The 57,671-nt window shown below is 56.0% G+C and carries 51 protein-coding genes and 1 pseudogene (1 of these 52 running past the window's edge); 21 read left to right on the top strand and 31 right to left on the bottom strand.

What is annotated here, in order from left to right; translation table 11 throughout:
• From QWJ10_RS15760 to QWJ10_RS15715, 10 genes are all read left to right on the top strand, one after another.
• Nucleotides 1–1,388 carry the 3' portion of an MlaD family protein gene (locus tag QWJ10_RS15760; RefSeq protein WP_019365695.1) on the top strand. The gene continues 289 nt to the left of window position 1, outside the view, so the window shows 1,388 of its 1,677 coding nt (coding positions 290–1,677); its start codon lies beyond the left edge, outside the window; its stop codon occupies nt 1,386–1,388.
• On the top strand, nt 1,385–1,996 hold the full coding sequence (locus QWJ10_RS15755; RefSeq protein ID WP_019365694.1) for a PqiC family protein: 612 nt from the start codon (nt 1,385–1,387) through the stop codon (nt 1,994–1,996). Before QWJ10_RS15760 ends, QWJ10_RS15755 begins: the two co-directional genes overlap by 4 nt.
• Nucleotides 1,993–2,247 (top strand): hypothetical protein, encoded by a 255-nt coding sequence (locus QWJ10_RS15750; RefSeq protein WP_019365693.1) that lies wholly within the window; start codon nt 1,993–1,995, stop codon nt 2,245–2,247. The genes QWJ10_RS15755 and QWJ10_RS15750 overlap by 4 nt, the downstream gene beginning before the upstream one ends.
• A 324-nt stretch (nt 2,248–2,571) precedes the next feature.
• The gene (locus QWJ10_RS15745; RefSeq protein WP_289927881.1) at nt 2,572–3,003 is read left to right on the top strand and encodes a DUF2628 domain-containing protein; all 432 of its coding nucleotides are present in this window, start codon (nt 2,572–2,574) and stop codon (nt 3,001–3,003) included.
• A gap of 171 nt (nt 3,004–3,174) precedes the next feature.
• Complete coding sequence (locus QWJ10_RS15740; protein ID WP_019365691.1) at nt 3,175–3,903, top strand: FadR/GntR family transcriptional regulator; 729 nt, start codon at nt 3,175–3,177, stop codon at nt 3,901–3,903.
• A 121-nt stretch (nt 3,904–4,024) separates the two neighbouring features.
• Entirely contained in the window at nt 4,025–4,936 is a 912-nt protein-coding gene (gene kdgD / locus QWJ10_RS15735) for a 5-dehydro-4-deoxyglucarate dehydratase (RefSeq protein ID WP_010798248.1), read from the top strand.
• Between the two features lie 129 nt (nt 4,937–5,065).
• Nucleotides 5,066–6,409 carry an MFS transporter gene (locus QWJ10_RS15730; RefSeq protein WP_239380822.1) on the top strand — a complete coding sequence of 448 codons (1,344 nt, stop codon included), beginning with the start codon at nt 5,066–5,068 and terminating at the stop codon, nt 6,407–6,409.
• Nucleotides 6,410–6,509: 100 nt separating this feature from the next.
• Nucleotides 6,510–7,865 (top strand): glucarate dehydratase, encoded by a 1,356-nt coding sequence (gene gudD, locus QWJ10_RS15725; RefSeq protein ID WP_197870505.1) that lies wholly within the window; start codon nt 6,510–6,512, stop codon nt 7,863–7,865.
• Nucleotides 7,866–8,114: 249 nt separating this feature from the next.
• On the top strand, nt 8,115–9,068 hold the full coding sequence (locus tag QWJ10_RS15720; RefSeq protein ID WP_289927873.1) for a 2-hydroxyacid dehydrogenase: 954 nt from the start codon (nt 8,115–8,117) through the stop codon (nt 9,066–9,068).
• 202 nt (nt 9,069–9,270) lie between these two features.
• Complete coding sequence (locus tag QWJ10_RS15715) at nt 9,271–10,569, top strand: Nramp family divalent metal transporter (RefSeq protein ID WP_122042600.1); 1,299 nt, start codon at nt 9,271–9,273, stop codon at nt 10,567–10,569.
• Nucleotides 10,570–10,709: 140 nt separating this feature from the next.
• On the opposite strand, the gene QWJ10_RS15710 is transcribed toward QWJ10_RS15715, so the two are convergent.
• Nucleotides 10,710–11,315 (bottom strand): DUF1826 domain-containing protein, encoded by a 606-nt coding sequence (locus tag QWJ10_RS15710; protein ID WP_289928191.1) that lies wholly within the window; start codon nt 11,313–11,315, stop codon nt 10,710–10,712.
• Nucleotides 11,316–11,651: 336 nt separating this feature from the next.
• On the opposite strand from QWJ10_RS15710, the gene QWJ10_RS15705 reads away from it, so the two are divergent.
• On the top strand, nt 11,652–12,194 hold the full coding sequence (locus tag QWJ10_RS15705; protein ID WP_289927867.1) for a tetratricopeptide repeat protein: 543 nt from the start codon (nt 11,652–11,654) through the stop codon (nt 12,192–12,194).
• 38 nt (nt 12,195–12,232) lie between these two features.
• On the opposite strand, the gene QWJ10_RS15700 is transcribed toward QWJ10_RS15705, so the two are convergent.
• The 7 genes from QWJ10_RS15700 to QWJ10_RS15670 all read right to left on the bottom strand — a co-directional run bounded on the left by QWJ10_RS15700 (nt 12,233) and on the right by QWJ10_RS15670 (nt 20,068).
• The gene (locus QWJ10_RS15700; protein WP_289927865.1) at nt 12,233–13,006 is read right to left on the bottom strand and encodes an enoyl-CoA hydratase; all 774 of its coding nucleotides are present in this window, start codon (nt 13,004–13,006) and stop codon (nt 12,233–12,235) included.
• Between the two features lie 4 nt (nt 13,007–13,010).
• The gene (locus QWJ10_RS15695) at nt 13,011–14,144 is read right to left on the bottom strand and encodes an acyl-CoA dehydrogenase family protein (protein WP_010798237.1); all 1,134 of its coding nucleotides are present in this window, start codon (nt 14,142–14,144) and stop codon (nt 13,011–13,013) included.
• A 15-nt stretch (nt 14,145–14,159) separates the two neighbouring features.
• The gene (locus QWJ10_RS15690; protein ID WP_125889850.1) at nt 14,160–15,353 is read right to left on the bottom strand and encodes an acetyl-CoA C-acyltransferase; all 1,194 of its coding nucleotides are present in this window, start codon (nt 15,351–15,353) and stop codon (nt 14,160–14,162) included.
• Between the two features lie 5 nt (nt 15,354–15,358).
• Complete coding sequence (locus QWJ10_RS15685; RefSeq protein WP_150347448.1) at nt 15,359–16,126, bottom strand: SDR family NAD(P)-dependent oxidoreductase; 768 nt, start codon at nt 16,124–16,126, stop codon at nt 15,359–15,361.
• 10 nt (nt 16,127–16,136) lie between these two features.
• On the bottom strand, nt 16,137–17,795 hold the full coding sequence (locus tag QWJ10_RS15680) for an AMP-binding protein (protein WP_289927859.1): 1,659 nt from the start codon (nt 17,793–17,795) through the stop codon (nt 16,137–16,139).
• A 116-nt stretch (nt 17,796–17,911) separates the two neighbouring features.
• Nucleotides 17,912–18,865 carry an AraC family transcriptional regulator gene (locus QWJ10_RS15675; protein ID WP_289928189.1) on the bottom strand — a complete coding sequence of 318 codons (954 nt, stop codon included), beginning with the start codon at nt 18,863–18,865 and terminating at the stop codon, nt 17,912–17,914.
• A gap of 84 nt (nt 18,866–18,949) precedes the next feature.
• A complete protein-coding gene (locus QWJ10_RS15670) occupies nt 18,950–20,068 on the bottom strand; it encodes an enoyl-CoA hydratase/isomerase family protein (protein WP_289927858.1) in 1,119 nt (372 codons plus the stop codon).
• Between the two features lie 213 nt (nt 20,069–20,281).
• Here QWJ10_RS15670 and QWJ10_RS15665 point away from each other — a divergent pair, with 213 nt between their 5' ends.
• The gene (locus QWJ10_RS15665; protein WP_010798231.1) at nt 20,282–20,506 is read left to right on the top strand and encodes a hypothetical protein; all 225 of its coding nucleotides are present in this window, start codon (nt 20,282–20,284) and stop codon (nt 20,504–20,506) included.
• Between the two features lie 129 nt (nt 20,507–20,635).
• Here the strand turns inward: QWJ10_RS15665 and QWJ10_RS15660 are convergent, their stop codons facing one another.
• Together QWJ10_RS15660 and QWJ10_RS15655 are read right to left on the bottom strand one after the other, a co-directional pair.
• Nucleotides 20,636–22,759 carry a methyl-accepting chemotaxis protein gene (locus QWJ10_RS15660; RefSeq protein ID WP_289927856.1) on the bottom strand — a complete coding sequence of 708 codons (2,124 nt, stop codon included), beginning with the start codon at nt 22,757–22,759 and terminating at the stop codon, nt 20,636–20,638.
• A gap of 142 nt (nt 22,760–22,901) precedes the next feature.
• A complete protein-coding gene (locus tag QWJ10_RS15655) occupies nt 22,902–24,221 on the bottom strand; it encodes an MFS transporter (RefSeq protein ID WP_289927854.1) in 1,320 nt (439 codons plus the stop codon).
• Between the two features lie 197 nt (nt 24,222–24,418).
• Between QWJ10_RS15655 and QWJ10_RS15650 the strand changes: the two genes are divergently transcribed.
• The 3 genes from QWJ10_RS15650 (at nt 24,419) to QWJ10_RS15640 (ending at nt 28,900) form a co-directional block, all read left to right on the top strand.
• Nucleotides 24,419–25,231: a hypothetical protein gene (locus QWJ10_RS15650; RefSeq protein WP_289927853.1), complete on the top strand. Its 813-nt coding sequence runs from the start codon at nt 24,419–24,421 to the stop codon at nt 25,229–25,231.
• Between the two features lie 97 nt (nt 25,232–25,328).
• Nucleotides 25,329–27,995, top strand: coding sequence for an excinuclease ABC subunit UvrA (uvrA, locus tag QWJ10_RS15645; RefSeq protein WP_289927849.1), 2,667 nt, complete (start codon nt 25,329–25,331; stop codon nt 27,993–27,995).
• Between the two features lie 83 nt (nt 27,996–28,078).
• Nucleotides 28,079–28,900, top strand: coding sequence for a shikimate 5-dehydrogenase (locus QWJ10_RS15640; protein WP_289927847.1), 822 nt, complete (start codon nt 28,079–28,081; stop codon nt 28,898–28,900).
• A gap of 93 nt (nt 28,901–28,993) precedes the next feature.
• Here QWJ10_RS15640 and QWJ10_RS15635 read toward each other — a convergent pair whose 3' ends face one another.
• Nucleotides 28,994–29,608, bottom strand: a complete 615-nt coding sequence (locus QWJ10_RS15635; protein WP_197870481.1) for a class I SAM-dependent methyltransferase — start codon at nt 29,606–29,608, stop codon at nt 28,994–28,996.
• Between the two features lie 64 nt (nt 29,609–29,672).
• Complete coding sequence (locus QWJ10_RS15630) at nt 29,673–31,460, bottom strand: tannase/feruloyl esterase family alpha/beta hydrolase (protein WP_289927844.1); 1,788 nt, start codon at nt 31,458–31,460, stop codon at nt 29,673–29,675.
• A 290-nt stretch (nt 31,461–31,750) separates the two neighbouring features.
• Here QWJ10_RS15630 and baeS point away from each other — a divergent pair, with 290 nt between their 5' ends.
• The 3 genes from baeS to QWJ10_RS15615 all read left to right on the top strand — a co-directional run bounded on the left by baeS (nt 31,751) and on the right by QWJ10_RS15615 (nt 35,323).
• Nucleotides 31,751–33,154: a sensor histidine kinase efflux regulator BaeS gene (baeS, locus tag QWJ10_RS15625; protein ID WP_289927842.1), complete on the top strand. Its 1,404-nt coding sequence runs from the start codon at nt 31,751–31,753 to the stop codon at nt 33,152–33,154.
• Nucleotides 33,155–33,156: 2 nt separating this feature from the next.
• Nucleotides 33,157–33,849 (top strand): response regulator, encoded by a 693-nt coding sequence (locus QWJ10_RS15620; RefSeq protein WP_289927840.1) that lies wholly within the window; start codon nt 33,157–33,159, stop codon nt 33,847–33,849.
• Between the two features lie 403 nt (nt 33,850–34,252).
• Nucleotides 34,253–35,323, top strand: coding sequence for a glycoside hydrolase family 5 protein (locus QWJ10_RS15615; protein WP_354669631.1), 1,071 nt, complete (start codon nt 34,253–34,255; stop codon nt 35,321–35,323).
• A gap of 128 nt (nt 35,324–35,451) precedes the next feature.
• On the opposite strand, the gene QWJ10_RS15610 is transcribed toward QWJ10_RS15615, so the two are convergent.
• The 7 genes from QWJ10_RS15610 to galB form a co-directional block, all read right to left on the bottom strand.
• Entirely contained in the window at nt 35,452–36,678 is a 1,227-nt protein-coding gene (locus tag QWJ10_RS15610; RefSeq protein ID WP_289927839.1) for an OprD family porin, read from the bottom strand.
• Between the two features lie 70 nt (nt 36,679–36,748).
• Entirely contained in the window at nt 36,749–38,065 is a 1,317-nt protein-coding gene (locus QWJ10_RS15605) for a dicarboxylate/amino acid:cation symporter (protein ID WP_125889838.1), read from the bottom strand.
• Nucleotides 38,066–38,120: 55 nt separating this feature from the next.
• Nucleotides 38,121–38,984, bottom strand: coding sequence for an amidohydrolase family protein (locus QWJ10_RS15600; RefSeq protein ID WP_125889837.1), 864 nt, complete (start codon nt 38,982–38,984; stop codon nt 38,121–38,123).
• Between the two features lie 114 nt (nt 38,985–39,098).
• On the bottom strand, nt 39,099–39,983 hold the full coding sequence (locus QWJ10_RS15595; protein ID WP_010798217.1) for a LysR family transcriptional regulator: 885 nt from the start codon (nt 39,981–39,983) through the stop codon (nt 39,099–39,101).
• Between the two features lie 68 nt (nt 39,984–40,051).
• Entirely contained in the window at nt 40,052–41,134 is a 1,083-nt protein-coding gene (locus QWJ10_RS15590; protein WP_289927837.1) for a 4-oxalomesaconate tautomerase, read from the bottom strand.
• 3 nt (nt 41,135–41,137) lie between these two features.
• Entirely contained in the window at nt 41,138–41,854 is a 717-nt protein-coding gene (locus QWJ10_RS15585) for a 4-carboxy-4-hydroxy-2-oxoadipate aldolase/oxaloacetate decarboxylase (protein WP_289927836.1), read from the bottom strand.
• A complete protein-coding gene (gene galB / locus QWJ10_RS15580) occupies nt 41,851–42,588 on the bottom strand; it encodes a 4-oxalmesaconate hydratase (protein ID WP_289927835.1) in 738 nt (245 codons plus the stop codon). Before galB ends, QWJ10_RS15585 begins: the two co-directional genes overlap by 4 nt.
• Before the next feature lie 139 nt (nt 42,589–42,727).
• Between galB and QWJ10_RS15575 the strand changes: the two genes are divergently transcribed.
• Nucleotides 42,728–43,933 carry a LysR family transcriptional regulator gene (locus QWJ10_RS15575; protein ID WP_019367502.1) on the top strand — a complete coding sequence of 402 codons (1,206 nt, stop codon included), beginning with the start codon at nt 42,728–42,730 and terminating at the stop codon, nt 43,931–43,933.
• 33 nt (nt 43,934–43,966) lie between these two features.
• On the opposite strand, the gene QWJ10_RS15570 is transcribed toward QWJ10_RS15575, so the two are convergent.
• The 9 genes from QWJ10_RS15570 to QWJ10_RS15530 all read right to left on the bottom strand — a co-directional run bounded on the left by QWJ10_RS15570 (nt 43,967) and on the right by QWJ10_RS15530 (nt 54,586).
• Nucleotides 43,967–44,188 (bottom strand): hypothetical protein, encoded by a 222-nt coding sequence (locus tag QWJ10_RS15570; protein WP_010798212.1) that lies wholly within the window; start codon nt 44,186–44,188, stop codon nt 43,967–43,969.
• A 74-nt stretch (nt 44,189–44,262) separates the two neighbouring features.
• Entirely contained in the window at nt 44,263–45,519 is a 1,257-nt protein-coding gene (locus tag QWJ10_RS15565) for a gallate dioxygenase (protein ID WP_019367501.1), read from the bottom strand.
• 21 nt (nt 45,520–45,540) lie between these two features.
• Nucleotides 45,541–46,881: an aromatic acid/H+ symport family MFS transporter gene (locus QWJ10_RS15560; protein ID WP_289927834.1), complete on the bottom strand. Its 1,341-nt coding sequence runs from the start codon at nt 46,879–46,881 to the stop codon at nt 45,541–45,543.
• Between the two features lie 246 nt (nt 46,882–47,127).
• The gene (gene prpD / locus QWJ10_RS15555) at nt 47,128–48,612 is read right to left on the bottom strand and encodes a 2-methylcitrate dehydratase (RefSeq protein WP_289927833.1); all 1,485 of its coding nucleotides are present in this window, start codon (nt 48,610–48,612) and stop codon (nt 47,128–47,130) included.
• 61 nt (nt 48,613–48,673) lie between these two features.
• Entirely contained in the window at nt 48,674–49,807 is a 1,134-nt protein-coding gene (gene prpC, locus QWJ10_RS15550; RefSeq protein ID WP_289927832.1) for a 2-methylcitrate synthase, read from the bottom strand.
• 75 nt (nt 49,808–49,882) lie between these two features.
• A complete protein-coding gene (prpB, locus tag QWJ10_RS15545; protein WP_150347463.1) occupies nt 49,883–50,779 on the bottom strand; it encodes a methylisocitrate lyase in 897 nt (298 codons plus the stop codon).
• On the bottom strand, nt 50,776–51,525 hold the full coding sequence (locus QWJ10_RS15540; protein ID WP_289927831.1) for a GntR family transcriptional regulator: 750 nt from the start codon (nt 51,523–51,525) through the stop codon (nt 50,776–50,778). The genes prpB and QWJ10_RS15540 overlap by 4 nt, the downstream gene beginning before the upstream one ends.
• Nucleotides 51,526–52,283: 758 nt before the next feature.
• Nucleotides 52,284–53,909, bottom strand: a complete 1,626-nt coding sequence (locus tag QWJ10_RS15535; protein ID WP_289927830.1) for an ATP-binding protein — start codon at nt 53,907–53,909, stop codon at nt 52,284–52,286.
• A 41-nt stretch (nt 53,910–53,950) separates the two neighbouring features.
• Complete coding sequence (locus QWJ10_RS15530) at nt 53,951–54,586, bottom strand: MEDS domain-containing protein (protein WP_289927829.1); 636 nt, start codon at nt 54,584–54,586, stop codon at nt 53,951–53,953.
• Between the two features lie 632 nt (nt 54,587–55,218).
• On the opposite strand from QWJ10_RS15530, the gene QWJ10_RS15525 reads away from it, so the two are divergent.
• Nucleotides 55,219–55,443 (top strand): hypothetical protein, encoded by a 225-nt coding sequence (locus QWJ10_RS15525; RefSeq protein ID WP_289927828.1) that lies wholly within the window; start codon nt 55,219–55,221, stop codon nt 55,441–55,443.
• Between the two features lie 68 nt (nt 55,444–55,511).
• Here QWJ10_RS15525 and QWJ10_RS15520 read toward each other — a convergent pair whose 3' ends face one another.
• Entirely contained in the window at nt 55,512–55,646 is a 135-nt protein-coding gene (locus tag QWJ10_RS15520; RefSeq protein WP_010798202.1) for a hypothetical protein, read from the bottom strand.
• Between the two features lie 239 nt (nt 55,647–55,885).
• On the opposite strand from QWJ10_RS15520, the gene rnk reads away from it, so the two are divergent.
• Nucleotides 55,886–56,299, top strand: coding sequence for a nucleoside diphosphate kinase regulator (gene rnk, locus QWJ10_RS15515; RefSeq protein ID WP_019365864.1), 414 nt, complete (start codon nt 55,886–55,888; stop codon nt 56,297–56,299).
• A gap of 40 nt (nt 56,300–56,339) precedes the next feature.
• Here the strand turns inward: rnk and QWJ10_RS15510 are convergent, their stop codons facing one another.
• Both QWJ10_RS15510 and QWJ10_RS15505 read right to left on the bottom strand, forming a co-directional pair.
• Nucleotides 56,340–57,395, bottom strand: coding sequence for an Ldh family oxidoreductase (locus QWJ10_RS15510; RefSeq protein ID WP_289927827.1), 1,056 nt, complete (start codon nt 57,393–57,395; stop codon nt 56,340–56,342).
• Nucleotides 57,396–57,528: 133 nt separating this feature from the next.
• A pseudogene (locus QWJ10_RS15505) lies at nt 57,529–57,671 on the bottom strand (5-dehydro-4-deoxyglucarate dehydratase); the annotation flags it as partial.

Below are 57,671 nucleotides of genomic sequence, written 5' to 3'. Positions count from 1 at the left end.
ACTTGGATAAGTCAGCCGAACCCTTTACCCGCGAGGATACCCAGTATTGGGTGGTCCGTCCGCGTATCGGCGCCAACGGGGTTTCTGGTGTGGACACACTGCTCTCCGGCCCCTTCATCGGTGCGGACGCTGGCCGTTCCGACGTGACCAAAAAAGATTTCGTCGGACTGGAAAACCCTCCCCCTGTCACCTACGGGCAAAGGGGCAAGCGCTTTACCCTTCATACCGACGATCTTGGCTCATTGGATATTGGCTCGCCGGTCTACTATCGCCGCATTCAGGTAGGCCAGGTCATCTCGTATAACCTGACGGAAGATGGCAAGGGGGTAGATGTTCAGGTGTTCGTCAATTCGCCCAACGATGCGTTTGTGACCGACGATACCCGCTTCTGGAATGCCAGCGGCATTGACGTCTCGGTTGATGCCAGCGGCCTGAAGGTCAACACCCAGACGATCCCTTCCATTCTGGCGGGCGGCATTGCCTTTCGAGAGCCTAATTACAGCCCGGACGCCAAACCAGCTCCAGAGCACTACGAATTCACGCTCTATAACGACCAGCAGACGGCACTGGCGCCTCCCTCCGGCGAACCTCGGTTTATTCGCCTGCGTTTCAATCAGTCCTTACGCGGACTTGCGGTGAATGCTCCCGTGGAGTTCCTAGGGGTGAATATCGGCCGGGTTGTCTCAGTGGATCTTGATTATGACCCCAAAACGCAGCGGTTCCCGACTACGGTAGGTGCAGTGGTCTATCCGCAGCGTCTGGGCAGTGCCCATGACAAGCTGGTCAAGCAGATCGGCGGTGAAAGCGAAGAGCAATCCGCTCAACTGATCAAGCGTCTGGTCGAGCAAGGTCTGCGAGCCCAGGCCCGCACGGGCAACCTTCTGACAGGACAGCTTTATATTGCGCTGGATTTCGATCCCAAGGCGGCCAAGGTCAGCTTCAACCCCAACAGTCGTCCTCTTGAGATTCCGACGGTTCCAGGCGGGTTCGATAAGCTACAGGAGCAGCTGCAGGCTATGGTCGACAAGATCAGCAAGCTACCTATCGACTCGATTGCCAACAACCTGAACGGCAGCCTGAACGAGTTGCAGAAAACGATGAAACAGGTCAATGGCGATGTGTTGCCGCAAATGCGAGGTACGCTCGAGGAGCTGCAAAACACGCTCAAGACCGCCAACGAAACGTTGGATGAAGATTCGCCGGCACGTCAGCAGGTCAACCAAGCCATGGACGAGGTCCAGCGAACCGCTCGCTCCGTGCGTGTACTGACCGATTATCTGGGCCGCCATCCCGAGTCGCTGATTCGTGGCCGTACCGAGGAAGCGGCGCCCGGCTCCTATAAAGGGAAGTCATCCTCTCGAGACATTGAAATGGAGTCCCAGCCATGACCCTTCGCTTATCGCTGGCTGCAATAGTGGCCACGCTGGGGCTTGCCGCGTGCAGCTCAGCCCCTACGCATTACTACACGCTACTGCCTCCCCTGTCTGGCCAGGTGGGTTCTCACACCGCCCCCGCAGCGTTTCAGTTCGAGCTTGCGCCTGTGCGCATGCCTGTGCAGGTTGACCAGCCCCAACTGGTGGTGAGGCAAAGCAATGGTAGCCTCGCCATTCTGGAGTCCGAACGCTGGAGTGCGCCGCTTGGCGATGAATTTCATGACGCCCTGGCAGGTCAGCTGGAGCAACAGCTCGGCGTCCGGGATCTGGCAGGACTTCCCAAAACCTCCGGCAAGCCGGTGTTGACGCTACGCACTGATGTACGCCGCTTCGACATGCTGCCCGAGCGGTATGCCTTGATTGATGTGGTTTGGAGCCTTAACCTGAGAAGCGAAGGTAGCCCACGCCGAACGTTGACCTGCAGCAGTATCATTCGCGAACCTGCCGGCATGGAGCTTGAAAGCCTCGTCATAGCCCATCAGAAGGCTATTGCTACTCTAGCCAAAACCATTGCGCAAACCGCGCAGCGTTGGAACGAACTGCCGACTACAGAATGCCCATGATGATCGATTGGTACCTGCGTATCCGCCACGCCTGCTCACAAACCAGTGTCTTTGAAGTCTGCTTTGCCTTCGGCACCGCGTTTGTCCTGTTATTTCTACCCGTCGAGCAAGCAAGCGGCTTGGCCAAGCGCCTGCGAGAGCATAGCGCCTATTTTGCGCAGAGCACGTCGTTTTCGAGCGATGCACTCTTTAGCCTTAGTGATGCTGAAATGAATTATCGAGCCGGAACGTTGACCAGCTGCAGTATTTAAGCCACTCCTCTGCTTCTCTGTATAAGGGGGTAGTCGCCCTCTTGTACCTACCGCCTGTTTATCCTAAGGCCTTATGGCTGATGATGCACTTCTCGCAAGCAGTGAGGATTCGACCTGTGTAGCCCCTGCTGTTTTGAACCAGACCTCCTTTCAATACGTTCAAATGAGCGTTTTGAGACGGGATAGAAACCGAGCCTCCCATCGCCTCGGTATGCTCGCCCTCCTTCGCCATGCACGGGCTTATGTCAAGCCGCACACGTGCGGGTGAACCTCACGGCTACCCCCTCAGTAAAAAATACAGGCTACATGCCAAGGAGTAACAATATGGACACCACGGAACCCTCCAGAGAAGCATCATATCCGCCAAAATGGCAAGAGCGTTTCGCCTTTTACGAAACCTATGGTGCACCTAAAACCGCTACGTGCAAAAAGGCATTCAAGGAGCTTCCTTTTCGAAAGAAGCTCCTGATCATTAGATGCTGGCCAGCCTTTTTTCTCGGACCTTTCTATTTGATTTTTGCGTTAGGTTTAAAGAAAAAAGGTTTAGCCATGTTAGGTATTGCCTTCTCTACCGGCTTACTTGAACTTTTATTTCAGGAGCTGACGGGGATTGAAGTCCCCCAAGCGCTCGACTTTGGCATTAGCATAGGCTTTGCGATTGCTAACTCAATGATTGCCAATTACGCCTATTATCTTAAAGAAATGAAAAATACGCAGAGCTGGAATCCGTGGGAAGGTTTCTCGGCTTTCGGATAGATTTAGGCGGGCTAGCTCTCTCCGTTTGGAAGACTTCGGTTTGTACAACGACGTTGGTTATTTATCAAAATAGCCAACGTACCTCTACTGCAAAACCGCTTTACAGCGCCATACTTGTCAGACATCTTATAGGTAGACCGGCTAACTAACCCAAATAATAAGGTGTTCCAGATGCATTCCGAGCCTGTTTTTCTCGCCAAACGCTCGCGTAATCTTTCGCAGGAGCTGGCCAATATTCTCGATAGCCAGATACGCGATGGCCAGCTTAGCCCTGGTGCAAAACTGCCTTCCGAAGCGCAAATCATGAAGGCTCATGGCGTCAGTCGCTCGGTTGTCCGTGAAGCGCTTTCCCACCTTCAGGCAAACGGCAAGGTAGTCACCCGGCAAGGTATCGGTACATTTGTCTGCGAGCCCATTATTCGGCTATCAGGCATGATTGATCCCTCCAGTGTAGAGACACTGCAGGATGTTCTTTCAGTCGTTGAGGTCCGAATCAGCCTTGAGTCCGAAGCGGCAGCCCTGGCAGCGCAAAGGCGCTCAGAGGCCCATCTGACGCAGTTTAGAGCCCTACTCGACCGTATGCAGGCGCGGGCAAGAGCGTCCTCTCCCTCAGAGGATCTCGACATGGAAATGCACCTTTTGATCGCCCAGGCAACCGGTAATCGCTACTTTACAGAGATTATGAGCTGCCTTAGCCGAGAACTCATTCCACGTATGCGCCTGAACAAGGCCTTTAATGAAAGTTCGCTGTCCCAAGCCTATCTTGAACGGCGCGATGCCGAACATGAAGACATCTATAACGCCATTGCCCGGCAGGATGCTATTGGGGCTGCGGCAGCTATGCGTCTGCACCTTAGTAACAGCCGAGAACGATTGGTAAAAGTGATGCAGTCACTTTAGAAGGGCCAGCTGCAATCAAAAAATAAGCAAAAGAGCATCGCACCCACTTGTATGACGACTGATGAGAGGTTAGGCTAAATCTACAACAACAAACCTCATGGCTCTCAGCAGGGTGCAATACATGAATCCGCAAGAACTCAAGCACACCCTTTCATCCGGATTGCTGTCCTTTCCGGTAACCGATTTCGATGCGCAGGGCGATTTCCGCCGCGATACCTACATCAAGCGACTGGAATGGCTGGGGCCCTACGGCGCTAGCGCCCTGTTTGCGGCCGGCGGCACCGGTGAGTTCTTCTCGCTGGACCAGAAGGAATACTCCGACATCATCAAAACGGCCGTGGACACCTGCAAGGGCATGGTTCCGATTCTGGCCGGTGCCGGCGGTCCGACCCGCGTAGCGATCCAGCAGGCTCAGGAAGCCGAGCGCCTGGGTGCCCAGGGCATCCTGCTGCTGCCGCACTACCTGACCGAAGCCAGCCCCGAAGGCGTCGCCGCGCATGTCGAGGCGGTGTGCAAGTCCGTCAAGTTTGGCGTGGTGGTGTACAACCGTAACGTCTGCCGTTTGAAGCCTGACCAGCTGGAAATGCTGGCCGAGCGCTGCCCCAACCTGATCGGCTTCAAGGACGGCATGGGCGATATCGAGCTGATGGTCTCCATCCGCCGTCGCCTGGGTGATCGCTTCACCTACCTGGGCGGTCTGCCGACCGCTGAAGTCTATGCCGCGGCCTACAAGGCCCTAGGCGTACCGGTGTACTCCTCAGCGGTATTCAACTTTGTTCCCAAGACGGCCATGGACTTCTACAAGGCCATTGCTGCGGATGACCACGAGACTGTGGGCAAGCTGATCGATGACTTCTTCCTGCCGTACCTGGACATCCGTAACCGCTGCGCAGGCTATGCGGTAAGCATCGTCAAGGCTGGTGCGAAGATCGCAGGTTACGATGCCGGTCCGGTACGCGCACCGTTGACCGATCTCAAGCCTGACGAGTACGAGCGTCTGGCTGCGCTAATGGACAAGCTCGGTCCGCAGTAGGCATTTGGCCCGGTTGCGTGCTCCTACGCAGCGTATTGCAACCGAGCCTGTTTTACAGCGAAGGGCGGTCCGCCCCGCCCTTTTTGACAATGCAGTACCCGCCACAACAATAAAAGTGGGAGAGCATTCATGAGCCACACCGCTCAATCGGCTGTATCAGCCGACGTTCTGGCGAGCGCAGTCGCCAAGGTCAAGCGACATGTCCTACCGCTGTTCATCATCATGTTCATTGTCAATTACATTGATCGCGTGAACATCGGGTTTGTCAAAAACCATCTTCAAACTGACCTGGGCATTGGTGTAGCCGCCTATGGTCTGGGCGCTGGTCTGTTCTTTGTCGGCTATGCGCTGTTTGAGGTCCCCTCCAACATACTGCTGCAACGGGTTGGCGCACGCGCCTGGCTGACACGCATCATGGCCACCTGGGGCATCGTGGCTGCCATGATGGCCTTTATCCAGAACGAAACGCACTTTTATATCCTGCGCTTTCTGCTCGGTGTGGCCGAAGCGGGCTTCTTTCCGGGTGTCATTTACTACTTTACTCGCTGGCTACCCGGTGCCGAGCGCGGCAAGGCCATTGCGCTATTCCTTTCCGGATCGGCTATCGCCTCGATCATTTCCGGCCCGGTAACAGGCGCCCTGCTGCAAATCGAGGGGCTGGGCCTGCACGGTTGGCAATGGATGTTTTTGATCGAGGGGCTTTTCTCCGTTGCGCTGTGCGGCTTTGTCTGGTTTTGGCTGGACTCACTGCCCCATGATGCCAAATGGCTAAAGCGCGAAGAGCAGGATGCTCTGGTATCAACCATTGAGGATGAGCAACGTCAGCGGGAACAGGCACAGACGGTTAAACCGACTCTGATGCAACTGCTTAAAGACTCCCAGATCATGCTGTTCTGCGTGATTTACTTTGCCATCCAACTGACCATCTATGCCGCCACGTTCTGGTTGCCCAGCATCATCAAGAAAATGGGCAACATCAGCGATTTCGAGGTCGGGTTGTTCAACTCCGTACCCTGGCTGATCTCCATTGTGGCCATGTATGCCTTCGCCTCGCTTTCGGCACGCTGGAAATTCCAGCAGGCCTGGGTTGCCGTTGCCCTCCTGGTAGCGGCGGCAGGCATGTTCATGTCGACCACAGGCGGCCCCATCTTTGCCTACGTTGCCATCTGCTTCGCCGCCATCGGCTTTAAGTCCGCATCCTCATGCTTCTGGCCGATTCCCCAGGCGTACCTGGATGCTCGCATCGCAGCGGCCGTATTGGCCCTCATCAACTCGCTGGGCAACCTGGGTGGCTTCGTTGCACCGACTGTCTTCGGCATTCTTGAAGAGCGGACCGGTTCAATCCAGGGCGGCCTTTACGGCTTGGCGGCTACGTCCATCCTGGCAGCCATCGTGGTGTTCTTTGCCCGGACCAAGCCCAAAGGACAGAAACCAGACGCTGGCAGCACAGGCCTGGAACCCAAGCCCGTTTAACTCCCACTACGCCCGGCTTTACCGCTGGGCGTTACCTAAACAAGCGTACCGGCAGTACTCCACTGCCTGCTACAAGAATAAAGCGTGAAGAGGAATAGGTATGAATGTACAGGTCACTCATGAGGCTCTCACACAAGCGCCCGTCATCACCGACATGCAGGTCGTTCCGGTTGCAGGACACGATGGCATGCTGCTCAACCTCAGCGGCGCACACGGTCCATTCTTTACTCGCAATATCGTTATCCTGAAAGACAATGCAGGTCATGTTGGCGTAGGTGAGGTACCCGGCGGCGAAAAGATCCGGCAGACCCTTGAAGATGCTCGTGCACTCATCGTTGGACAGACCATTGGTACCTACAACAACATCCTTAATCAGATGCGCCGTACGTTCGCGGATCGTGATGCTGCCGGTCGAGGCCTCCAGACATTTGACCTGCGCATCACCATTCATGCCGTAACAGCTGTAGAAGCCGCCCTATTGGACCTGCTCGGTCAGCACCTGGGCGTTCCGGTTGCCGCCCTGCTGGGTGAAGGTCAGCAGCGCGACGCTGTAGAAATGCTGGGTTATTTGTTCTACGTAGGCGACCGCAACAAGACTAATCTCCCCTACCGCAGCGAGCCAGAGGCCGACAATGACTGGTTCCGTGTGCGCCATGAGGAAGCCCTGACCCCGGAAGCTGTGGTGCGCCTGGCCGAAGCAGCCCATGCCCGCTACGGCTTCAACGACTTCAAACTCAAGGGCGGCGTGCTGCGCGGCGAAGAAGAAATGGAAGCGGTGACGGCTCTGGCTGAACGTTTCCCCGAAGCGCGGATCACGCTGGACCCGAACGGTGCCTGGTCACTCAAGGAGGCGATCGCCCTTTGCCGTGACAAGCATGACGTACTGGCCTATGCCGAAGATCCCTGTGGAGCCGAGGATGGCTACTCCGGTCGTGAGGTGATGGCTGAGTTCCGCCGCGCCACAGGCCTTCCGACTGCCACCAACATGATTGCAACCGACTGGCGCCAGATGGGTCATGCTATCCAGCTGCAGTCCGTGGATATCCCGTTGGCCGACCCGCATTTCTGGACGATGCAGGGTTCAGTTCGTGTTGCGCAAATGTGCAATGACTGGGGCCTGACCTGGGGTTCGCACTCCAACAATCACTTTGATATTTCCCTGGCTATGTTCACCCACGTCGCTGCGGCCGCGCCAGGAAAAATCACAGCTATCGATACACACTGGATCTGGCAGGACGGTCAGCGCCTGACCAAGGAGCCCTTCCAGATCAAGGGCGGTCTGGTCGCTGTTCCGCAAAAGCCAGGACTGGGCGTCGAGATCGACATGGATCAGGTTGCCAAGGCCCACGAGCTGTACAAAGGCATGGGACTGGGTGCGCGGGATGATGCTGTCGCCATGCAGTTCCTCGTGCCGAACTGGACATTCAATAACAAACGTCCCTGCATGGTGCGTTAATTAAATACGCTACGCTATACCTGGGCGTGAGAAGTCACGTCCAGGCCCGTTATAACAACAACTTTCGGGGCGCATTCGTGAATCCGAACTTCTACTCCAGTGGCTCCGTTTCATTTGCCGGACCAGCATGCAATGCAGTGCATTGCCTTCACAATTGCTTAAGCGGTTCTTATCTCTGCTAACACGATAAGGCCGTACCCGCTGCGAGCGAACGCAGCGTATCGCACTGGCTTCTTCCTGGAGAACATCATGAGCGAGACCACGACTCAAGCACCTAACCTGTTATTGATCGGCCCTCTGTTGCCGGCCTTGCAACAAGAAATCGAATCCAGCTACACCACCCATAAGCTTTGGGAGGCAGAGGACCCGCAAGCCTTCTTGAATACCCATAGCAACGCCATTGACGGTATCGTTACTAGCGGAATTCATGGCTGCAAAGGCGAGGTAATGCGGGCGCTTCCCAACCTGAAAGTTATCGTTAGTTTCGGCGTGGGTTATGACGCAATCGACATCGCCACTGCACGAGACCGAGGGGTAGCGGTCAGCAATACACCAGGCGTACTGGACGACTGCGTGGCCGACACTGCATTTGCCCTGCTGATCGACGTAGCTCGCGGCATCAGCGCGGCAGACCGCTTCGTTCGCAATGGCCGCTGGCTCAAGGAAAAGTTTCCCCTGGGACGCAAGCTCGGCGGCAAGACCTGCGGTATTGTAGGGTTGGGCAACATTGGCAAAGCCATAGCCAAGCGGGTTTCCGCCTTTGACATGAATGTTGCTTATTATGGTCGCCATCAACAAGCAGATGTGCCCTACCGCTACGAGCCGGACCTGAAGGCGCTGGCCAGCCAGTCCGACTTTCTGGTGCTGGCGGTCCCCGGCGGTAACGCGACCCATCACCTCATCGGTACAGACGTACTACAGGCATTAGGCAAGGATGGCTTCCTGATCAACATTGCCCGTGGTTCGGTGGTGGATGAGGCCGCGCTAGTGAGCGCATTGCAACAAGGCGTTATCGCGGGCGCCGGGCTCGATGTATTCGCCCATGAACCCGAAGTGCCTCAGCCATTGCTGGAAATGGATAACGTTGTCCTGACACCCCATCTGGGCAGCGGGACACATGAGACACGTCAGGCCATGGCCGATCTTGTGCTTGAAAATCTCAACCTGTATTTCACGAGCGGAAAACTCAAGACCCCCGTGTAATCCACCGAGCCTCCAGCGGTTTCACCGGAGGCTTAACGTTCCCTTCTCAACAGGAGACACGACCACCTTCAGATCGCTTACATACCAACGAGGCGGGCTTGTCCGAACCCCGTTCCATGGCCTGCAGTAGGTCTGCCGACATTGGACTGCAAAACGCTCTAGATAGTGACAAGAACAATCAACCTATTCAGAGAGTTACGTCATGGCACATACCGAATCGGTTTCCAAAAAGGCAGTCAGTACTTCCCGTTATTCCCTTTCCAACCTCGCCAAGGTGCTCGGCCCTGGCATTATCGCAGTGCTCTCCTGGCTAGGCGCGGGCGACCTGATCACCTCATCGGTCGCCGGCTCGAATTATGGCTATGCCATGATGTGGGTATTGGCCGTATCCCTTTTGCTCCGCTTCTTGATCGTTAACATCATTGCCCGCTTCCAGCTGTGCAACAACCAGGGCATGAGCATCCTGCAAGGCTATGCCCAACTTCACCCGCTCTTCGCCTACTTCATGTTTGGCTATGCGCTGATCATGGCGCACCTGACCAATGCCTACATGATCAAGGGGGCCGGCGAGGCGCTTTCGACATTGCTGCATATTAACCAGCCCTTGTTGTGCTCGGTGGCGGTCGTGCTGGCCGTTTGGATGCTGGTGGGCCGGAACTTCTATGCGATGATCGAAGGCGTCATGAAGTTGCTGCTGGCTATCATGACACTGGCCTTCCTGACCCTGGCGATCATGGCTACGCCGGATATGGGCGGCATCTTGCGTGGAACCATCGGTTTCAGCATACCAGCCGATGAAGGCGTTCACGGTGCGCTGCTGGTGGCGGTATCTGTCATCGGTGCCGTGGCGGGTTCGTTTTCCAATTTCGTTCACCCCTATGTGATGAAGGAAAAAGGCTGGACAGGGCCTGAGCACAAACGCATCCAGCGTAACGACCTTCTGTTTGCGGTGATTGTCGGCATTATCATCAACCTGGCCATCTGGGTCGTAGGCGCAGAGATCCTGCGACCCAACGGTATTCAGGTCAATACGCTGGATGATCTGGGCGCTGCGCTGGAGCTGTATTTTGGCCAAGGGGGATGGCTGATCTTCTTTGTGGGCGTGTTCGCAACGCTGTTTGCCAGCATTTCAGGCAAGACAACCGCCCTGCCCATGTTGATTACCGATGCTTTCCAGTACATCCGCCCCGGTCGCCGTGAGCGTTACGGCAAGGTCCTGCACCATGATCCGATGCATAAGTGGTTCATGCTGTTCATCCTGGTTACGCCATTGGTGTGGTCGCTTCCGGGAATGCCTAACTTCGTTACCCTGACGATCGCAGTCAATGCCTTGAACATCATTGGTCTGCCGGTGATCTCCCTTGGGCTGCTGATCATGTCCAACCAGAAATCACTGTTGGGTAAATACCGGAACAACTGGTTCGAGAATATCGCGCTGGGGTTCGCGACGGCTTTGGCCGTATGGATTGCTTTCCAACTGGGTATCAATCTGTTCAGCTGATCCACATGGCCTGAGGGTTTCGTCCCTCAGGCCTTCCTCGAAGTCAACCGTTCCAGCTAGACGCCGGCTCTTTCTTCCATATCTAATCAATACAACGCAGGTTTTAATGAGTGATAGGCTTTTGGTTTATGTAGACGTCCCTAAGCCAGCCAGTCCAGTGACAGAAACAGGCGCTTCTCGCCCGCCGCCAAGGCAGGCGAACAATGCACGATGCCTGCCCCTTCGTTGCCCTCCCACTTCTCACCCTTGAGCAGCGCCACTGCACCTGGCGCGAGTTGATGGGCTTCGTCCAGAGAGATAGTGGTCAGCTGGCTTTTGCCTGACCAGAGACTGCCCGGCCCGGAATAGGTCGTCACTAGCCGAAGCGGGACGTGGTCAACGTGAAAGCGTGGGCACATTGCCTTGTCCAGCAAGCGCAAACGCACCCCGAGGCGGGCATTGAGCAAATAGGCGAAGGCTTTGACCAGCCAGGCGACGTCTGCAACAAACCCTTCGTGGCCCTCCAGATCCTTATGGATGCTGGCCAGCTGACTTAGATTGGGCTCGGCCTCTGGGTCCTCCAGTTGCACTACCAGAGACTGGGCAAATGGCCCGGCCACGCCGGTCAACATCCGGGCGAACTGTTCAATGTGCAAAGGAAGACAGCGGTTCCAGATGGCGAGATTGACACCCTCATGGAGCACATCAGCCAAAACGGCAGGGGTATCGCCTGCTATTTGCCGGGGTATAACGCTAGGTTCTGCCATGTTCATCAGACTCACTTTTTAAAGCGTCAGGCACAGGCTTGCTTCCCCACCTAACAAACAAGAGGTCAGTATGTTGGGTGTAAATGCGTATTGACGCAGCACAGGCAGGACCTGTCGGATATAGACTCAAACACAAAATACTCGATTAAGTTATAACATAACATACAACAGCTTTTGAGAATGCCTGCTCTATCCTGTGATCACCTTTGATATCTCTCGGATAGTGGTCATGTGCGCCAAGACAATGTTCTTGAAGCGATGCGTTGCGGCGTGTTGAATCTTTCGTTTATGTACAAGCCTAAGGGCCAGACCCGGACGTTATATCAAGGAGAACGAATGCTCATTAGAAAACTGGCAGGTCCACTGCTTGGCCTTATGCTGTTGAGTGGCTGCGCCCATCAAGAAGCGGATACGCCAGAAACAACCGACCAACCCACCCAAGGCACTGCGGCCAGTCCGACCACTCAAGCGCCCATGGATTTCAATACCGCCAAAGCGATGGCTGAGCGTGGCGATATCGACGCGCAGATCCAACTGGGCAGCTTCTATTTCATGGGCAAGCCAACCAAGGACTTAAGACAGGCCGAGCGCTGGTGGAAGCTGGCCGCTGACCGCGGTCATCCTGAGGCAGCCGTGAACCTGGCATTTCTGTATTCAGGACAAGCTGATCCGGCCCTGGCCAACGAGGCCGATATGATCAAATACCTTAATCAGTCAGCAGCCGGTGGCAATCCCATGGCTCAGCACATGCTGGGTAACTTTTATATGGAAGGCATGCATGGCCTGCCCAAGGATACCTTTCAGGCCAAGCAGCTCTACAAGAGCGCCTGCGACAAGAAGTTCGAGAGCAGCTGCCAGCGGCTGTCTACGCTTCCCTGAAACAAGGGCTGGGTCCGCCATCAGACCCAGCCTCGACATTACCGGTGCTTAAAATCTGCGTCCCGCTTTTCAACAAAGGCCTTCATGCCCTCTTTCTGATCCGCCGTGGCGAAGACGGCATGGAAAATACGTCGTTCGAACCGCACACCTTCACTCAGGCTCGTTTCAAAGACCCGGTTGATACTTTCCTTGGCCATCAATGTTGCCGTTAGTGACTTATTGGCGATCTCATGAGCAACCTTCAGGGTTTCGCTCACAAGGCTGTCCACAGGAAAAATACGGGCTACCAACCCTGCCCGTTCAGCTTCTGGCGCCTCCATCATGCGGCCGGTCAGGCACATTTCCATGGCCTTGGCCTTGCCCAGCGCCCGCGTCAGCCGCTGAGTACCTCCCATGCCCGGCAAGACGCCAAGCTTGATTTCCGGCAGGCCAAACTTGGCATTGTCCGCAGCGTAGATGAAGTCGCATAGCAACGCCAGTTCACACCCACCTCCCAGGGCATATCCGGCTACGGCTGCAATCATCGGCTTGCGTCGGCTGGCGACACGATCCACAGCAGAGAAAAAATCATCCAGATAAATGTCAGGAAAGGTCAGGTCGGCCATTTCCTTGATATCCGCACCTGCCGCAAAGGCCTTGGACGATCCGGTCAGCACGATGCAGCCAATGGTGCTGTCCCGCTCCAGCACGTCCAATGCCTGATTGAGCTCATCAATCAGTTGCGTGTTCAGGGCGTTCAGGGCCTGAGGACGGTTGAGCGTGATCAGCGCGACACGCTCCTGTATTTCGATCACCAGGGTTTCATAGGACATGAAGTTACTCTCCTAGATGGCGGGCAATGACAAGCCGCTGAATATCACTGGTGCCCTCGTAAATCTGGCAGATCCGGGCGTCGCGATAGATGCGCTCCAGCGGATAGTCGTTGAGGTAGCCATAGCCACCCAGGGTTTGCAAGGCAGCGGAGCAGACGCGCTCCGTCATCTCGGAGGCAAACAGCTTGGCCATGGAGGCCTCGACCAATGCAGGCCTGCCGGCATCCCTGAGCGCGGCGGCATGCAGCACCATCTGCCGAGCCACGGCGATTTCGGTTGCCATGTCCGCCAGACGGAAAGACACAGCCTGATGCTCGACGATAGGCTTGCCAAAGGTCTGTCGGTCACGGGCGTAATCGCGTGCATATTCGAATGCCGCGCGAGCCATGCCCACTGCTTGCGCTGCAATACCGATGCGTCCGCCCTCAAGGTTGGCCAGGGCGATCTTGTAGCCTTGCCCTTCCTCGCCCAGCCGATAAGCCGCCGGGATACGCACGTTGTCCAGTTGGATTTGACAGGTGTCGGAGGCATGAATGCCCAATTTGTGCTCTACACGAACGACCGAATAGCCGGGTGTTGAGGTTGGCACCAGAAAGGCGGTGATGCCTCGTTTACCAGCGGATGGATCCGTCACGGCAAAGACAATCACAACGCCTGCATTACTGCCGGAGGTAATGAACTGCTTGGCCCCGTTGATTACGTACTCATCACCTTCCCGCCGTGCCTTGGTCCGTAGATCACTGGCGTCCGAGCCAGCCTGAGGTTCGGTGAGTGCAAAGGCACCGATCATTTCACCCGTAGCCAGCGGTATCAGAAACTGGGTTTTCTGCTCATCGGTGCCGAAGTGATGAATCGGGACGCAGCCCACCGAGTTATGCACGCTCATGATGGTGGAACAGGCTCCGTCACCGGCGGCAATTTCTTCAAGAGCCAGTGCATAGGCGACGTAACCGGTCTCGCAGCCGCCCCAGGTATCAGGCACCAGCATGCCCATGAAACCCAGCTCAGCCATCTCCCGTAACGCTTCTCGAGGAAAGGTATGCTCGCGGTCCCATTCTGCCGAGAACGGACGCAGCCGCTCCTGAGCAAACTGACGGGCCATGTCGGCAATGCTTTGTTGTTCTTCGGTAATCAGCATGATCTTGTCCTCACATCAATACAGGCATTCCACGGCCATCGCGGTTGCCTCGCCGCCGCCAATGCAAATGGCCGCTACGCCTCGGCGCAGCCCGTGACGGCGCAAGGCCGAAATCAGGGTCACCAGAATCCGTGCACCTGAAGCGCCAATAGGATGGCCCAGTGCACACGCACCGCCATGAATGTTGACCTTTTCATGGGGCAGTCCAAGCTCGCGCATGGTGACCATGGCAACTACAGCAAATGCTTCGTTGATTTCGAACAGATCCACGTCGTTCAGCGACCAGCCTGTCCGCTTCATGAGCTTCTGGATGGCGCCAATGGGCGCCGTGGGAAACAGATGTGGTGCATCGGCGAAGGCTGCATGTCCGTGGATAGCGGCCAATGGCGTCAGCCCCTGCCGCTCGGCCTCGGAGCGGCGCATCAGTACCATTGCCGCTGCACCATCGGAAATCGAACTGGCGTTGGCAGCCGTCACCGTACCGTCCTGACGGAACGCGGGCTTTAATTCGGGAATCTTGTCGAGCCGGGCCTTGGGCGGCTGCTCATCATCGCGGATAAGGCGTTCTTCCTTACGGGTCTTGACACTAACCGGCACGATCTCGGCCGCAAAGGCGCCCTCCTCGATGGCCTTGCGCGCCCGGGTCAGAGAGGCCATCGCATACTCATCCTGGGCAGCACGGCTGACATCATGCTGCTGGGCACAGTCTTCGGCAAAAGTCCCCATGAGGCGTCCCTTGTCATAGGCATCCTCCAGCCCATCCAAGAACATATGATCCAGTACGCGCCCATGCCCCATGCGATAGCCGGCGCGGGCACGATCCAACAGATACGGTGCGTTGGACATGCTTTCCATGCCCCCGGCAATGACAACGTTGGCACTGCCAGCCCGCAGCAGGTCATGGCCGAGAATGGCAGCCTGCATGCCGGAGCCACACATCTTGTTGAGCGTAGTGCAGGGTGTGTGTTGGGTAAGACCTGCACCCAGGGCAGCCTGCCGTGCCGGTGCCTGCCCCAGGCCGGCGGGAAGCACGCAGCCCATGAGCACCTCATCTACTGCCTCAACGCTGATGCCGCTACGCTCGATAACCGCACCGATAGCCTGGGCGCCCAGCTCCGTTGCGCTCAGCCCTTGCAGATCGCCCTGGAAACCGCCCATGGGGGTGCGGGCAAGACTGACGATAACGATGGGATCCTGATTCATGATGATCTCTCTTATTTGGCTGCCATGCGCAAGGCGCCGTCGAGACGAATCACCTCGCCGTTGAGCATGCTGTTTTCAATGATGTGCCTGACCAGGGCTGCATATTCCTCGGGCCTACCAAGACGCGGCGGGAACGGCACGCCTGCAGCAAGGGATTCGCGCACGGCCTCTGTCATGCCTGCCATCATGGGCGTCTCGAAGATACCTGGGGCGATGGTCATGACGCGTATCCCGTAACGTGCCAACTCCCGGGCAGCCGGTAGCGTCATGCTGGCGACGCCGCCTTTCGAGGCTGCATAGGCTACTTGCCCGATTTGCCCGTCAAAGGCTGCAATGGAAGCGGTGTTGATGATGACGCCACGTTCGCCACTGGCCTCAGCCTCGCCCTGCGTCATAGCTTCGGCGGCCAGACGCAGCATGTTGAAACTGCCAATGAGATTGATGCCGACGATTCGGCTGAAGCTGTCCAAACCATGAACACCGCTTTTTCCCAGTACCTTTTCACCCCCTACTACACCTGCGCAATTGACCAGCCCATGAACGGCGCCAAAAGCCTCCATCGTGGCGGCTACGGCTGAACGCGCCTGAGCTTCGTCGGTGACATTGGTCACGGCGCAGCGTGCCCGTGGGCCAAGTACCTCGACCTTCGCCTCGACACTGGGCGCATGCATATCCACCAGCATAACGTTGGCTCCAGCCTCCACCAGCATGGTCGCGGTAGCAGCCCCCAGGCCCGAGCCCGCACCGGTCACAAGGAACGTTTTGTTTTCAATCTGCATACAGCACTCCTTAGGCGGCAGATGCCGGGGTAGCCTGGGCCTTCGCAATCTCCTGGTTACGCAAGATGAATCGCTGGACCTTGCCACTGGGGGTTTTGGGAAGCTCCGCCACAAATTCGATTTCCCGCGGATAGGCATGGGCGGCCAGGCGTTTGCGTACGTACTGACGCAGCTCTTCGGCAAGCTCTGGGGTATCGCAGTACCGGCTATGAATGACGACGAATGCCTTGATGATTTCGGTACGCTCTGGATCAGGCTTGCCCACTACGGCCGCCTCGATCACGGCCGGATGCTCGATCAAAGCACTTTCCACGTCGAACGGTCCTACGCGATAGCCCGACGTTGTGATCACATCATCGGATCGCCCCACAAAGCTGATACTGCCGTCATCGTTCAGCTCGACCGTATCGCCGCTGAGGTAGTAAGGGCCGACGAAGGACTTGGTAGGCAGCCCCAGATAACCACCAAACCAGCACATGGGCGACTGTGAGAGATCTACCGCCAGAATACCGGGCTGGCCTGCGGGCAACTCCTGCGCCTGGTCATCCACTACCACGACTCGGTGTCCAGGGCTGGCAAAGCCTGCCGAGCCGGGCCGCACCGGATGCTCCAGTGCGTGGTGATTACACAACACCATGCCCAGCTCGGTCTGCCCGTAATGGTCATGGATGGTTGCGCCCAGGTTCTGCGCGAACCAGCGGATTACCTCCGGGTTGAGCGGCTCTCCTGCACTGCTGACCGCTCGCAACCGCCCTTTGAGGCAGTCGATTACGCTGTCACCACCGGCAATCAGCATCCGGTAAGCAGTAGGCGAGCCAGCCAGGTTGGTAATGCCATATTTGCGGATGATGCGACAGGTGCTCTCCACCGAGAAGGGACCATCATAAAACGTAGTGGGATGTCCCAGCGCCAGAGGGCCTGTCACAGCGTAGTACAGTCCATAGGCCCAGCCGGGATCAGCCACATTCCAGAAGGCATCTTCCGGACGCAGATCGATGGCATCGCTCATGTAACCCATGAACGCAGCGATGGCCTTGAGCGGAACGGCCAGTGGCTTGGCAGGGCCTGTGGTGCCCGAAGTAAACATGAGCAGGAAAGGATCATCCCCTGCACGCATGACCGGCTCGAAATGGGTAGGATGCTTTTCCAGTTCGCTCCAAAAACTGAAGTCGCCCCGCTCAATGCCCAGACCGCGTCGGCCACCCAGCGTAACAATGGTGGGGCAATGATCGACGTCGCTCAGCTTGCCTCGGTTGGCCCCATCGGTCACGACCAGTTTCGCCTCTGATGTCGTAAGTCGATGCTCGATGGCCTTGGGGCCAAACGCTGTGAACACGGGCTGGTAGACCGCACCGGCCCGCCACGTGCCAAGGATCGTCACAAGAAGCTCTGGCGTACGCGGCAGCAGGCCCGCCACACGATCACCCGGATCTATCCCCTGGGCCACCAGAAAATGGGCGAACTGGGCCGCGCGCTGCATGAGGTCGATAAACGTCCAGGTTTCGCTGCTGCCGTCGCGGCCCTCCCAGAACAGGGCGATACGGCCCGGCAGGGCGTGGCGGTCGCAGCATTCGATACAGGCGTTGAGCGACTCGAGCGTCCCGCTCAGTCGGTTGGCAACAACAGAAGGGAAATCAAAGCTGGAATAGGCAGCCTGATAGTCCTGCATGGTCAGTTCCTCGGCTTGTTGTTATTGGAACGTCAGGAGCGTCTTTTTTGACTGTATCGCGCCAGCGCTGGCTTGCAATGGTCAAACCCTTCAATCTGGCTGAGCGGTTTGGACAATCAGGCAGAGTCGGCCTGGGCGAGGATCAGGTTGCGGTAGTGACCAGGGTTGGTTCCGGTCCATTTACGAAAGGCCTTGTAGAAGGCGCTGATATCAGCGAAGCCAAGCTGAGTAGCAATGTCCGAATAGGTCATCGAGGGATCGGCCAGCCAGTCGATCGCCTGTTCCTTGCGTACGGTGTCCTTGATCGCCTGGTAGGACTGCGCCTGCTCTGCCAGACGCCGCCGCAGGGTTGCAGGCGACATGCACAGGGTGTGCGCCAGGGCTTCACTGGTAGGCCACTGCTCGCCCGGCAGTTGCCGCAGCTGCAGCTTGATCCGGCTCGCCAAACTATCCGAATCGCGGTATTTCTCCAGAATATTGCAGGGTGCCTCAGCCAGAAAACGCTGCAGGTCCGCCTCGCTGCGTCTTACCGGCACATCCAGCACCTCAGCAGCAAAGATGATGCGCGTCCGACTCTGGTTGAAACGCAGGTTGTCCGAGAACATGACCTTGTAATCGGCCGTAAAGGCGGGCTCGGGGCAGCGCAGCTCGATTGCCAGGATCGGGATCCGGCGACCAGCCAGCCAGCAGGCTACGCCGTGAACGATCATCCAGTAGGTGAAATACGCGAAGGCTCGATTGGGCGCCCCGGCGGGCTCACGCAATATAATTTCCGCCAGGCTCTGGCTGCGGACCAACTCACCACGAAGGCGCTCGAAGGTAAGCCCGAGAAAAGCCAGCCCATGGATCAACGCTGCGCCTACCGTAGGTTGGGACAGGCAGGCCCGGCAGAGAAACTCGAAACTACCGGACCGCATGCCACGCGGGTCCATGCCAAAAAACTCATCATCAAAGCGCCGGGCCAGACGCCGCCAGATGCGCCCGTAAAAGGGGACGGGCACCCGGCCGCCCGGCTCCGCCAGACAGTCTGGCGCCAGCCCGATGTCGCACAATAATTCCGCATGGCTCATTCCCCGCGCAGCAAAGGCCTGTAGCGCCTCCTCTACCAGATAGGTCGAGATGGTGCCCTTGGGAACGGCACGGCTGACCACTGATCAGTCCTTCAGGGCGCGCAGCGGATGCTCGTGGGCCGGAAAGGCAGGCTCGAAAAAGGCATCTAGCCAAGCCGGGTCGTCCGTTGCGAGTGGATCTGCATGCCATTTCGGCTGGCGGTCCTTATCGATCAGCAGGGCGCGTATCCCCTCTTGCAGCTCACCGAGCTGAGTGCAGCGCACCGACAGGTCCAATTCACTGCGCAGCGCCTCGGCCAGCGACCAGCGCTTGCTGCGCCTGAGCTGACGCAGCGTGATGGCCGCCGAAGTCGGTGAGCCCTGGGCCAATGTCTTGGCCGCCTTGGTTAGCCAGGGATTATCGCCGCTGTAGGCCTTGATTTCAGCAAGTACGGTTTTGTCATCATCGTAATCCGTCAGGGCCTGAAGGGTATCGAAGAGGGGTTGTACATTCGGCTCAGGCATCAGGGGCAGGCTCACCTGCTCATGCTGGCGTAGCACCTGTGCAACCGAGGTATGGCTGAGAATCCTGTCGGGCATGGCCTGCAAATCAGCAATGACCTGCTCACGCCGCTCCGCTGCAATGCAGCGATCCGCCAGCCCGACGAAAACCGCATCGCGCGCAGTAAGCTGCGCACCGGTAACGCCCAGGAACAGCCCGCAACGGCCCGGCATGCGGTTGAGAAACCAGCTCGCCCCTACATCGGGATATAACCCGATGCTGACCTCAGGCATGGCGACGCGGGTGCTCTCGCATACCACGCGATGAGAAGCGCCGGCGAGCAACCCAAGACCTCCTCCCATGACGTAACCCGCCCCCCAGGCAATAAGCGGCTTAGGGTAATGATGGATGAAGTGATCGAGCCGGTATTCCAGCGTAAAGTACTCACCGGTGGCCTTGCCCGGCCCAGCTTCTCCTTCCCGCATGGCCTTGTAGAGCGCGACGATATCGCCTCCCGCGCAAAAGGCCTTTTCACCAGTTCCCTCCAGCCAGACCGCGTCAATATCGTCCCGCTCAGCCCAGTGCCTGAGCTGTTCTTCCAGCTGGACGGCCATGTTGAAGGATAGGGCGTTCAGGCTGCTTGGTGCGTCTAGCGTGACGCGTCCGAGCCGCTTGCCGGAGGCCAGTGGCAGTTCCGTTACCTGGATGCAGCGCTCACTCATGTAGGTGCTCTCGTCTTGTTCTTATCGGTCGCCCTGTCTGCCAGGAGCGACGGGGCCATGAGAAATGCTCTATCAGATAAGCACATTCCACCCAGGGGAGACAATTAATCCTAACGGTGATAAGAAGTTAGCCGCTTACCGATTAGCGGGGCTTTGTAAATGCCTAAAAGTCACCTATAACTAATCAGGTCAGCAACCTACAGGACAAACCTCATGCATTTTCTCATCATGCAGGGCCAGTATGGTCACAAGCTGGTTAGCTATAGCGATGCTGTATTTGATTTGAAAGAAGCACTGACGGAGTTGAAAGGGAAAGACGCTGCCAACTCACCGATGATTCTTGACGACAAGGTGGTGCAAAGTACCTACCTTTGCACCGAAACTGGCATGCCTGTGCAAGAAATCGACGGCTATCTCATCCGGCTGGCTGAGCTGTAACCCGGCCCCACGCTGCTGACCTGAGAGGGTCGTGTTCTTATCGCCGTATTGCAGTGTAAGAACCGCCCTCCCCTACTCCGATTGCTTCCCTGCGTTGCCCGCCCTTGTCGCGGGCGGGCAGTTCTGCCGTCAGACCTTGAACTGATTGACCAGGCGACGCTGCTGCTCGGCCAGCTGTGTCAGCTCGGCACTGGCGTGCGACGACTGCTCTGCACCCTGGGCCACTTCAGACGCAACCGTTCCGATCACGGTAACATTACGGTTGATGTCCTCCGCCACGGCACTTTGCTCTTCGGCCGCTCCAGCGATCTGGATGTTCATTTCCGTGATGACGGAAACCGCCTCGGTGATCGCCGCCAGCGCAGCTGCGGCCTCGGAGGACTGCTGCACGCTGGTCTCGGTCTTCGCCTGGCTGGCCTGCATGATCTGCACCACGTCCTGCGTACCGCTTTGCAACTGCTGGATCATGATCTGGATTTCCTGAGTCGCCTGCTGAGTCTTGCCCGCCAGATTACGAACCTCATCCGCCACTACGGCAAAGCCGCGGCCCTGCTCACCAGCCCGTGCCGCCTCAATGGCTGCGTTGAGGGCCAGTAGATTGGTCTGTTCGGCAATGCCGCGAATGCTGACCAGGATCGTGGTAATGTTTTCGCTGTCCTTGGCCAGCCCTTCCACGCTGACAACCGCACGGTCGATCTCGGCAGCCAGTGCGGAAATCGCATCGCTGGAGTTCTGCACAATGGTCCGCCCGTGATTGGCTGACTGATCTGCATTACCTGCCGCCTCGGCCGCCTGGTTGGCACTGCGGGCAACCTCCTGGGCTGTAGCGGACATTTCCTGAATGGCCGTCGCCACTTGATCGATTTCAGATTGTTGCTTCTGTACCCCTTGCTGGGTGTGAATGGCGATCTCTGCCGTATGCTCGGATGCATCGCTCACTTTTTGTACCGAGGATACTACCTGGGTAATCATGGCTTGCAGCTTGGCCAGGAAGCGGTTGAAACCCTTTGCCATGGCACCCAGCTCATCGGGCCGGTTTTCATCCAGCCGACGGGTCAAATCGCCCTCGCCTTGAGCGATGTCGTCCAGCATCAGCACCATTTGCTTCAGTGGTCGCGTGATACTGCGGCTTACCAGCCACAACGCGCCAAGCCCGATAATGGCAATGGCCAGGCCGACCAAGCCCATCCCGAAGGTATTTCGATCGCTCTGCGCCTTGATATCGTCGTGAAGCTTCAGAGACTCACCCAGTGCGGCCTGGATGGGCAGCTGGATCATCAGTGTCCATTGAGCGGACGTGTTACCAACCTTGAACGGTAGAAACAGCTCGATATGCCCATGCGCTTCGTCATAGTCGTATAGCGGCTCGGTCGACTTCAGCTGCTTCAGATTATTCAGCTCGTTTTCATCCAGCAGAGTGCTGACAGACTTGCCCAGCTGGCCGGCGTCCTTGGTATAGGCAACCAATGCACCGTTACTGGCAATCAGTGCCATTTGACCTGCGCCCTGGTAGAGCGACTGGTTGGCCTTGACCAGAGCATCTTGGATAAAGCCGACGGACAGGTCCGCACCGGCAATACCCTGGAACTTGCCTTTGACCATGATAGGCGCAGTAAACGATGCCATCAGGACAGGCTTGCCAGCGACGTCATAGGTATAGGGGTCAACGGCGCAAAGCTGTTGCGTTTCCTTGGCGCACAAATAGTACTCGCCCTCGCGCACGCCCAGGTCGGAGCGTTTCTGGCTTTCCATGAACTGAATGATGTCATGGCCGAGCGTACCATCGGCATTGCGGAACCAGTACGGCAGAAAGCGGCCAGTACTGTCATGACCGGGCTGCCCCATGAACTGATAGTCGTCACCTGCAAAGGCATTGGGCTCCCAGCCCAGATAAGCACCTAGAAGTTCAGGGTGCTTTTCCATCGCATTTCGAATGATTCGGTCCTGCTCATCTCGCGACAGATGGACGCTAGTGCTCGGATCGCTGGCAGACAAGGCACTCAGGTGCGCCAGTGATGCTGCAATGTTCAATGGCTTTTCAAGGTCATGCTGGATATGTATGACGTTGGCATCGGCCAATGAAATCAGCCGCTCACGGATAACCTTTTCAAACAACGCCTCTGTACCCTTGGCCGCCTGATCCTGTGTACGCGCGCCGGTGACCAACGCATACCCCACCAGAGCGATGACGATCGCCAGGATACAGGCACCAGCATACGCCATGATGGTGTACTGAATAGACTTGAATTTCATGGTGCCTTTTCCATGTCTGCTTATCTAAAAGGCTCTATCGGCGCAGGTTGGAAAAGCTGAATTGCAGCCTGTCGGCTAAGACAACATCTCGTCACGCCTGCCCGCCGGGTGCTCAACCGACAGGACAGGTGCAGAAGCAAAATCAGTCTGACGAGGAGGAGAAATCGGTCAGGGGACGCGACAGTCGAGGGTCATGCCGGTAAGCCAGCATAAGGGCAAGTCCGACCAGGCCCATGACCGCGCAGTAGCCCACGCACAACCAGGGACTGACCGGCATTAGGGCAATCAGAATCAACGGCGTGATGCTGCCCCAGATCGAGTACGCAATATTGTAGGTAAAGGAAATACCCGTGACTCGAATATTGGAGGGAAACAGCCCGATCATCACCGATGGCACGACGCCCACAATGCCGCAGGCAAGACCTGCGATCGCGTAGCCCAGCCAGAGCGCTATCGCCTCGCTGACCAGACTCGTATACAGGACGGCAATACCGGGGGCGAGAACGGCGCTGTACAATCCCATCGCTTGCCAGGGGCCTATCCGATCAGCGATGCGCCCGGCGATGACGCAGCCAATATTCAGAAACACGATACCGATGCAGCTCATGCGGAACGCGGTACTGGTCGGAATATGAAAGTACTTCTGCATCACGGTAGGCGTCACAACCACCAGGACGACCACTGCCGAAGTCAGAACGCACGTCAGCAGTGCCGCCGGCAGCAAGGCGGTGCGGTGTTCTCGCAGGACCGTCGATAACGGCAGGCGCGCCGATAATACCTTGCGAGCCTGCATCTCCATGAAGACAGGCGTCTCGTTCAGCCACCGCCGTAGCCATACCGCCAGGACGCCAAAAAAGCCGCCCAGGATAAAGGGGATACGCCAGGCATAGGCGTGGAGTTCTTTCTCAGCATAGATTGATGAGAGCACCGTGGCCGTCAGTGCACCCAACAGGTAGCCAAATGTCAGGCCTGCCTGAAGAATACCCAGCGCATAGCCTCGATGATTGGCCGGGGCATGCTCTGCTACAAACACCCAGGCACTGGGCACCTCGCCGCCGACGGCAGCCCCCTGCAATACCCGTAGCGCCAGCAGGATCAGCGGTGCAAAGTAGCCGATCTGCGCATAAGTAGGCATCACGCCAATGAGCAGGCTTGGCAATGCCATAAGCAGGATACTCAGGTTGAACATGCGCTTGCGCCCCAGGCGGTCAGCATAATGCGCCATGAGAATCCCACCCAGGGGGCGCGCCAGGTACCCGGTGGCAAAAATGCCGAAGCTTTGCAGCAGCCGCAGCCATTCAGGCATTTCCGGCGGGAAAAATAACTGGCTGAGCACCAGCGCGAAAAAGACGAAAATAATGAAATCGTAGATTTCCAGGGCACCGCCCAGCGCCGCCAGACCCAGGGTCTTATGGTCCTGCCAGGATAATCGCCGGGCAGGCGTATGAATGTCGCTATGCATGTAAACGTGCCCGCTCTCTTCTTGCCTAAACATGAGGCGGCGCAGCATACAGGGAAGTCGCTGTCTTGTTACAGTGTAAACGTATCTCGAAGTCCCTCATGTCAATCGTCAAGTGTTCGCCTCAACCCATGGCACGGCAGCGGGTCTAATCCGATACGCCTATCCCTGATATAACTCAACTCCCTGAAGCGTCAGTCATGTTTATGAAATACCTGTTCATCCTTGGTGCGCGAGATCCTGAAATGATGCTCATCGAGACCCTGGTTCTTAGGGCACGGCATCGACTGGCCTATGCACTGGCGGATGAGCGTCGGGTATACGCGGGCAATGCCTATAAAGCCGATCGCACATCTGCCCGCCAAGGCGAGCCCCATGGCCCTATCGTCTGGGTAGAATGCGGCCTCGCCGATACCTCCCAACCTCGTGATATCGTGGTAGACCATCATCATGAAGGCGATCCGGGGTATGACATGCCTCCGGCGCGCTACTGGGAAGGCTCCTCGCTGGGGCAGGTCTGCCAGCTGCTGGAGATCGAGCCGACGCCGGAGCTGCAATTGGCTGCCGCCGCCGACCATTGCCTGAGCGCAGCCTACAAGGGTCTCTGCCCTGGGGTCGATCCGGCTGATCTACGCGCGTGGCGTATTGCCTCCCGGTCGAACTGGCAAAAGATCAATCCTGATCAATTACGAGCCACGATCGAGGCGGCAATCGAACAGGTCAAGGCGCTCAAACCAATCTCCATCGCCGGCCATGAATTCTTCGATGCCATGGATCACGACATCCCCGAACTCTCCGAGGCGTCCGCCATCTTGGGGCGCCCCGTCATGTATAGCATGCCGGAGCCACGGAGCGGACGTATCAAGGTCGGTGCCCTGAATGGCTCTCCAGACATGCTTCAGGCCTGGATGAACTGCGCCCGGGAGGTATTGGGCCTTGAAGACGTGTACGGTAACCCGATTCGTGGATACGCCGGTGGGTATTTACGTGGGGATATCTTGCAACGTGCATGAGGCCTGGATCGCAACGTAGCGGTTTTCCTGGCTGTTGTGCAGTCGTCCCGGCAGGTAAAAGGTCCTATGAATACGTTCCTACGCCAAGACCTGACGCATGCCCAACAAACGAAGCACGCCTGATCCCACCCACGCCTCTCCCTCTACAGCCTCCGGCTTTGTCCGCGTCCGGGGCGCGCGTGAGCACAATCTCAAGAATGTAGATGTCGACATCCCCCGCGACAGCCTGGTTGTTTTTACCGGCGTTTCGGGCTCTGGCAAGTCCTCCCTTGCCTTTGGAACCCTGTACGCCGAGGCTCAGCGTCGTTACTTTGAATCGGTGGCGCCCTATGCCCGTCGCCTGATCGATCAGGTGGGCGTACCGGATGTGGACACCATAGAAGGATTGCCTCCGGCTGTCGCTCTCCAGCAGCAACGCGGCACGCCCAGCGCTCGCTCTTCGGTGGGTAGCGTCACTACCCTGTCCAGCCTGATCCGCATGCTGTACTCACGCGTCGGCACCTATCCGCCTGATCAGCCTATGCTCTACGCAGAGGACTTTTCGCCCAACACACCCCAAGGCGCCTGTCCTCAATGTCATGGGCTCGGACGAGTCTATGAAGTAACCGAGCAGTCTATGGTACCGGACGACTCGCTGACTATTCGCGAGCGGGCTATTGCCGCCTGGCCTACTGCCTGGCAGGGACAGAATCTGCGGGACATTCTGGTAACCCTGGGCTACGACGTAGACATACCTTGGCGCGATATCCCCCAAAAGGATCGCGACTGGATTCTCTTTACTGAAGAACAGCCGACCGTTCCGGTCTATGCCGGTCTGACACCAGAGCAGACCCGCGAAGCCCTCAAGCACAAGCGCGAGCCCAGTTACATGGGCACCTTCACCGGTGCGCGCCGCTATGTGCTGCATACCTTTGCCCATTCGCAGAGCGCGCTAATGAAAAAACGCGTATCCCAATTCATGGTGGGTAGCCTGTGTCCGCTGTGTGAAGGTAAGCGCCTGAAGCGTGAGGCGCTGTCCGTCACCTTTGCAGGGTATGACATTGGCGAGCTGGCCCGCATGCCTTTGCTGACCCTAATTGATGTCCTCACACCTGTTGCAGCCGGTGCGCTGGCTTCAGGGTCATCCCCCGTGGAGAAAACCTTCACAAGGGAAGAATCACGCCGCGCACGTGAAGCACGTACCCGGGAAGATAGCGCTTCCCATGAGGCCGCCCCGGACGTGCGCCGTACGCCGACCCTGTCAGACGAAAAGCGCCTGGCGGCCCAACGTATCGCCCAGGATCTGCTGGAGCGCCTGACCACCCTGACCGAGCTAGGTCTGGGGTACCTCTCCCTGGAACGCAGTACCCCAACATTATCTTCAGGAGAGCTGCAACGTTTACGCCTTGCCACTCAGTTGAATTCGCAGCTTTTCGGAGTGATCTATGTGCTCGATGAACCGTCCGCCGGTCTGCATCCTGCTGACGGCGAAGCGTTGTTCACGGCTCTGGATCAACTCAAGGCGGCCGGCAATTCCTTGTTCGTAGTGGAACACGATCTAGAGACGATGCGTCGTGCGGACTGGCTGGTAGATGTGGGCCCTGCAGCAGGCGAACACGGTGGTACGGTTCTCTACAGCGGACCGCCCGCCGGATTGGCCCATGTCGAAGCGTCCCAAACGCGGGATTACCTGTTTGCGTCTCGGCGCACAGCAGCCCCCTTGAGACGCCCGTACCGCAAGCCGCTTCATTGGCTAAGACTAACCGGCGTAACGCGCAACAACCTCAAGGCCCTTGATGTTGCGTTTCCACTTGGCTGCTTTACCTCCGTTACCGGTATCTCTGGCTCCGGCAAATCGACTCTTGTCAGCCAGGCCCTGTTGGAGTTGGTCGGTGAACACCTAGGCCGGCCACTGGCCGAGCGCGATGAAGACGAATCACCTCTGGACGAGGAGGCTCCTCAGCCGCTCTCAGGACAAATCATTGAAGGCATGGAGCATATTCGTCGCCTGGTCCAGGTGGATCAGAAGCCGATCGGTCGCACACCGCGCTCCAACCTTGCCACTTATACAGGCCTTTTTGACGGCATCCGCAAACTGTTTGCTGCGACCCCGGAAGCCCGGAAACGGCGATATGATGCCGGTCGCTTTTCATTCAACGTAGCCAAGGGGCGTTGCCCGACCTGTGAGGGCGAAGGCTTCGTCAGTGTCGAACTGCTGTTCATGCCCAGCGTATACGCGCCCTGCCCGACCTGCCATGGCGCCCGTTACAACACCGAAACGCTGGAAGTCACCTGGCAAGGAAAAACCATTGCGGAAGTCCTGAACCTGACGGTAGAGGATGCCTGTACCTTTTTCGCGGAGGAAGCTGGAGTACTCCGTCCCTTGCACGTCCTGCGTGATATTGGTCTGGGCTATCTGCGCCTGGGGCAACCAGCCACGGAGCTTTCCGGCGGTGAAGCACAGCGCATCAAGCTGGCAACCGAGCTGCAACGTACCCAGCGCGGCGCTACGCTCTATGTACTTGATGAGCCTACAACGGGTCTACACCCTACTGATACAGACCGCCTGGTGCGCCAGCTCAACGGTCTGGTAGAGGCTGGCAATACAGTCGTTGTGGTTGAACATGACATGCGCGTCGTGGCGCAAAGCGATTGGGTCATCGATATCGGCCCAGGGGCTGGTGATAGAGGCGGACACATTGTCGCGAGCGGTACACCCGAGAGCGTTGCAAAAGAGACCAGCAGCAAGACCGCGCCTTACCTGCGGGCGGTACTGGAGAGCTGATCGGGTTCACATGCCAAGCGGTTCCTGGGAACCACCGGCCCGCTTGGCTGACAAACAGGGGCCGCTTTTTTGAAGGAATCAAAATGCCTCACGCCATCAATAAAGACACCCAGGTTTGCATGTCCCTGGCGGGACGCCCTGGCAACACCGGTACACGGTTTCACAATCATCTGTACGAAGCCCTGAACCTGAATTATCTCTACAAGGCGTTCACAACCACCGACCTGCCTGCTGCCATTGGCGGCATTCGAGCGCTTGGCATACGCGGATGCGCTATTTCCATGCCGTTCAAGGAAGCCTGCATTCCTCTTCTGGATGGCCTCGACCCTTCTGCCGCCGTGATCGATTCGGTCAATACGATTGTGAACGATGACGGTAAACTGACAGGCTATAACACGGACTTTCTGGCTGTCGCCTCACTGCTTGATAGCCATCAGGTATCTCGTGATCTGACGCTTGCGCTGCGGGGTAGCGGCGGTATGGCCAAAGCCGTGGCGTTTGCCTTGCGGGAGGCCGGCCTCAAAAAGGGACACATCGTGGCTCGCAATCCCACTACCGGCCGAGCCCTGGCTGAATCCTGCGGGTATGAGTGGACCGAATCCCTGGGCGACCTGCGCCCTGAGCTCATCATCAATGTGACACCCGTAGGCATGACCGGCGGACCGGAAGCGGACGATCTGTCTTTTGATGACGAAGTGATTCAAGAGGCTAAAGTAGTATTTGATGTCGTGGCAATGCCATCCGAAACCCCACTCATCAAGCGCGCCCGCGAACTGGGCAAGCCTGTCATTACCGGCGCAGAGGTTGTTGCCCTCCAGGCACTGGAGCAGTTTGTCCTGTACACCGGCATCCGCCCAAGTCCTGAGCAGGTTGAAGCCGCCGCGGCATACTCGCGCAATCAATAAAGGTAAATAGGGGCAACTGCACATGACGATTGCCCCGCTCTTGACCGTCAACGTTCGAAGGCACAGTGCTGTCTAACAGATTGTGCCTGAATATCACGCCTCGAACCGGCTTACCTCAAGTCCTGTTCCTACCGGCAGCAATACACTGGTAATGCCCGCCTTGGCTCGAATAGCGCGCCCATAGCGCTTCACATCGTCATTGCCGGGCCGGATCATATTATCCGCAACAATGATCGCACCCGGGTTGAGCTTGGGATAAAACGCCTCAAGACACGGTACATAGAGGTCTTTCCACAGATCAAGCAGGACAAAGTCCACTCTACCGGGTAGCGCCTCGATCAGCTGTACGGCATCACCGACCTGAAAGTCGATGTAGTCTGCAAGCCCTGCTTTTTCGGCCATCTCCCGTGCATAGAGTGACTTGTACTCATGCAGCTCCAGAGTGATCAGCCGTCCACCCGTTGCGCGTGCAGCCTCGCCAAGCCAGATGCCGGAATAGCCAAAGGAGGTACCAATTTCCAGAATCGTAGGGGTTTCCAGGCTTTTCGCCAAGATATTGATCAGCTGTCCGGTTTGCGGTCCGACAGCGCGCATGCGTTGATCCTGCCCGCCGTCACGTCCGCCAGGAGGAAGCTCCCGGGGCGCGCTTTGCTCTTTGTGTATCCGCGCGTGATAAGTCTCAAGCACCGTATTGATTTTCTCGTCCATATCCTTTCCTTGCCTGTTCGTTCGATAGCCACACAGGTGCCGCCTTCTCGCGCCACCTTAATGGTTATTGCATGCGGAACGTGTAGGGGCTATAGAAATCCGAGCCGGCCCACGGACGAGTCTCCTCGTTGAAAAGAGGCTTACCCTGCTTATAGCTTTCAGCGTTGGCTGGGTCGCCCTTGCCGTCGTAAGCTGCCACATACGGATAGGGATAGACCGGTCGCGAACGGATCACCTTTTCATCTTTTGCTACCGGCTTTTTCATGAGGTTTGGAGCATCCTTCATCTTCTTGAAGTCAGGAGCGCCCTTTATGGGTCTATCTGTCGGTGCGCCAAAGTGGCCCATGACGTTTTGCCCATCGGTCTGGTTTGTAAGGATGGCTTCAGGTGCTTGTCCGCCCTCAACCCAGGAGAGCATGGGTGTCAACAGGTCAAGCTTCGCCGGGCCTTCACCTTGGCCACAATGGTAGACGCCTGGCAACAGGTAAAGCCGTTCGAAGGTTGAAGCCTGCTCCTTGCCCATGACGCGCTGAACAGCCTCGTGATACGCAATGGAGTTAATGGGCGAGATATGCGGATCAGCCCAGCCATGCCAGATGATGAGCTTGCCGCCAGCCTTGGCAAAGACTGATAGGTCCGGGTTGGTTGCATCATAAAACGCATGCAGCGGCCTTAGGCGGTCAAAGGTCTTCAAGTCGAATTGCATATCCGAGAGTTTGAAGTCCTTGCCCGGACTCTGCTCAAATGACAGCCATTGCAGTGCGCCCATGGCAATCATTTTGCTGAAGATAGGATCGTCATGGCTTTGCGGAACAAAAACATCCGCCCACGCCAATTCAGATCCCGGCTGCGGTCCACCAGCAATCAGCCGCTGGCCAGTCGCAGGATCTTTGGGGCCTTCGTACAAGCGACGCACCACGTCAACCTCAGCAGGAGACAAGCAGTTAGGCTTATCAGCTTTCTGCTCGCTCTTGCATTGCAACGTGCCCGGATCAAAATGGCAGGCACGCGGGTCGGAAATCAGACCATCGACCTGCCCATCCAACGCGTCACACTGATTGAGTACAGCCCTGTGAATCAACGGAAGGCGAGAGGCTATCAGAACAGCCTTACCGTCTGGGCTGGTGTTCGTACGTGCCTGCCAGGCGTGATACATCGCATTCTGGGTCTGGAAGTTCATCGCCGCGGCACCGGCAATGATGCCATTGAAATCGTTTGGATAGCGCTGCGCCTCCATCAACGCTTCGCGTCCGCCATCAGAGCAACCGTTAAAGTAGGAGTAGGCCTCACTACGACCATAAAAGGCATGGATCAGCTTTTTGGCGGCCAGGGCCGTAAGATGCACACCGCGAAAGGCAAAGTCTTGACGCTTTTGCGGATCTTCTCCGAACGACTCCTCGCCCTGGTGTCCCATGTCCGTGCTTGCCGTGACAAAGCCGCCTGTATCGAGCGGCGTACACCCTTCGGCCGCACCGACCTCAAGCGAGATACGGCCACATAATCCACCGCATCCCACCTGCAGATAGCGCTGAGTCCAGCTGTGCAAGGGAAGAACTACCTTGAAGCCAATCGAGGGGGCCAGCGTCCCCTCAACCGCACACACTGCTACGCCTTTATCAGAGGTTTCAGTGGCTGAAGTGATCGAACTGCCCTTACCGCCAATGTCGCTCATGTCGAGACTTTTAAGCGACGAACAAGCCTGAACAGGTTGGACGATAGGCAGTGATTGAGACAACGCCAGCGAAGCAGCTGAATTATCTTCCTGGGTAGCAGCGCCCGCCACACTGGCAGCTGATGAACACACCCATAACGTAACGGCCATACAGGCGCGTCTGAAACGTTCGTTGTACATGGGACGATCTCTATGAATGCTTAAAAACAGGCTAGCCTCCAGGCATACCGCTTGTGCAGTGACTACTGCTGCTGCAATCGACTGCCAGTGCCGGTAGTACAGGGCTATCCTGGGCTATCTCATCAGGTATTTGGCGCATGGCTGAATCAGTCAGGCTGTCGCTCATGCTTTTTTCAGCCTCAAGTGTGAGTAACAACTGTGCAGGCAATGTGAAGATTGAACTATGTCCTTGAAAACGACAGACACACCCGCCTAAATATACTTAGCAGTACCCCTCAGGCCCGCTCCTTATGAAGCTCAGCATTTCCACAAAAGCCTTTATTGCTATACAAACCCTGTCGGTCCTGGCAGTGCTCAGCATGGGGTTTGCCGCCTACTGGAGCTTTACCCGCAGCTTTGTAGGCTTTCTGAACGAGCAGGCTATTATTCGTATGACCAATGCTATTCCAACATTGGAAGACGCCTATACCCAACATGGCAGCTGGCAGTTTCTGGTAGGAACGCATGTTCAATGGTTCGAACTCTTGAGTACCAGTCTCAGACAGCATGAAGGTGAGCCCCATACCCGACGCGAGCCTCCCATAGCCGATCTGACGGGAGCGCATATGCGCTTCACCCTTCTGGATGCCCAGCACCGCTATATCAATGGTTATCCCAACTACAAGGACATCGCCACCTTCAAACCGGTACAGGCAAACGGTATGGTTGTAGGCTGGATGGGCATGACGCCCTTCGAGAGCGTTACGGCCATTGGTGATGAGCGCTTTCAACAAGACCAGGTTCGCTCAATCTGGTTGATCGTGGGTGCCAGTTTGATCATCTCCTCCTTCATTGCCTGGCGTATTGCCCGCACGCTGTCGCGTCCGATCAGGCAGGTGGCATTGGCTACCCATCGGCTGGCCCGAGGAGAGTACAGCACACGGGTTGGCGTCCACTCACAGGATGAAGTGGGCCAGCTTGCTCAGGACTTCAATCAGATGGCCAAAGCCCTGGAAAACAACGAGAACATGCGACGCCACTTCATGGCGGATATCTCCCATGAGCTAAGAACGCCACTTGCTGTCCTGAAAGGGGAAATGGAGGCGCTTGAAGATGGCATTCGCCCGCTGACCAAGGAAGCAATTGCCTCCCTTCAGGCCGAAGTAGAATCCTTGAGCAAGCTGGTTGACGATATTTTTACCCTATCCCTTTCTGAGCTGGGTGCTCAGGCCTACCAAAAGCGTCCGGTGCAGTTGGAGTCCGTTCTTTATGGCATTGCCGCTACGTTTGAAAGGCGCTGCTTGGTAAACACGCTATCGTTAACCCTAGAAATATCCGGCGAACCGCTGTGGATCAGCGGTGATGAAAGTCGGCTTCAACAACTCTTTACTAACTTGCTGGAAAACAGCCTGCGTTATACCGATGCAGGCGGTCATATCCTGATACGCGCTCGACGAGGGCGAGATGGCATCTTCATCAGCTGTGAAGACTCCGCGCCAGGCGTATCCAAAGAGCAACTGGGCCGCCTGTTCGAGCGGTTCTACCGAGTCGAACAATCACGCAACCGGGCCACCGGCGGCGCTGGGCTTGGGCTGGCGATTTGCCGCGGCATTGTTGAAGCCCATGGTGGGCGAATCGACGCCACATCCTCGCCCTTGGGCGGGCTCTGCGTGACATTGCAGTTTGACCCCCTGCCTGATTTGGCGAGTAACTAAAGATGCCGCACCGCTCCTCTCTCTCAACACCTACCATCCTGATTGTGGAAGACGAACCCAAGCTGGCCGCGCTCCTGGCAGATTACGTCAGAGCGGCCGGCTGGAATGCCCAGCTGGTCATGAACGGTCTTGAGGTGCTGCCTGCTTTTACACAATACAGCCCAAGCCTGGTCCTGCTTGACCTCATGCTACCCGGCAAGGACGGGATTGAGGTGTGTCACGAGATTCGCGCAATCAGCCAGACGCCTGTGGTCATGGTAACAGCCAGGGTGGAAGAAGTGGATCGCTTGCTGGGCCTGGAGATTGGCGCGGATGATTACATCTGCAAACCTTTCAGTCCCCGCGAAGTCATTGCCCGGATCAAGGCCGTGCTGCGTCGAACGCAAACACCTGCGCCAGCCCTGCCAGGCGGTTTGAGTATTGATACCGCCCGCTACCAGGCCTTTCTTAACGGAGCCCTGCTTGATCTGACGCCTGTAGAGTTTCGCCTGCTGTTGACCTTTGCCGAACACCCTGAGCAAGTCTTCTCACGCGATCAGCTCATGAACAACCTGTATCAGGATCACCGCATCGTATCGGACAGAACGGTAGACAGCCACGTCAGCAATTTGCGTCGCAAACTACAGCAACACCTGCCCAATCAAGAGTTCATTCGCTCGGTATATGGCGTAGGTTACAGCTTCAAGTTGGACTAGTCAGAGTCGGCACTGGCCTCTACTTACCCCCTTTCATGTGTAAAAGCTTTAAAGCGCTTCCGACAAATAGCCTGACTACTGGCTTTCATACATACGCACTTATTGCGGGTAAAGAGCCGCCGCAAAAGAACATTTTATGAAATAAACATAATGTCACTTACTTTAATAAACCCAAAAAGATATCAATTCGACATCAAACAGACATCTAACCCGATAAGGACAATCGGTCTTGCAATATAAAAAATCCCCTCTTTAATAAGACTATCGTTAATCATAAAGAGGAGAATACCGGACTGATGATATCTATTACCTAAAGCATCCTGGAAGCATGCTTTCCTCGCAAGTCGTTCAGACTGGATTGTTAAAACTATTCATGTATGTAAACTTTTGCGGGAAAACGCATATGAAGTACCTTGGCGAACTTTATTTTATTAAGCGTATATCAAAATTTCAGTTAGCAATAATACTTGCTGGAACCTTGGGATTTTTAAGTGATAATGTAAAAGCCCAGAGCGCTGGCTTTGAACTTCTAGGCTTGAATATGTCGGGTGCCGGCTTTGCTCCGCAGGTTCTTCCTGGCATTAATGAAAAGAACTATGTATTTCCTACAGAAAATTACTTTAAGTATTGGAGCAGCCAGGGCATCAGACTGATTCGTTTCCCCATTATTTGGGAGAGACTTCAATCAAACCTCGGGGGGCCTCTTGATCAAAACTATATCGCCTTGGTGGATAGAACCTTTGCTTACGCACAGAAGTATAATATGAAACTTATTCTGGACCTTCATAATTATGCGCGATACAAGGGACAGATCATAGGAACCTCCGCTGTACCCTACTCCCGTTACAAGGAAATAATGACCCATATCGCTACCAAGTGGAGTAGCCAACCGGCGCTGTTTGCCTATGACATCATGAACGAGCCCAATGGAGCTCTCGCCTATTGGCCAACCGCCGCTCAATATGGGATAGATGGCGTACGTGTCATTGATAAAACAAAGCCAATTATTATCGAGGGCAACGGCTGGGCCAGCGCAACCCGATGGCCGGAATGGAACGACTCTTTGCTCAACCTGAAGGACCCGGCAAATAATATCGTCTATTCCGCTCACTCTTATTTCGACGAAAATGCAGGTGGGAACTACCAGGCGGTAGATGTCGGAAAACTGGACCCCATGTATGGCGTAACGCGAGTAAAACCGTTTGTAGAATGGCTCAAGAAAAATGGCAAGCGAGGCTACATCGGAGAGTTCGGGGTTCCAGATAATGACCCCCGCTGGCTAACCATGATGGACAATATGCTGGCGTATCTGAAGCAGAATTGCATTCCAGCTACCTATTGGGCAGCAGGGCCAGGCTGGGGAAATTACTTTATGTCTGTGGAGCCTGTTGGCGGTCGCGAGAGACCGCAATGGGCAACGCTAAAGAAATACATCAACAACACCAGCTGTTCAACGTTTGGTCCACCTAAATAGCGCTGCGCAACGGAGGCTCCTAGCGTATGCCTGCATGCGTCTTGCCAAGATAGAAGAGGCTTTTGCAAACGTTGTAAAAGCCTCCATGAGCAGTAGCGCTCACCGACCACGCAGCAGACACCCAATACTTATAGGAACGAAAACGGATAATTAATGATCAGCCTGTTCTCATCGATATTTCTGCCATAACGGCTCCGGTAGGTTGCGTTTCGCCAGCGTATCGAAAGCCCTTTCAGGCCTTGCTGAACGACATACGTCACGTCTATATCACGTTCCCACTCATGGCCTCCTCCGACTTTATCCAGATGCGAGCCGTGGATATAACTCGTAAAGAAACTGAGTCCCGGCAGCCCCATCGGGGCAAAATCATAGCCATAGCGCACCTGCCAGCTCCGCTCACCTGCGGTGCCAAAGTCATGGTATTGCACATAATTCGGCAGGTACGGATTGTTGATATAAGGAAAGCCGCTTGAGCCTTCCAGATGTTGATAAACCGCCGTAAAGCTATGGCCTTTCACACTGTACGTCAGGGATCCGCTGTATACATCGCTCTCTATTTCCCCCACCCGCGCCGCACCTGTGTCACGGCTAAAAAAAGTCCTTAGATCGGCCTCTACCGCTCCTTCGCCCCATTTCTGGCGGTGAGTAAGCCCCAGAAAATGCTGCCGGTAGACATCCTGTAATTCGCCGTAGTAATAGCTGGCCGTCAGTGCTGGCGTGACAGTGTAACTGCCACCCCCATAACGGAAATGATCGCCCTCACCTGTCGCGCGGAAGCGACCCTCTTTAGTGGCTATCATGATTTTTTGCAGATCGGTCGAGTCAGGGGTGGTGGTACGGTCGAACTGAGCAACGTTGAGCGAAAGCCCAGTGATTTCATTCGAGCTGATCTGCGTTCCCTGGTAAAACTGAGGAAACATCCGGCTACCGTTGAACTGAAGGACCGGAACCTTTGGCAAGGCAATTCCCTGACGCAGCACCGTCTTGGAATACTTGATTTTGGCCGCTATACCGCCCTTTGAATATTCTTCTGCCGCTTCTCCCGAGTTGGTCTTGGGCAGCAGGCCACTCCCTGTACGATCAGGACTGGAATCAAGCTTGAGTCCCCAAAAGCCCATCGCATCAAGGCCCAGACCTACCGTCCCCTCGGTAAATCCGGACTCGTACTGCAGCAAAAGCCCTTGAGCCCACTCATCCCGCTTCGAAACACCGGCATCTTCCCGAAAGTCACCGTTGTAATAAAAGTTACGGATATCGAGTCGGGCCTTGCTGTCATCCATGAAGCCAGCAGCCCATAACGGTAGAGAGCAAAGCATGCCTAAGGTGAATACGGTATGGCGCAGGATATGAATCATTGTTGTTTTCTCCAGGCGCAAGAGAGCACTGCCCGGCATAATCGGACAGGACCAAGATAAACGGCGGAATTTAGTGCTTGTGGTGGAGCTCTTGGGCCAGCTTGTCGCGGTCCAGTTCTTTCTCCCATGAGGACACTACGAGCGTAGCTACGCCGTTGCCGACCAGGTTTGTCATTGCAAGGCCCGTCCCCATGAAGCGGTGAATACCCAGGATCAACACCATGCCGGCCACTGGCACCACTGGAATCACCATCAAGGTACTGGTCAACATTACAAAAGCCGCGCCCGACACACCACTGGCACCTTTGGAGGTCAGCATCGCCACGATGACCAGAGTCAGTTGCTGACTTAAGCTCAAATCAATGTTCAGAGCCTGGGCAATGAAGAGCACCGCCATGGTCAGGTAGATATTGGTGCCGTCCAGGTTGAACGAGTACCCCGTAGGTACAACTAACCCCACAACCGACTTGGAGCAACCCAGGCGCTCCATTTTTTCCATGATCTGCGGTAGCACCACTTCGGATGAGCTCGTGCCCAACACGACCAGCAGCTCATCCTTGATGTACGCTATAAAGCGCAGGATGCTGAAACCAGAGAGCCGTGCAACGCCTCCCAGCACCACGACAATGAACAGAACGCAGAGCAGATAGAAGCTGCCGATCAGTTTAAACAGGGGTAGCAGTGAGGCGGCGCCATAAGTACCAACCGTAAATGCAATAGCGCCGAACGCCCCGATGGCTGACAGCTTGGCAATGATATGCACAATGCGAAAGAACACACCCGACAGGCCTTCTATCATGTCGTAGACCGGCTTGCCCTTCTCACCCATGGCCGACAGCGCACATCCAAAGAACACCGAAACCAGAAGAATGCACAGTACATTTCCTTCTGCAAATGCCTGGAAAAAGGTGGTAGGAATAATGCTCATCAAAAAGTCGACCATGTGCAGGTGCTTGGCCTTTTCTGCAAAGCCCGTAACCGCCGAGGCATCTAGGGTGCTGGGGTCGATATTGAATCCACCACCGGGATTGAACAGGTGTCCGCCAATCAAGCCAATGATCAGGGAGAGGGTTGAAATGATTTCAAAGTAAAGCAAGGCCTTACCGCCTACTCGCCCTACTTTCTTCAGGTCCTGCATGCCGGCAATACCGATGACCACGGTACAGAATACGACCGGCCCGATAATCATCTTGATGAGCTTGATAAACGCATCACCGAGCGGCTTGAGATCCGCTGCAAAGTCAGGCCAAAAATGCCCGACGATCACGCCGAGTAGGATGCCTACCAGTACCTGAACATACATGGCGCGGTAAAACGGTTGCTTGGTCTTGACGGTGGTTTGGGTTGACGCACCTACGGGGGTGGTCGCCTGCGAGAGAGGATTCATATAGGACTCCACTACCAGTCATTGTTGTTGGATTTGGTGTGGCGAAGGCGCTCTATCAGCGCCCATAAATCGTCATGGGGTTATCTACCAGGAGTTTCTGGCGAAGCGCCGGATCAGCGCAGAAGCGAAACATCAGGTCTACCAAACCGCCATCGTTGGGCATGTCACGGGTAATATTTGGATGCGGCCAGTCAGTCCCCCAGAGCACGCGATCAGGCGCATGTTCAATGAGCCGTTCGGCAAATGGAATGGCATCCTCGAAGGGTTTGCGTCCTGCTGAAACGCGCTCTGCACCACAGACCTTGACCCAGGCCAGCGGGTTTTCCATAAGCTCCAGCAGGGCTTTGAACGGTGCCTGATCAAGTCCCTCCTGAGCCTTGACACGTCCCATATGGTCAATGATGAAAGGAACCCCGATACGCTCCAACCGATCGGCATAGGTAACGATATCCTGAGCATCCAAATGCAGTACCACATGCCAGCCCAGCGGTTCCAGGCGTTCCAATACCTGATCAAATAGTTCCAGGTCGGGTGCACCACCCAAGTGGGCTACAAAGTTGAACCGTACGCCGCGAACGCCACCAGCATCCATTTCAGCCAATTGCGCATCGCTTTCACGGCCGTTGACAATGGCCACACCTCGATAGCGTCCTTCACTACGCGCGATAGCGTCGAGCATGGCCCGGTTATCGCTGCCATGGCAGCTCGCCTGTACGATCACAGCCCGACTAAAGCCTAGAAAATCATGAAGATTACGTAAGGTTTCGAAGGGTGCATCCGGTGGCGTGTAGCTACGATCCGGAGCGTACGGGAATCGACTACTTGGGCCGAACACATGGCAATGGGCATCCCATGCACCTTCCGGCAGGGTATGGTGTGGCTTGGTAGGTTGGGGATCAGGTGCCAGACAGCTTTTCATCACGTCTCCTCGTTCATTGTGATTATTCGAAGGGATACGTCGATGGTGACGGCTATTTCTTGGAGCAACAATAAAGCCTGGGTTCTAGCAGCTATGCAGGATTTGCATAACGGGTCAGCGGCTATGCACGTGTTCGCGGACCATCGCCAGCGTTTGGTCAGCCAATCGCGTCAGGGGCCGCTGCGCGGCGGTTGTAACAAACAGATGCGTATGAACAACCGGGTCGATAATAGCTGCCGAGCGCAGGCCTTCTGGTACATAAGGCCCGGACAACGCCGTACGGAACAGAATGCCGTAGCCCAACCCCAGGGCCACCAGCTCAAGCAGCGAAGGAATGCCATCCACCTCAAGCGCGACATCCAGCTCGACGGTATGGCGAGCCGCCTCGGACTCAACCAGGCGACGCAAAGAATGGGGTTGGCTCGGAATGATCAAGGGATAGCGGCCCAGTTCCTTGAGCGGGATTTCATCTGGTAGATTCGAGGATTTTGCACCCACGAGCACTAGCGGCTCCGAGTGCAAATGCTCATAACAGAGTTGGGCATTCTGGGCCGGGTTGAACAGTAGCGCAAAATCCAGCCGTCCTAGCAGCAGCCACTCCCGTATCGAGTGCGTCAGCCCTTCCTTAATGCCCAGCGCGCAGTGTGGAAAGCGCTCGCGAAAGGCCGTTACCAGCCCGACGGTGTGGCAGCGTGCAATGCTCGGCGGCAAGCCGATAACCACCTTGCCCGACAAGGTATCCCGCTGCTCACGCAATTCCTCCCGAGCCACCTGAACCTGCCGTAAGATGCCTTGCCCATGCTCGAACAACCGCATCCCGGAGGCCGTCAGCGTGACACCACGGCCATTGCGCAGCAGCAGATGCTCCTGCAACTCGACCTCTAACTGACGCACCTGCCGGCTGACCACCGATTGGGACAGGCCAAGTACCGCCGCAGCCTTGGTAAAGCTACCGAACTCGGCGACCCGTACAAAGCACTCCAATTGCTTGAGGTCCATGAACACATGATCTCATACGGCAAAAGGGCAGCTTATCGCCTTTCCGCAGATGAGAGTACCCGACGTCTTCAGACCTTACCGGACCAGACCGATGCCGGTATACACACTACACCGTTAAACAACAACCGCGCGGTACGCAGCAGTCCACATCCGGCCAGCTCACCCTGCCGACGATGGAGCTCGACGGTAAATTCTCCCGTGGGATGTTCAACAGAAAGCCGCAACGAGTCGCCCTGCTCTACCCGGGCTAACCCATCAGTTACCGAGCCCTCGATCAGACAGGCCGAGGCCACGCTTACCGCACCGAAAACGCCAATAGAGGCGTGGCAGCGATGAGGAATAAAAGTTCGGCTACTGATAGCACCACCCGCTTGGGGTTCGGCAATCAAGCACATTTTTGGGACTGTACGGTGGGTAACATCCCCCAGGTTCATACGCGGCCCGGCCTGAAGACGAATCGACTCGATTCTGGTCTTAAGTTCGGTATCGCCATCCAGCTGCTCACGCGTCTCATAACCGGTGCGACCCAGATCGGCCGCTCGAAGCAGCACTACCGGCATGCCATTATCGATACAGGTCACCTCAATCCCATCAAACGTGTCGCACACGTTTCCGGTCGGTAACAGCGCACCACAACTAGAGCCAGCAATATCCTCGAATTCAACAATCAGCGGAGCGGCCGTACCCGGTACGCCATCAATGCGGGCATCGCCTTCATACTGCACCTCACCGTTTGGCGTAAGTACATTCGCAACGGCAATCTGACCGGTGTTTTCCATGAAGATACGAACCTGAGTTGTATCTTCCAGCACAGGAACCAGTCCTTGTTCTATGGCAAACGGGCCAACACCCGCCAGAATATTGCCGCAGTTCTGCCCATAGTCGACTCGCGCTTCCTCTACCAGTACCTGAGCGAACAGGTAGTCCACATCGACATCCGGTCGCTCGGAGCGCTTGATGATCGCAACCTTACTGGTCAGCGAATCTGCGCCGCCGATGCCGTCAATCTGGCGCTTGTCAGGCGAGCCCATAACGGCCAGCAGGACTTTTTCCCGCAGTGCTTCATCGGTAGGAAGATCAGTAGCGAGAAAGTACGCTCCCTTGGAAGTACCGCCGCGCATCATCAGGCAAGGAATGCGAGTCTGTCCCATGGTTCAGCCCTCCAGCTCGTCCAGGCTATCAACGTACCGAAGGCCCTTTTCGGCCAGGCGAGGACGCATGTTGTAGATATCGAGCCCTAATTCGCCATTAGCCAACCGAATCCGCTTCTGCTCTTCGGCATCGGCCCGCGTGCGACTGGCCTCGACTACGGTTTGCACCTCGGCACGCCGAACCACCACAACGCCATCGTCATCAGCCACAATAACGTCGCCGGGGTTGATCAGCTGGCCGGCACAAATCACTGGAATGTTGACCGAGCCGAGTGTTTCCTTGACCGTGCCCTGGGCATAGACCGCTTTCGACCACACGGCAAAGCCCATCTCCCGCAGCGTGCGGCTATCGCGCACACCTGCATCGACCACTAGCCCACGTACACCGCGTGCTTTAAGCGAGGTCGCCAGCAGATCACCAAAGTAACCATCGTGGCATGGCGAACTGGGTGCTACGACCAGGATATCGCCCGGCTGACACTGCTCTACCGCAACATGGAACATCCAGTTGTCCCCAGGTGCTACCAGTACAGTTACAGCCGAACCGCTGATGCCATAATCCTGCTGGATCGGGCGAATATCTGGAGCCAGCAGCCCTTTGCGACCCTGAGCTTCGTGAACGGTTGCCACACCATACTGACCCAGCTCATCAATCAGCCCCACTTCGGCCCGTGCGATAGTGCGGACTACAACGCCGGTCTTGCCGATCAAGCTGCTCATCCCAGATTCTCCGTCACGCGTGGGAAGATGCTCTGGTAGCCCTCACCGTAGATGATGTTCTTACTGGAGGTAATGCCTACGTTGCGCTTGGCCTGTACGCCACGTTGTAGCGCTACACGGGTGTAGTACTCCCACAAGTGTTCCTGGCCAGCCATGCACTGAATAGCGGCATATTTCTTGTCCCACACGTCGGTGATGTCCAGCAGTACATCCGGGCGCCATTCGCACTGCTCAGGCTGGTGCGGCTCGAAGCAATAGACGGGCGGCGCACCGACAATTTTCTCGCCCGGCTTGTAGCCTTCTGCCTGAGCGATGATGCGCGCTTCCTGTGCCAGGTGCGTAGCCAGTGGATGGTCGTAGTTATAGGGGTCCTTCAGCGAGTGACTAAGCACAAATTCCGGCTGTACGCGGCGGAACACATCGGCCAGACGAAATAGCGTTTCCTTGTCGGCACGCATAGGGTAATCACCAATGTCAAAGAACTCGACAGTGGCTCCCAGTATCTCAGCTGCCGCCTGCGCCTCTTCACGGCGCGCCGCCTTGACCTTCTCTTCGGTCATTTCGCCCTTGCGCCAGAGCTTGGCTGACTCGCCCCGCTCACCAAAAGACAGGCAGACGACATGCACGTCATAACCCTGCCTGGCATGCAGAGCGATAGCGCCACCTGCACGCCAGACGAAATCAGCGGAATGGCCGCTGACAACCAGAGCAGTTTTTTTGTTGGAATCGATCATGTTCAGGCTCCTCATGTTTTCAAGGAGAGTCGCACGGCTGATCCTGAGCGAATATTGCGTTCAGCTAGAGTAGGTATACCTTTTACTTATCAACACGCCGCGCGCATGATGCAGGCATGTGCCCTACCAAGAGAACACCATGACTGCCGAACTTCCCAATCTGATGCAGATACGCGCGTTTGTCCGGGTGGCGGACCAAGGCAGTGTTTCCAAGGCGTCTGAAGTACTGTACCGCGCGCAATCGGTTGTCACCCGTTCCATTCGCGACCTGGAAGAGCGGCTTACCATTGCATTGTTCGAACGGCATGCCAACGGAATGCGGCTGACCGATTACGGCGCCCGCATCTTGCCTCGTGCACGACAGGCACTGGCTGAGCTGGAGACAGTACCCCGCTTGCTGGGTACCCATCCAGGCGCGATCACCGAACCCCTTTATCTGATGCATACCCGGCGTCTGGAAGTGTTCGTCAAGCTGTGCGAAACCCACCATATGCAAACGGTAGCTACCCTTTTCGGTCTGACCCAACCCGCTGTGAGTGCAGCCCTCAAGGTGTTGGAAGGTGGTTGCGGCCATACACTGTTCGAGCGCACTCCCAAAGGCCTTCAGCCTACACGAGCGAGCCTGGATATTGTCCTGCCGATTCGTCGGGCATTGAATGAGCTGCGCCATATCGATGCCGACATTGCCGCCCTACGCGGCTCGCTCCAGGGAACCGTCATGGTGGGTGCCTTGCCCTTGGGGCGAACCCGGCTGTTGCCTGAAGCTATTGTGCGCCTCGTCTCTGCGTACCCTCAAATTCGTGTGGCGACCAATGAAAGTGCGTTTGACCTGTTGGCTACCGACCTGCGGGCCGGTGACATCGACTTTGTACTGGGCGCCCTGCGCCCCTCCGACTATGCCAGCGATCTGCTGGGTGAAACACTGCTGACTGAAGAGCTGGTGGTACTGGTACGCCGGGGCCATCCATTACTGGATCAGGGGGTAAATACCAATGACCTTATCCATGCTCGCTGGGTGCTGCCCCGTGCAGGCTCGCCGGCCCGCAACCAGCTCGATGCCTTCTTTAGCGAGCTGGGTACGGAAACGCCACTACCGGTAGTTGAAACGGGGGATCTGGCGATTATCCGTGGGCTGCTCGTACGCTCCGATATGTTGGCTGTTGTTTCAGCCCATCAACTTGAATACGAGATCGCCTCAGGCGAGTTGCAACGTCTCCCCTTGCGGCTTCGCCATACCACCCGCGCCATAGGTCTGATCTACCGCACCGGTGGCCTGCATTCACCTGCAGCCAATGCGTTGATGGAAAAGATCCGTGAAGTAGCCCTGGAGCGTTTGGACGCCTGACTTTACTGGGATGCAGTCGCTTTATAAGCCAGCCTAGACCGCACCCACTTTGCCAATAACGCTGTCAGGGATGGTTTTGATCAGCACCTTGACGCAAAACAGTGGTGAAGGACTGTCTGCGATGGATGCCACTACTGCCTTGTATTTGGCAGGAATCTGGTCAAGGCATCGCTTGGCCGTTCGTGTTACGGCCTCGTTAGAATCGTGTATTTCGGCAGCAAGTGCCAGGGCGAGAAGTGCTTCCAGAAACGTCATGACACCAGACTGCCAATGGACTATCGCCATTTAGTGAATGGACGCAGCGACAGGCACCGCGCCCTGGGTTGGAGTTATTTCTTTCCAGCAACCGAGTACAGCACTTGCTGATTACGTGTTTTCTGGAACTCTTCCAGTGATTGGCCACGCATGGCTGAATAGATGTGCAGGTTGGATACCCCTACCACCGCGCCGAGCTTCTCTAGCAGGAAGAAAATAACACCGTAGTGAATCAACCCACGCCAATCGCGGCGTCGAATCAGGTCGCGCTCTTCGTCAGTCAGGCCGGCTTCCTCGAACATGGCCTCCGGCTCCTCCAGAAAACGCTCACGCCAGGCCGGAGTGATCATGCCATGCAGGAATTTGTTCAGCCGATATCCTTTGGCACTGCGCTCCAGCGTAAACGGGTACGTGCCCTCCAGCTTTTCGACACCAGCCAACTGATGGTTCATGTGTTCGCGGTGGCGGGCTTGTACGTCGATGGGTAATGGCCGCGCCTGGTTTTCCAGGAGCAGCGTCGCGATCCCGGTCATCGAAGGAAGGTAATAATCCTGGTGAATCAGCTTTACATTGGATGAGAGCGCACCACGCATGATCAGCCAAGTGATGACCTCCGACCCCTCAAGTCCACCCAGCGTTGCGTATTCGGCAATGGTCATCTCGGTAAGACGCGCGGGGTCGTTGACAAAGAGATCAACAAACTGGGCGTCCCATTCAGGATTATTGAAGCCACACCGCTCACCATGGACCTGATGGGACACACCACCCGTGGCAGCAATGACCACCCTCAGATCCTCGGGATAGCTCTCGATGGCACGCCGCAAGGCCTGTCCCAGGTTGTAGCAGCGCTTGGCACTCGGGATCGGAAACTGCAACACACCGACCTGCAGAGGGACTACGTCTACCGGCCATTCCGGCTCGAACGGCAGCAGCGCAGACATGGGCGAGAACAGACCATGGTCGATCGGCTTGTCACGAAAGAACGACATGTCGAACTCATCAGCCATGAGACTGGCCCCGATATGCCGGGCCAGCGCCGCATGCCCGCCAATGGCAGGCAGTCCACGTACGCCACCGCCCTCGTCTGCCACACCATAGTGATCGTCTACGCCCAGGGCGAAGGCCGAATAGTGATCGAAGAAGAACGAGGTGATGTGATCGTTGAAGATATAAAACAGCACATCAGGCTGCTTATCCTTAAGCCACTCCTTCATCGGCTCGAAGCTCTTGAAGATGGGCGCCCAGGCGGCCTCCTCCTGCTTGTTGTGGTCGACTGCAAAGCCGATCGTAGGCGTGTGCGAGACAGCCAGGCCTCCGATAATACGTGCCATAAAATAATCCTTAATGAATGATCAAGACGCCAAGGCAGGCTGGGCTGCACGCCGTGCAGCATAACCATTGCCCAGTATGGCCAGCGCTGCCACGAAAGCCGGTATCGCCAGCACTGCAAAAATCAACCCGAAGCTCAGTCCAAGGCTCAGCACCGCACCACCGATTACCGAGCCGAAGATCGCGCCAAAGCGGCCTATCCCCAACATCCAGCTCACACCTGTGGCGCGGGACTCGGTAGGGTAATAGCCGGGGGCATAGGCATTAAGACCTGTCTGCGCGCCGCTCATGCAAAAGCCCGCCGCGATAACGCCAAGTGTCAGCAGGCTGGATTCCAGGCCAAAGGCACCCAAGAGCAGGATGAACGCACCGCCCAAAGCATAGGAGCCTGCAATAACACGATTGGGATTGCGCCTGTCCATGATCCAGCCAACCGCGATTGCTCCTACCGTCCCGCCAATCTGAAACAGTCCTGTGATGGTCGCTGCACGCTCGATCGGGATACCGGACTCACGAATCAGCGTAGGCAACCAGCCCATCATCAGGTAGATCACGAGCAGCCCCATGAAATAGGTAACCCAGAGGGAAAACGTTCCTAAACGATAACGCTCTGCAAACAAGGCGCGAACCGGCGCCTTGTGGTGAACCGTAGGCTCAAGCGTGATAAAACGTGTTTGCGCCGTAAACTGGCCACCCAGTCGATTCAGCACTTTGGCGATACGGGCGGCAGGTGCGTCTTTTACGACAAGAAACCGGGCAGACTCAGGCAAAAACAGCCAGAGGAACGGCAGCAAGAGGATAGGTAGAAGGCCACCCACCAGCAGCACAGACTGCCAACCATAATGGGGAATCAGCCAGGCAGCTACAAAGCCGCCGGCACCCGAGCCCAGGTTGAACCCGGTAAACATCACGGTAATCAGCACGGAGCGATAGCGCTCGGGTAAATACTCCGAAAGCAGTGTCGTCGTATTGGGCATCGCCGCCCCGAGCCCTACCCCAGTGAGAAAACGCAGGATGGCCAGCTCATAAGGGTTACGTGCGAAGGCGCATGCCAGGCTCAGCGCACCAAATACAGTCACAGCGCCAAGCAGTACCGTCTTGCGACCGAAGCGGTCGGCATAAGGGCCCGCCACCAATGCACCCACCGCAAGACCAACCATGGCCGCACTCATGACCGGTCCGAAGGCGGTTTTGGATAGATTCCAGTCCTGCATCAGTGACGGTGCAATGAAGCCCATGACGGCCACATCCACACCATCGAACAGGACGATGAAAAAACACAGGACAAGGATCAACCACTGATAGCCCGAGACAGGCCGGTTATCAATCCATTGTTTAACGTCGACAGGCGAGTCGGTGTGCATGACGGCCACCCTTGTTGTTTTTATGGTGATTCGAATGCCCATAGGGCTTATCACGTGATGGCAGAACGAAACTGCCTCACGGTCAGCCCAGACGTTAAAGCCACTCGCCTGGCCCGTCGTCTGGGAAATGCTTAAGGGGGTATCTGATTTTTTTATGAGGGCCTCAGGCACCTGAGCGAAACGATACTCGGGTGCCTGAGGCTGAAAGGAAGGCAAGCCCGTGTCATACGAGCCTGAAGGGATACGTCAGATGACAAAGAGATCAACAAACCGATTGACCGGAGTACGCTCGAGGGTCGCCTGATCCTTACACAAAGCAAAAATCTGCTCACAGCGCTGTGCCGGAAAACGGGTAGCCAGGTTGTTCTTGAACTTGGCCTCGAGCAGCGGGATGCCTTCGTCGCGGCGACGGCGATGGCCAATCGGATACTCTACCGTGACCTTGTCGGTACAGGTGCCATCCTTAAAGAATACCTGGATGGCATTGGCGATAGAGCGCTTGTCAGACTCCAGGTACTCCTGGCTGTAGCGCAGGTCTTCGATGATTTCCATTTTCTCGCGCAACTGATCGATCAGCGGATGCGCTGCATGGAAGGCATCTTCGTAGTGCTCGGCCACCAGGTCTCCGTACAACAGCGGCACGGCAATCATGTACTGCAGGCAGTGGTCGCGGTCAGCCGCGTTGGCCAGCGGGCCGACCTTGGAAATGATGCGGATGGCAGACTCGTGGGTAGTCACCACGATTTTCTCGACCTGATCGAGCTTCTCACGAACCTGGGGATGCAGAATGACCGCTGCCTCGGCCGCCGTCTGGGCGTGAAACTCCGCAGGGAAACTGATCTTGAACAGGACGTTTTCCATTACGTAACTGCCAAACCCCTGCGGGAAGCTGAATTGGCGCTTGTCCTGCGGCTTGGTCTCCAGGTCTTTGTTGGTATGGCTGAACAGCACATCATAAAAGCCCCATTGAGGTGCGCTCAGCACGCCCGGAATACCCATTTCGCCGCGCATGGCAATGTCTGCCAGACGTACACCGCGGCTGGTGGCGTCCCCTGCTGCCCAGGACTTGCGCGAACCTGCATTCGGCGCGTGCCGATAGGTACGCAGTGCCTGTCCATCTACAAAGGCGTGAGAGATAGCGGCAAGCATCTGCTCGCGATTGGCGCCCATCAACTTGGCCGCAACCGCCGTCGACGCCACCTTGACGAGGATGACATGGTCAAGCCCGACCCGGTTGAAGGAGTTCTCCAGCGCAAATACGCCCTGAATCTCGTGCGCCATGATCATGGCTTCAAGCACGGCGCGCATGGTCAGAGGCGCCTCGCCCTGCGCAACGCGCTTTTGCGACAAATGATCGGCTACTGCCAGAATGCCGCCCAGGTTATCCGAAGGATGTCCCCACTCCGCTGCAAGCCAGGTGTCGTTGTAATCCAGCCAACGCACGATACAGCCGATATCCCAGGCAGCCTTTACCGGGTCCAGGCGAAAACTCGTTCCGGGTACGCGCGCGCCATACGGCACCACGGTCCCTTCCACAAACGGACCCAGATGCTTGGTGCATTCTGGGAAACGCAGGGCCAGAAGGCCACACCCCAGCGTATCCATCAGACAATTACGCGCCGTGTTTAGCGCCTCGGTAGAGTCGATCGTGTAGTTCAGGATGTAGTCGGCGATGTCCTGCAGGACCTTGTCATAGTCAGGACGATTGTTCAGGTCGACGTTGGCGCTCATGCTCTCGCTCTCATGGTTCATTGTTATGTGAGGCAGCGGCAGTCGCTGCCTTTGGATGTATCTACGCGCTGCGCTCTTCGAGCGGCACATACGGGCGCTGCTCGACGCCGGTGTACTCCGCACTCGGGCGAATGATGCGGTTGTTGGCACGCTGCTCGAATACATGGGACGCCCAGCCTGTAACCCGCGAGCAGACGAAGATCGGGGTAAACAACTTGGTGGGAATTCCCATGAAGTGGTACGCGGACGCGTGGTAGAAATCGGCGTTGGGGAACAACTTCTTCTGCTCCCACATGGTGTGGTCGATCGCTTCCGATACAGGGAATAGCACCGTATCGCCTACTTCCTCGGAGAGCTTTTTCGACCAGACCTTGATGACTTCATTGCGCGGGTCCGAATCCTTGTAAACGGCATGGCCAAAGCCCATGATCTTGTCCTTGCGCTCCAGCATGCCAAGCGTGCCCTCGATGGCCTCCTGGGGTGACTTGAAACGTTGGATCATTTCCATGGCGGCCTCGTTGGCCCCACCATGCAGAGGTCCACGCAATGAACCAATCGCACCGGTGATGCAGGAATGCATGTCCGAAAGCGTGGATGCGCACACGCGCGCGGTAAACGTCGAGGCGTTGAACTCATGCTCGGCATAAAGGATCAGCGACACGTTCATCACCTTGCGGTGCAGCTCGTTAGGTGCCTTGCCATGCAGAAGCTTGAGGAAGTGCCCGGCAATGGAAGGTTCTTCCGTTACGCACTTGATGCGCACACCCTGATGGCTGAAGCGATACCAGTAGCACATGATGGCCGGTAATGCGGCGAGCAGCCGATCCGATACGGCCTGTTGTTGCTCAAAGCTGCGCTCAGGCTCCAGGTTGCCCAGCATCGAGACGCCGGTCCGCATCACATCCATCGGATGCGCCTGCGCCGGGATGCGCTCAAGCACCTCTTTCAACACCTGTGGCAGATCACGTAAGGTCATGAGTCGATCACGGTAGTCATTCAACTGCTCCGTAGTCGGCAGTTCACCCCGGAACAGCAGATAGGCCACTTCTTCGAACTGGGCATGCTCGGCCAGCTCGCGCACGTCATAACCTCGATAGGTCAGACCAGCGCCTTCTTTACCTACGGTAGACAAGGCTGTCTGGCCGGCGACCTGACCCCGTAGGCCAGCGCCGCTCAATACTTTTGCTTCAGCCATTGCTCTCTCCTTTCTTGGATTTGTTATGGATGGTGCAACTGCATCTGTCAGTTTAGCTGACGGACCTTCGCCGGATCAGCGCTTGTTCTGGGCGAACAGCGCATCCAGCTTTTGCTCGAACTCGTGATAGCCAATGCTTTCGTATAGCTCCATACGCGTTTGCATGGTGTCGACTACATTCTTCTGTGTACCGTCACGCCGAATCGCGGTGTAGACGTTTTCAGCCGCCTTGTTCATGGCGCGGAAAGCCGACAAGGGATAGAGCACCAACGAGACATCTGCGGAGGCCAGCTCCTCGGTTGTGAACAGTGGCGTCGAGCCAAACTCGGTAATATTTGCCAGTACCGGTACCTTCACCGCGCCAGCGAACTCCCTGTACATCCCAAGCTCGGTCATGGCTTCTGGGAAGATCATGTCCGCGCCCGCCTCTACACAGGCGCAGGCTCGATCGATAGCCGACTGTAATCCTTCAACCGCCAGCGCATCGGTTCGCGCCATGATCACAAAGCTGTCATCAGTCCGGGCATCCACGGCCGCTTTGATGCGATCCACCATTTCCTGCTGCGAGACGATCTCCTTGTTGGGTCGATGACCGCAGCGCTTGGCCCCCACCTGATCCTCGATATGCAGGGCCGCCGCGCCAAACTTGATCATTGATTTGACCGTGCGGGCCACATTGAACGCTGACGAGCCAAACCCGGTGTCTACGTCAACCAGCAATGGCAAGTCGCACACATCGGTAATCCGGCGCACATCAGTCAAGACATCATCCAGGTTTGAAATACCCAAATCCGGTAGTCCCAATGAACCGGCTGCAACGCCACCACCGGACAGGTAAATGGCCTTGAAGCCGGCGCGCTGGGCTAGCAAGGCATGATTGGCATTGATGGTGCCAACTACCTGGAGCGGATGTTCGACCGCAACAGCCTCTCGAAAACGCTGCCCGGGACGCATGGAAAGACCCTGACTCATGATTCACCTCTATTCTTGTTGGTAGACGCCGCGCTTACCACGGCATGCTCGGGTTGGTGCTGAGTGTCAAGTTGGCGCTCGATATTGCGCCGTGACGCAGCAATGTGGCGCTTCATCAAGAGTTCGGCCAGCTCACCGTCACGCTCAGCGATGGCGTCGAGAATACGATGGTGCTCGGCAAAGGCCTGGCGCGGCCGGTGGGGTGTGGCGGAAAACTGGATCCGGTACATGCGTACCAGCTGATACAGCTCATCGCACAGCATGCGGGTCAGTGTGCGGTTTCGGCTGCCCTGAATGATGCGGTAATGAAAATCATGGTCGCCTTCCTGCTGGTAGTACCCCACCCCTGCTTGAAACGAGGCGTCTTGCTCATGGGTTTCTAGCACCTGCCGCAGTTCGAGAATCTCTGCGTCCGTCATGCGCTCGGCTGCCAGTCGGCACGCCATTCCTTCAAGCGATTCACGGATTTGATAGAGCTCAATCAGCTCCTCAAGGCCCAGCGAGACAACGCGAGCACCCACGTGGGGCACGCGTACGACCAGCTTTTGCCCTTCTAGACGATGTATAGCCTCACGCAATGGACCTCGACTGATCCCATAGGTACGCGCCAGCTCAGGCTCGGAAATTTTGCTGCCCGGTTTGATTTCACCCTTAATGATGGCCGCCTGGATATGGCGAAAGACATGCTCCGAAAGCGTCTCGCTTTCAGGCGTGTTGGCAGAGGGTATTTCGCTTAGCTGATTCATAGTGTCGACACATTTATTTTTTAAGCGACCTTTGTGTCAAACATTAGGCCAAAAAACAAAAAAGTGTCAACAATCTTAATCTTCTTTGGTTTTAACGCTGGTAATCACTGTAACCCTGGAGACCCGGCATAGCACTACGTGCTATCCGTCTGGGCCCTAATAGGTCAGATTGTTTATTCGCCAATATGAACATTCTGGTGCAACGGGCTGGTGCTCCAGCTTTTTAGCCGCCTTTGGGTAGCGCGGAATGCTCCTCATCAACACACAACACCAGCAAATTATTCCTAGCGGGTGCTGGGCATGGGCTGCCCTATTTCTGCTGGGTAAACTCCCGCTGTCTGTTCCGTCCCGGCAAATCGAACATGACTTCGTCATAACCGGCATGCCCTCAAGATGCGCAAACTCAGGTAAACCTAGCCCTTGTTTATCAACACCCATTTACCCCATAGGCCGGTCAAAGCGAATCGGCCAGGCTTCATTAGAATCCCATACCGATAACTGTGGATCCTATAAGGATAGGACGGTACGGCTACGGCAGGTTCATGCTTGAGAGTATCTAGAGAGTCGCGACTGAACGTGACTCGCAGGTGTTCGGATAGGTTGGATATGGAAAGTACTAGGCCTTGGCTTAAAGCCAGACATGAAATAAGTCGTTATTTACCCGCTTCATGGCTCACGGCTTATTCTTCAATAACCCGGCTTTTCATCCTGTTTAAACCTGCGCTCGCATAGGCAGGCTATAAACCAGGAAAGAATATCTATTTTGATGAAAGACGTGTAATAGCGGCTGTCAGGTCATGGAGTGAAGCCGGCTTAACCAGATGCACATCAAAACCTGCCGCTTTGGAACGCTCCCGGTCTTTAACTTGCCCATAACCGGTCAAAGCGATCAATCCTAGCGCTGATGGAGGAAAATGCTCACGGAGCATAGAGGCCAACTGAAAACCATCCAGGTCGGGCAGCCCTATGTCGAGCACCGCAACCTCGGGCTTGAACTCACGGACTATATTCAGTACATCGAATGGATTACTGCTTGCCTGGACGGTATGTCCTTGTTCACGCAAGACAGCCTGGGTACTTTCAAGCGCATCAAGGTTGTCATCAACAATCAGGATCCGAGCCGGTTTTACTACCGTATTGCTATCTTCCTTAGGGACCTGCATTGGTTCGCTGATCGCCAACAAAAGCCGTGGCAACGTAACCGTAAAAGTAGAACCGCAGCCAACACCGCCGCTGCTAGCCGCTACCGTTCCTCCGTGCAGGCTTATGAAACTCTTGACCAAGGCCAGACCAATACCCAATCCGCCTTTCGCCCGATCTATGGTAACCGCACCCTGCTCGAAAATATTGAAAATACGGGGTAATAACTGAGGGCTGATACCAGAGCCATTATCTTTGACCAGAATAAAAACCTGTTCGCCGTCGGCCTTTACCTCGACCTCTATCTGGCCCCCAACATGAGTGTACTTGGCCGCATTGGTCAGTAGATTGGTAAAGACCTGGGTCAGGCGGACGGAGTCCCCTGCCACCCAGACCTCTTCATCGGGAAAGATATGAGTGATCTGCTGACGCCGGTCACCAACAAGCGCACTTGTATTTTCAAGGGCTTGGAGCACTACTCCTGTTATGCTTGTAGGCTCTTTATTGATTTCGATTTTTCCACGAGTGATACGCGTAATATCGAGCAGGTCATCCACCAGACGCGACAAATGATCAGCCTGCCGCTCGATGATCTGCAGCTCTCGCGGAAACAGGCCCTGATGCCTTCTTTTGATCAATCCAAGCGCCATGACAATGGGTGCCAGGGGATTACGCAACTCATGCCCCAGCATCGCTAGAAATTCATCTTTGGCTCGACTGGCCTGCTCACGCTCAAAATCTGCCCTTGCGGCTTGTAATCCTGTAGCAGCCAATGAAGCAGCAGCTCGTAAAAGAGCTAATTGGTTGATGCTTGGAAAACCTGGCGCAGAAGAACCAAACCAGATTTTTCCACCATACGTTCCATAGCCCATGCTCAAGTGAACAATGTACATGGACCCCAATGGAGTATCTGACTCATAGGCACGCCCGTCAGGAACACGCGTGTTTTTCCAGGCTTCGGCTGTAACTTCCCAACGAGATAGCTCTTCGCCCTGGCAATAACGGCCCTCGACTCGCAAAAGACCTTTGAACGATGGATTATCAGCCAATAGCGCCTGAGCATAGCTAAAGCGAAGGGGAACGATACGTTCGGCGGCCTCGATCATGAGGCGAAGAACCGTCTCACCCTCTCGCCCTGCCCACAAGGCGGGTAAGGCGAGAAGACCCATCAGGTCTCGAATACCACGTTCTGAGGAATCGCCTTCCTGGGAGGGAACCGGTAATAATTCAGGGTAACGGTTCATTGTCTTCCAAAAAGGCGAAATGAAAGGAGGAAAATAACATATCAGGTGGTCGAGGCGTTTTCCTTGACCTGACGCTTGGCAAGCTCAGCCAGCATTTCTGATGCTGGGGTATAGAAGGGATTTTCCTGTACTACACCATTGATAAGCGTCAACGGATGGGTACGTAAGAGATCCATCATCATGGAGCCGGACATTTTTGCAATGTCATATACGCATACGGCTGGTTGACGGTTCTGGGAAAGCACTTCATTTACTTCGGCCTCGTACGCCAGAATGTCTTTAGCGCCAGGCACATCATTAAAGACCCAGTCCATATTGCCCATGATACGTACACGCGGGAATCCTGCTTCCTGTGCGGCTTTACAGGCGCTGTCCAGCGTCTTGAGCATACGGTCTTTATTGAAAGTACCTACTTCATCAAGATAAGCGCCCTGCCATGATTGCATCTCAAGTTGCCCACAGGCCTCACAGGCATGAGTATCGATCCCTGCCTTATTAAGGCGTACTCGATGGTCATCCATTTTGGCGGGATTTATGATATGGATATTCTTCTCGCCTTGGTCAATCCCCTCCTTGAAGAAAGGAGCCAGGACATCGTACTCCTGCTCACGACTATCGAAAAAAGCGCAGACATGAAAGTGTTCAATCTGTGTGCCTGCCAATGACAATTCGTTCATGTGTAGATGTCCTCTAGATCAACCAGCAGCTGACGTGACGAGCTTGAATTTGAAATCCCATCCAAGATGGCTAATTGCCTCTAACGCTTGGCAATTTACCTAGCGAAGAAGCTTAGTGCTAAATATCATTTAGCAGAAGATTTTATTTGCTTAATAAGCAGATTCTGACCAGCCAGTCATTGTGGCTGAGTCTAGATAACAATTTTCTGGCGTCATCTTATAAGACGCAAGAACCTTGCCACGGCCTAAATGTGCAGGGTCACAAATTGCTTTCGTGCGCTCGTTTGTCAAAAACAGAGCCTTTAAATAGGTAATAGTGTACAGACTCCCTCCAGCTTTCTGGCTGTTTTATGCGTTTACATACCATCAGTTACACTAGTCTTAATTGGGAAGCCTATGAATCATGCCGGTAATTAAAGGAGATTTGGTCAAACTTGCTCTAGCGGACCAGTCCGACGTTATCGTCCATGGATGTAACTACCAGTGCCAAATGGGTGCAGGAATCGCTAAGTCTATAAATAGGTATTTCCTGAAGCCTATGAAGCTGATTGCCTAGCTTCGAAAGGAGTACGGGAAAAACGGGCACTTACTCATGCGCCCAAATTAAGCGGGGCAACCTCGAGCTTACAGTAGTGAATGCTTACACTCAGTTTCTCTGGCGCGGAAAGGGCGTCAAGGCAGATTATGAGGCTATCCGCGCAGTCATGAGGGCGATTCGGCAAGGACTCTCGGGATGCCGTATCGGCTATCCTTGCATTGGTGCCGGGCTTGCAGGAGGCGACTGGGCAATCATCGGTGCCCTCATCAATGAAGAGCTGGCAGGCCTTGACCCTACCCTGGTGGAGTATCTGCCTTAGCTTTCGTGCGTTTTTGCCTCACTGATGCAACCGCCCCTGACGGCTGTTCAGGTCTTGCTGGCCCAGTATCACCCTAACGGACTGTCGTCCACGTCTGGTCTTTCATCCATGTTAGGCGTGTCTTGGGTATCAGGAACGTCACCGTATTCATCGTATTCGTCAGGCGTCTGGCCTTGATCAGGCATATTTTCCGGGTTGCTCATAAGTCACCTCTGCGTGTTTGTCATCTGATACCTGATCAGGCCATGCGTTCAACAAACGCTTGCAAACCGCAAAGCCTGTTCAGCACGCCTCCTCCCTGCAAGGGATCGCACTGCCTACAGAAACAGGCGTTAATGGTTTCAGGTAGTTGAAAGCGGATAAGCGGTCCATACTCGACTTCGTGCAAGACGTTATTTCCCCAGCATTCACAACAGGATGCACACTTTCAACAAGAGCCTTTATGACCATGAAACCGGATATTGTCGTGTCCTCACTGGACCTTGAGCGGATAGAAGATTTGCTCGAGTCCCTGCCGGCCAGCGAACACTCCATGCAAACCGCCTTACAGGAGGAGCTTGGTCGAGCGGATATTGTCGATCCGCATGAGATACCGCCTACGGTCGTCACCATGAACTCAACCGTGCGCTTTCGCATGGACGCAACAGGTGAGGAATTCTGCAAGACATTGGTGTATCCCAAGGATCTTGCAGGCGATTCGGGGCAGGTTTCTATCCTCGCCCCGGTAGGCAGTGCGCTGCTGGGGCTGTCCATCGGGGACTACATTGAGTGGCCCACCCCAGGCAAAGGAATGCTTAAGGTCAGGATCATGGATATCCCCTTTCAGCCTGAACAGGCCGGGCAATATCACCGGTAGGCAGGTCAGGAGGAGCATCAGGCGTGCTCCTCCTACCGAATCAAGTGCTTAGCAACGCCTGGATATCGTTGTAGAGCGCCTTGGGTATCCAGACTCCTTCACGCAAGCTTTTTTCACGAGCCTGATAACGCCTCTGCGAAGGTAGACGCGCGCCCTGGGCTACCATGGACTCGAACAGCTTTTCGGCACGGGCAAGCTCGGTCTCAGCCTGCTCACCTAGGAAGCGTTGCGGATCGATAGCAATAATCAGCTCGCCTCCCATGGAAGTAACCCGTGCGCCGTTATCAAATGCCAGCGACTCGGCGCTGGTCATGTCAGCGATCAAAGGGCCAGCTATCAGCTCCACCATCGCCGCCAAGGCTGAGCCTTTATGCCCTCCGAACGTCAGCATGGCGCCCTTGTCGAGCACGGTGGCCGGATCGGTACAAGGTCTGCCTTCGGCGTCTACGCCCCAACCTTCAGGAATAGGCTTGCCAGCGCGGCGATGCAGCTCAATTTCACCCCGCGCCACCATGCTGGTCGCAAAATCAAAGATAAATGCCGGCTTGTCTGGACGAGGCCAGCCAAAGGCAAAGGGGTTGGTTCCGAAAAGGGGTTTGCTCCCACCGGCAGGCATCACCCAGGCATGGCTGGGCGTACAGGCCAAGGCAACCAGACCGGCATCCGTAAGCGGTTCGATGTCTGCCCATAGGGCTGAGAAATGAGCGCAATGGTTGATGCCCAATGCAGCAATACCCAATGTTTTGGCTTTCTGGATCAGATGTGGCAATGCCACCTGGTAAGCGACTTGCGAAAAGCCACCCTTGGCATCGATGCGTATCAGAGCGGGCGCCATGTCATGCAGTTCTGGCTCGGCATCAGGAGAGACCTTGCCTGCCTTAAAGGTATTGATGCAGGACAACAGCCGATACAGGCCATGGGATGAACATCCATCGCGCTCGCCAGCCACTAACGTTTCGGTAACGTAGCGGACATGAGGTGCGGTAAAGCCATAGTGTTGGAGCACACGCGTCGCCAGTGCCCGTACATCATCAAGCGTAAGGTGAACCGTGTCTTGCCCAGAAGCATGGGTCTGGGAAGCGCTTGAGGCAGTCATGGATTCTCCTTTTTAGAATTGTCGTGTCAGAGAAGCATTTGAAATGGGTTATGGAAATGGCCAGGCAGGCGGCCAGTCTTGCAGGTTTATTAACTGGTGGGCCAGCCTGAGAGGCCAGCCCACTCACAGAGCCTTACTGCGGACCGAGTTTGTCCATCAGCGCAGCCAGACGCTCGTACTCGTCAGGCTTGAGATCGGTCAACGGTGCGCGTACCGGACCGGCATCGTAACCTGCGATCTTCGCACCAGCCTTGACGATGCTTACCGCATAGCCTG

It is taken from the genome of Pseudomonas sp. WAC2, from assembly GCF_030403525.1.
Lineage (GTDB): Bacteria > Pseudomonadota > Gammaproteobacteria > Pseudomonadales > Pseudomonadaceae > Chryseomonas > Chryseomonas luteola.
This window is presented reverse-complemented; position numbering and strand designations above follow the sequence as displayed.

Coding starts and splice junctions, on each gene's coding strand:
- QWJ10_RS15530 (WP_289927829.1), bottom strand. CDS start 54,586: ATGAACGAATTGTCATTGGCAGGCACACAGATTGAACACTTTCATGTC.
- QWJ10_RS15755 (WP_019365694.1), top strand. CDS start 1,385: ATGACCCTTCGCTTATCGCTGGCTGCAATAGTGGCCACGCTGGGGCTT.
- QWJ10_RS15540 (WP_289927831.1), bottom strand. CDS start 51,525: ATGAATCAGCTAAGCGAAATACCCTCTGCCAACACGCCTGAAAGCGAG.
- QWJ10_RS15570 (WP_010798212.1), bottom strand. CDS start 44,188: ATGACGTTTCTGGAAGCACTTCTCGCCCTGGCACTTGCTGCCGAAATA.
- QWJ10_RS15695 (WP_010798237.1), bottom strand. CDS start 14,144: ATGCTGATTACCGAAGAACAACAAAGCATTGCCGACATGGCCCGTCAG.
- QWJ10_RS15615 (WP_354669631.1), top strand. CDS start 34,253: ATGAAGTACCTTGGCGAACTTTATTTTATTAAGCGTATATCAAAATTT.
- QWJ10_RS15535 (WP_289927830.1), bottom strand. CDS start 53,909: ATGAACCGTTACCCTGAATTATTACCGGTTCCCTCCCAGGAAGGCGAT.
- QWJ10_RS15740 (WP_019365691.1), top strand. CDS start 3,175: ATGCATTCCGAGCCTGTTTTTCTCGCCAAACGCTCGCGTAATCTTTCG.
- QWJ10_RS15595 (WP_010798217.1), bottom strand. CDS start 39,983: ATGGACCTCAAGCAATTGGAGTGCTTTGTACGGGTCGCCGAGTTCGGT.
- QWJ10_RS15700 (WP_289927865.1), bottom strand. CDS start 13,006: ATGTCCTATGAAACCCTGGTGATCGAAATACAGGAGCGTGTCGCGCTG.
- QWJ10_RS15610 (WP_289927839.1), bottom strand. CDS start 36,678: ATGATTCATATCCTGCGCCATACCGTATTCACCTTAGGCATGCTTTGC.
- QWJ10_RS15710 (WP_289928191.1), bottom strand. CDS start 11,315: ATGGCAGAACCTAGCGTTATACCCCGGCAAATAGCAGGCGATACCCCT.
- galB (WP_289927835.1), bottom strand. CDS start 42,588: ATGATCGATTCCAACAAAAAAACTGCTCTGGTTGTCAGCGGCCATTCC.
- rnk (WP_019365864.1), top strand. CDS start 55,886: ATGACCATGAAACCGGATATTGTCGTGTCCTCACTGGACCTTGAGCGG.
- uvrA (WP_289927849.1), top strand. CDS start 25,329: ATGCCCAACAAACGAAGCACGCCTGATCCCACCCACGCCTCTCCCTCT.
- QWJ10_RS15590 (WP_289927837.1), bottom strand. CDS start 41,134: ATGGGACAGACTCGCATTCCTTGCCTGATGATGCGCGGCGGTACTTCC.
- QWJ10_RS15730 (WP_239380822.1), top strand. CDS start 5,066: ATGAGCCACACCGCTCAATCGGCTGTATCAGCCGACGTTCTGGCGAGC.
- QWJ10_RS15680 (WP_289927859.1), bottom strand. CDS start 17,795: ATGCAGGACTATCAGGCTGCCTATTCCAGCTTTGATTTCCCTTCTGTT.
- QWJ10_RS15715 (WP_122042600.1), top strand. CDS start 9,271: ATGGCACATACCGAATCGGTTTCCAAAAAGGCAGTCAGTACTTCCCGT.
- QWJ10_RS15560 (WP_289927834.1), bottom strand. CDS start 46,881: ATGCACACCGACTCGCCTGTCGACGTTAAACAATGGATTGATAACCGG.
- QWJ10_RS15640 (WP_289927847.1), top strand. CDS start 28,079: ATGCCTCACGCCATCAATAAAGACACCCAGGTTTGCATGTCCCTGGCG.
- QWJ10_RS15685 (WP_150347448.1), bottom strand. CDS start 16,126: ATGCAGATTGAAAACAAAACGTTCCTTGTGACCGGTGCGGGCTCGGGC.
- prpC (WP_289927832.1), bottom strand. CDS start 49,807: ATGGCTGAAGCAAAAGTATTGAGCGGCGCTGGCCTACGGGGTCAGGTC.
- prpB (WP_150347463.1), bottom strand. CDS start 50,779: ATGAGTCAGGGTCTTTCCATGCGTCCCGGGCAGCGTTTTCGAGAGGCT.
- gudD (WP_197870505.1), top strand. CDS start 6,510: ATGAATGTACAGGTCACTCATGAGGCTCTCACACAAGCGCCCGTCATC.
- QWJ10_RS15650 (WP_289927853.1), top strand. CDS start 24,419: ATGTTTATGAAATACCTGTTCATCCTTGGTGCGCGAGATCCTGAAATG.
- QWJ10_RS15705 (WP_289927867.1), top strand. CDS start 11,652: ATGCTCATTAGAAAACTGGCAGGTCCACTGCTTGGCCTTATGCTGTTG.
- QWJ10_RS15745 (WP_289927881.1), top strand. CDS start 2,572: ATGGACACCACGGAACCCTCCAGAGAAGCATCATATCCGCCAAAATGG.
- QWJ10_RS15670 (WP_289927858.1), bottom strand. CDS start 20,068: ATGAGTGAGCGCTGCATCCAGGTAACGGAACTGCCACTGGCCTCCGGC.
- QWJ10_RS15675 (WP_289928189.1), bottom strand. CDS start 18,865: ATGAGCCATGCGGAATTATTGTGCGACATCGGGCTGGCGCCAGACTGT.
- QWJ10_RS15575 (WP_019367502.1), top strand. CDS start 42,728: ATGACTGCCGAACTTCCCAATCTGATGCAGATACGCGCGTTTGTCCGG.
- QWJ10_RS15750 (WP_019365693.1), top strand. CDS start 1,993: ATGATGATCGATTGGTACCTGCGTATCCGCCACGCCTGCTCACAAACC.
- QWJ10_RS15600 (WP_125889837.1), bottom strand. CDS start 38,984: ATGAAAAGCTGTCTGGCACCTGATCCCCAACCTACCAAGCCACACCAT.
- prpD (WP_289927833.1), bottom strand. CDS start 48,612: ATGAGCGCCAACGTCGACCTGAACAATCGTCCTGACTATGACAAGGTC.
- QWJ10_RS15660 (WP_289927856.1), bottom strand. CDS start 22,759: ATGAAATTCAAGTCTATTCAGTACACCATCATGGCGTATGCTGGTGCC.
- QWJ10_RS15635 (WP_197870481.1), bottom strand. CDS start 29,608: ATGGACGAGAAAATCAATACGGTGCTTGAGACTTATCACGCGCGGATA.
- QWJ10_RS15510 (WP_289927827.1), bottom strand. CDS start 57,395: ATGACTGCCTCAAGCGCTTCCCAGACCCATGCTTCTGGGCAAGACACG.
- QWJ10_RS15520 (WP_010798202.1), bottom strand. CDS start 55,646: ATGAGCAACCCGGAAAATATGCCTGATCAAGGCCAGACGCCTGACGAA.
- kdgD (WP_010798248.1), top strand. CDS start 4,025: ATGAATCCGCAAGAACTCAAGCACACCCTTTCATCCGGATTGCTGTCC.
- QWJ10_RS15655 (WP_289927854.1), bottom strand. CDS start 24,221: ATGCATAGCGACATTCATACGCCTGCCCGGCGATTATCCTGGCAGGAC.
- QWJ10_RS15585 (WP_289927836.1), bottom strand. CDS start 41,854: ATGAGCAGCTTGATCGGCAAGACCGGCGTTGTAGTCCGCACTATCGCA.
- QWJ10_RS15665 (WP_010798231.1), top strand. CDS start 20,282: ATGCATTTTCTCATCATGCAGGGCCAGTATGGTCACAAGCTGGTTAGC.
- QWJ10_RS15620 (WP_289927840.1), top strand. CDS start 33,157: ATGCCGCACCGCTCCTCTCTCTCAACACCTACCATCCTGATTGTGGAA.
- QWJ10_RS15605 (WP_125889838.1), bottom strand. CDS start 38,065: ATGAATCCTCTCTCGCAGGCGACCACCCCCGTAGGTGCGTCAACCCAA.
- QWJ10_RS15565 (WP_019367501.1), bottom strand. CDS start 45,519: ATGGCACGTATTATCGGAGGCCTGGCTGTCTCGCACACGCCTACGATC.
- baeS (WP_289927842.1), top strand. CDS start 31,751: ATGAAGCTCAGCATTTCCACAAAAGCCTTTATTGCTATACAAACCCTG.
- QWJ10_RS15630 (WP_289927844.1), bottom strand. CDS start 31,460: ATGTACAACGAACGTTTCAGACGCGCCTGTATGGCCGTTACGTTATGG.
- QWJ10_RS15720 (WP_289927873.1), top strand. CDS start 8,115: ATGAGCGAGACCACGACTCAAGCACCTAACCTGTTATTGATCGGCCCT.